The organism is Shewanella fidelis ATCC BAA-318 (genome assembly GCF_000518605.1).
GTDB lineage: Bacteria > Pseudomonadota > Gammaproteobacteria > Enterobacterales > Shewanellaceae > Shewanella > Shewanella fidelis.
The window spans coordinates 303468-361138 of sequence record NZ_KI912459.1; the positions used below are offsets into that span (position 1 = coordinate 303468).

The following is a 57671-nucleotide window of genomic DNA, read 5'->3' on the forward strand; positions in this document are numbered from 1 at the left end:
GAACCTAGAACCTAGAACCTAGAACCTAGAACCTAGAACCTAGAACCTAGAACCTAGAACCTAGAACCTAGAACCTAGAACCTAGAACCTAGAACTTAGAACCTAGAACTTAGAACCTAGGACCTAGGACCTAGGACCAGAACCTAGCGTCTAATCGCTTCATGCTCAGCTGTAACAGCAATCTCTTCTTCTAGAGCTTGCTCTTCGTTGTGGTGAGTGCTGTCTTCAGCACCGTGCATCCAGTCAACAAGCTTATCAGCCATAAAGTACAAGATCACACCTGAGATAGCCGCTGTAATTGCGATACCTGCGAAGATAGACATTGCGTTTGCAAGCTGTTCTTCTTTTTCACCGCCATGGCCAATGAACGAACCAACAACACCGCCAATCTTGTTTGCAGCAGCAATGAATAGGAACCACGCACCCATCATTAGAGAAGCAATACGCAATGGAGCAAGCTTAGTTACCATAGATAGACCAATAGGTGATAAACATAGTTCACCCATTGTATGGAAGAAGTATGCACCTACTAACCACCACATGCTTGACTTAGCGTTAGCATCACCGTCCATTTGCAGTACGGCACCAATCATGAATAGGAAACCAACAGCAAGAAGGAAAAGACCTAATGCAAACTTAACAGGAGAGTTAGGCTCATTCTTGCCTAAACGGATCCAGATAGATGCAATCACAGGTGCAAAGATAACAATAAAGATAGCGTTTAGTGACTGGAAGTAAGTCGTTGGTACTTCCCAGCCACCAATCATACGATCAGTAAAGTCGTTGGTGAACAGGTTCATTAGACCGCCAGCTTGCTCAAAGCCAGCCCAGAAAATAATAGTGAATAGACCCATGATCATAATCACTTTGATGCGGTCACGTTCAACTTTAGTTAGAGGCTCTTTACGTACTTGGCCAGACTCAGCAGCTTTTTGTTTTTCAAGCTTTGCAGCAGGAACAGTACCAATGTCACCCAGTAGCTTTTGTGCGAACATGAATTGAATGATTAGCGAGATAACCATACCAACACCAGCACAGAAGAAACCTGCTTGCCAGTTGTTGATAAAGACTTCTTTACCATCAACAATCGCATTGTGGCCAAAGCTTGTATAAGCCCAAGCAACAACGAAACCTGAAAGTGCAGCACCTAAGTTGATACCCATGTAGAAGATAGTGAACGCGCCATCACGACGGTGGTCACCTTCTTCATATAAGTCACCAACCATAGTAGAGATGTTTGGCTTAAATAGACCGTTACCAATAATAAGAGTGCCTAGACCGATATAAAATACCATGGTTGCAGAACCTGGTACCCATTCGTGTGGCGCAGCTAACAGGAATTGGCCTGCCGCCATTAATGCACCACCGATATAAATTGATTTACGTTGGCCTAAGATGTTGTCGGCTAACCAACCACCAAACAGTGGGGTTAAATAAACTAAAGCAGTAAATGTACCGTAAAGCGAAAGTGCGTCAGCTTGGGTCCAGCCTAAACCACCACCGCCTTGGTGATTAACTTGGTCTACTAGATAAAGAACCAAGATAGCTCGCATCGCGTAATAACTAAAGCGTTCCCATAATTCTGTTGTAAACAACAGGAACAGTCCCTTAGGATGGCCGAGCATTGTCCCCGGAGGTTTTGCTACGTTCATGTTTTTCCACCTTCACTTGTGATTGCCTGCAACTGAAATTTTCGTTGCAGAAATTTATTTCTTAAATTTTTTAACTAAAAAAACGTACTAACCAGCTTTAAATGTTAATTTGTTGGCTGATTTGTAGTGTATTTAGCTGTTTTATTGTTGGCTTGTATTCTGTTTTTTCTGATCTGCCGCAAAAAATAGCGTCAAATGCGATAAAGCCTACCTTATATACCCTTTATGGGGCGAGAAAGTCAATTTTGACAGAGTGACTGGTGGTAAAATGAGCTGTTGTTGGTTCTGTACGCGAACAAACCAATTGATGGTGCGAGTGTCGAAGTTTTGACGCTATGGCACTTTCTATCATCGGCATAAATTTGCTAATATCTCTGGCTCAGTAATTAAGGCGTAAAATGCTTTTAGTAAAAGGAAGTCATTGCAATGAAAGCATGGTATTTAATCTATTGTAAATCTCGAGGAGAAGCTCGAGCGCAGCAGAATTTGGCACTGCAACAGATTGAAACCTACTTGCCTACCTATCCAGAAGAAAAGAAAGTCAAAGGCGAACTAACCGTCAAACGTGTATCGCTGTTTCCTAGTTATCTTTTTGCTTATTTTGACCCCAATATCACCAGTGTCGCCAAAATTCACAACACTCGCGGAGTGGTTCGAATTGTGGGTTGCAAAGAGCTAATGACACCGATAGACGATAGCGTTATTCATGCCATAAAAATGCGTGAACATAAGATACTATCGAGCAAATTAACTTCAGCATCTCCATCAGCAGTTGAACCTGAGCCTAAATTAAACCAAGGCGATAAAGTGTGCTTTACCAAAGGTCCCTTTGCAGAACTTGAGGGGATTTTTGACGAAGAAAATGGCGAAAAGCGTTGTTTTGTCCTGTTCGAATTAATGGGCAAACAACAGCGTGTAATAGTCGATAAAGATACAATCCAATCTGTTAAGAAACACGATTAGCACTCACTTGATACTTAATGGTTAATCTACAAGGCTGATGCGTTGAATATATCGGATGCATATGCCGTTGTTGTATAAATCGCTGAATAGCCAAATGCATAATCTTAAAAGTGCAATCTTTAATATGTCTTGTGTATGGCTGTTCAGAGGAGCGCGGCTGAAATTACCGAGGACTATGATTACTGAGGCTGAATAGATACTGGCTGTGAGAGGTTTAGCGTGTGAGATACTTAGCATAGATCCACTCGTTATTAAGATAAGTTTTTTATTATTAGATGTTGTTTATAAGTTTAATATTTTTTTGCAGAGGTTTTTCGGCGCTTAATAACTTTTAATGGCTTTTCATTTAAGTGGGTTATAAATGAACGATATATTTTGTGGAGGTATGAGTTAGCTTCCATGGAATAGGGACTATGCAAGCCATTAAAAAATTAATAATACGACTAGGGATAGCAAGTGCATGTTTATGCCTTGTATTAGTATTTATTGTGAGTCAGTTATACGCCAGCATGATGGCCTACGCCGATCCTTCCCGCCCCAGGAATATGGGCGTATACCGCTGCACTTCGAGTAATCCAAATAGTGAATACACACTGGTCGCAAAGGTTAGGAATAACCAGATTTCCACTAAAACCGCAGTAGGTGATGTGCTTACAACGATAGAAATGGTTAAAGGCGCTTGGGAGTTTAACTGTAGCCAAGATTTTTTATATCCCGCTTTTCCAAATTCCGGAAATTGGTATCTGGGTTTAGACACCATGAATTTACCTGCGTGGGAAAATGATCCTACAGTGTGTTTGTTGCCTGAACAGCAACATATTGGAATACGTTTTTATAATGCTTATGGCAATGCGATGGCCTGCGGTGTATCAGGCGATGCTTACAGCAATAGAATTATTGAAATGGCAAACGGCAGCGTGATGACTGCCTCTGCAAATTATAATCCGTTTGCAGAACTTGTTCGAACAGGTGATTTGCCCCTTGGTGAATATCAATTACCCGATAAACTGCCACTGTTCAGTTTGGGTTGGTATATCACCAGTTATGGTGTGGCGCAGGGGATGTTTACTTTGCATCTGACCAATACAAGCATGGATGTTAGGTAGTGAGTCATGCCTATGAGCGTGATTAATGAATTCTTGTAAACAGCTAACAGTAGGCTGAAGTATTTCTGGTAAATATCGGCTTTCTAAACATCAGCTAAATGTACTGATAGGCATATTTAAACAATTAAAGCTTAAATATGCCGTTGGTTGCTAAAGCGTATTTAAGCACAATGACCAATATTAACAGCCTATGATATTGAAATTAATGTTTAATACTTCAAAAGTTTGATTGAGCTTTAATTAACAAAAGGCGAGCATGTCAAAAATAGTAAAGTAGGTTTATTTCTATGTTGTTTGTGAGATATTCGCCATAGCTGTTAATTTTATACATTATTGTGTATTTCAAATGCAGGAAAATGCGTTCAAAACAACGCTACAGTTTATGTTTGCATTAATGAGTAATTGTACAGCTTAGATAAAGGCTAAATAGTTGGCACGATAAGGGGAAGATGGGTAGTAGCTTGCTAAATTTTCTTTAGTAACCGCAAAAGTAGAAGTCTTTGTAAAAATGATAAGTGCTTAGTTATTTAACTTTAGGCGACTAATCTTTCAGCAGTTGTTGCAAGATGTTAGTTTACATTACTGCGGTTCTATTCATAGTCGTGTATAATCTTGCGCTGCTCGAACAGAGCCTGCCAGTTGAAGTGCCTGTTAGGTACTAAAGGCTGATTCTAGTTGAATGTCAGTTTGAGTCGTAAAATTATAAAAATTGTAAGTTGCTTTAATATAGCGGTATTCGTTAGTGTGCGTCAGTTGTTAGCGAAAGCCTCTACATTAAGTCTATTTAGTTTTTTATGACCAAAAAAGGAAAACTTGCAAAGCAGGTGGGCATGTTGGAAGCCGTAATCCATGGGCGGTAGCGTGTCTAAAAGCAAATGAACTTGCGTTTTTCTGGTATTAAAGGGCTTGATGCTGAAAGGTGGATAAACTGTTTTAACCAAATATCGAGCAAACTTCTTAAATCATCTTCCATTATTTTTAACCTCTCTTGGAGACAATCGGTGCTTAACAAGACTAAAAAACTCATCATAGCTGGCATGTCAGCGCTGATCTTATTGTCGGGGCAGGCTTATGCAATTACGCCTTCACCACAGATGATAGAGCAGTTTAAAAATCTTCCGGCATCAGAGCAGCAACGCTTAGCTAAGCAATATGGCATCTCGCCATCTATGATCGGTGGCTCATCAGCACAAGCAAAGATTGCGAACCCTGAGGTTGTGCAACAACGTGCAGCAGCGAATAAGGTTGTTGACCAGTCAGCTAGCGCCAAAAATGATTTAAATTTTACGCAGAATAGCAATAAGAATGAATTAAAGCGTTTTGGTTATGATTTGTTCCAAGGCGAGCCGACAACTTTTGCACCAGTTTCTGACGTGCCGGTTCCAAGTGAATACCTAGTTGGACCAGGCGACAACATTAAGGTGCAGCTTTACGGTAAAGATAATAAAGAATACGACCTTATAATTAACCGTGAAGGTGTGATTCAGTTTCCTGAACTGGGTCCTATCTCAGTTGCGGGGCTAACCTTTAGTGAAGTGCGTGATACGCTATCAAGCCGCATTACACAGCAGATGATTGGTATTGAATCAAATATCACCATGGGCGAATTACGCTCAATTCGTATTTTTGTAGCCGGTGATGCATACAAACCAGGCTCTTACACGGTTTCTAGTCTTTCAACGATTACTCAAGCTTTGTTTGTTGCTGGCGGTGTAAATGAAATTGGCTCTTTACGTAATATTCAAGTAAAGCGTAAAGGCAAGCTTGTAGGTAGCATGGACCTGTATGATTTGCTACTACGTGGTGACGCCTCAGGCGATATTAACCTGCGTTCAGGCGATGTGGTTTTTATTCCTTCTGTTGGTGGTTTAGTAAGTGTTACCGGTGAAGTACGTCGTCCTGCTATCTATGAGCTAAAGCAAAACGAGACAATGGCTCAGGTAATTGAAATGGCTGCAGGCATTAAGCCTGGTGCTTACCCAAGACAAAGTAGCGTTGAGCGCTTTAACGACAATAGCTTAAAGTCTATCTTAAATGTTGACTTAACAACTAAAGCAGGCAAAGCGACTAAAGCCCTTGCTGGTGACGTTATTCAAGTTAAGAGTGCAACAACCCAATATGAAGATGCGATTACTGTGGTAGGTGCCGCAGTTCGCCCTGGTAAATATCAGTGGTATCAAGGCCAAAAGATTAGCGATTTGGTGCCATCTATTTGGGGCGATTTAAATGTCTCAGTTGATCTTGAATATGCAATCGTAGTTCGTGAAATTAATAAACAAGGTGACATTCAGGTCTACCAATTCTCACCAGTAAAAGCGATTAATGCTAAAGACCCATCACAAAACTTGACGCTTCAAGCGCGTGACAAAGTGATTTTCTTTAACTTTAGCGACTTAGCGCAAAATCGTTATGAACTAAACAAGTTAGTTAAACAAAGAGTTCAGAAAGTTCAGTCATTATCTAGTAATTCATTAATTGGTAATGACTTATTTAGTGCAGGATTTTCTCAGTTAAGCCAGATGGAGTTTACAGACCGTAAGCAACTTGGCGGAGTCGTCATTAATAGTCAGCAAAAAGATCAAGACCCAACGGTTAAAGCCGTTAAAGGTGAAGTCAACAAGATGTTGATAAACCTTTTTGAAGACCGTGATTTAATTCAGTTAAGTGGTCAAATGAATCGTAGTGAATTGCTCTATCCTGTAATTATGAAACTCAATAGTCAAGGCCGTGCAGGTGATGGCGTAAAAGCAGTTGCTATTAATGGCCGCGTAAACAACCCCGGCATTTATCCGTTAACAGTTAACGCTCGAATTAAAGATTTAGTTATCGCAGCAGGCGGCTTGGAAGAGGGTGCTTATACAACTCGTGCAGAGCTCACAAGTACTCATACGACTATTGACGGTTCAGTTATAAAGCACACTAACATTGGCTTAGAAGCCGCATTAAATGGTGACGAGACACAAAACATCGTAATTAAAGGCCGCGATATTTTAACGGTAATGACTACACCAGACTGGCAAGAAAATAAGTCAGTTGAAATTCGCGGTGAAGTTAAATTCCCAGGTACCTATAATATCCGCCGTGGTGAGACGTTGTCAGATGTATTACTGCGTGCAGGTGGATTTACTGAATATGCCTATTTACCTTCATCTGTATTCGTTCGCGAATCTGTGCGTCAACAAGAGCAGCTTGAAATTAAGAAGCTTGCAGACCAACTTCGTCGTGATATAGCAACACGAGGTGTATCTAAAGACGGTAATGTCGTTAATTACTCAGACGCACAAATGATGTTAACCGATTTAGAAACGATCAAAGCGGTTGGCCGCTTAGTTGTTGACCTATCGGCAATATCTGTTGGTATTAAGCAGGCTGATTTACAGCTTGAAGATAAGGACGTTTTATATATCCCATCGACTAAGCAAACGATTGCGGTAATGGGCGAAGTACAACATGCTGCAACTCATCGCTTTAAAGAAGGTCAAACAGTTGAACAATATCTTGCTATGTCTGGTGGTGTACGTGAACGTGCTGATGACGATAGAACATATGTAATTAAAGCAGACGGCTCTGTAATGCTCCCAAGCCGCTCTATGTGGTTCAGCAGTGAAACCAGCTTACAACCTGGTGATACCATCATCGTTCCACTTGATACAGAGTACAAAGACAACCTTACGCTTTGGACACAAGTAACAAGTATCATCTACAACACAGCAGTCGCTTTCGCCACAGTTGCGAACTTATAACGATTTGAGAAAGTATGGAATGCCACAGAACAGCATATTTGAGCCAAATGCCAACTTTAAGCTAGAAAGAGAAGCACCTAAATGTCGAATGAAATAAATAGATTGTCACTGAGCAACCAATTTACTGCAGATGATACTGAAATTGACATTAGGGAAATATTCTTTGCAGTCTGGCAAGGGAAATGGTTAGTAATAGGTATTACTGCAATATTTGCAATATTTTCAGTTATATTTGCACTCCTGCAGCCTAATATATATAAATCTGAAGTCTTACTTGCTCCGGTAGGAGAAGAACAAGCTGGTGGTTTGAGTGGTCTTGCGAGCCAGTTTGGAGGATTGGCAAGTATCGCGGGGATAAACGTGGGAAATGGAGGTGGTGTTGATAAAACTCAGATGGCAATCGAAGTTTTGAAGTCACGGCAATTCGTAAGTCAGTTTATTCAGAAGCACAATATACTAGCAGACCTTATTGCTGCAGAGACTTGGGATCTAACGACAAATACACTGAGCTACACTGAAGAGCTTTACGATGCAAAGTTAAATGTTTGGACTCGAGAGGTTAAAAAGCCATTCAAACCAGAACCCTCGATGCAGGAAGCTTTTAAAGTGTTTTCCGATGTTGTTTCTGTAAACCAGTTTAAGGAGACTGGTATGGTTACTGTTTCAGTTGAACATGTGTCTCCTTATGTTGCACAACAGTGGGTTGTTTGGCTTGTTGAAGATATTAACTCGGTTATGAAAGAAAGAGATGTTTCTGAAGCAATTAAAAGCAGTGAGTTTTTGAATAAGCAAATCGCGCTTACAAATGTAGCAGATATTCGCTCTATTTTATACAAGCTGATTGAGGAACAAGCCAAAACAATTATGTTTGCAGAAGTTCGCGATGAATACGTCTTTAAAACTATTGATAAGGCTATTGTACCCGAAGAAAAATTTAAGCCTAGTAGAGCGCTAATTTGTATTCTGGGTACTTTGATTGGTTGCTTTTTATCCATAGCATTTATACTTATTCGATATTTTTCAAGAAAGTCATGAATTAATTGGTTGTTGAAATGAATTACAAGTTAAATAAAGCGGTTGCCACAGAAACGTATACTAAAGCGCGTAAAGTTGAAAGCCGATTTAAGTCCCAAAGTCAGGTGCTGAAACAAAGAACAATATACGTTTATTGTCCAGCTGAACATGAAGAAGACATTGCAGATATAGTGGCTGACTATTCGTTTGATATAGTAATCAATGACTACACTTTAATAGATTTTAGTTGTAAGGTTATTTGCCATTATGAAAGTGCACGTTTAACGAAAACTCAGAGACAGTTTTTAGTCAATGCGACAGAACTAGGTGCTTGGGTAGAGCCTTTTGTTAGTTACTTAGACGCAAGACTAGGGTATACGGAAGTAAGGCTACTTCATAGTGGTTACTTTTTGCACCAGAAAGCTTTTTCTATTTTGTCAACAAAACGAACACAGTTAGCTAAAAGGTTTATTGATATCATTTCTGCCACTATTCTTGGTTTAGTAGCGTTACCTTTAGGTCTTTTAACAGCTATTGCTATAAAGATTGAAAGCCCTGGTCCAGTTTTCTATCGCCAGATCAGAACTGGTCAATATAATGATGAGTTTAAAGTTATTAAGTTTCGCTCTATGCGTAATGATGCTGAAAACACTGGAGCTCAGTGGGCTTCAAAAAATGATGCTAGGGTAACTGCCGTTGGCAAGTTTATTCGAAAAACAAGAATAGACGAACTACCGCAAGTTATCAATATTCTTAGAGGTGAAATGTCTATAGTAGGACCTAGGCCTGAAAGAGAGGTTTTTATTTCAAGTTTAGAAAAAGAGATTGCTTATTACCGCTTTAGACACGCGGTTAAACCAGGCGTCACTGGTTTAGCGCAGGTAAGTTACCCCTATGGAGCCTCGATAGAAGATGCAGTATGGAAGCATAAATATGACATATTTTATATTAAGCACCATAGCTTACTGTTAGATTTTAAAATTTTAATGAAGACTATAAAAGTTGTTTTATTTGGTATGGGGCGTTAGATGGAACCTCTTGTATCAATTGTAATGCCGGCATTTAACTCAGAGTTGACAATAAATGAAAGCATTGAATCTGTATTATATCAGACATATAGTAACTGGGAGTTATTAATAACAGATGACTGTTCTACTGATAAAACAGCTAATATTGCAAAGCAGTTGTGTAAATTAGATTCAAGGATTCATTTTTATTCACTAGATTTTAACTCTGGTGCCGGTGCCGCTCGCAATAACTCAATTAGAGTTGCGAAAGGCCGTTATATAGCGTTTTTAGATGCAGATGATCTTTGGATGAATAATAAACTCGAACTTCAAGTTAAACATATGCAATTGACAAACAGTTTATTATCATACACTGCTTATCAAAAGTTTAGCGCTAAAGGAGACGGTGGTGTTATTTTTCCAAAAGCAAGTGTTTCATATAATGAATTGCTTTATGGTAATGTTATCGGGTGTTTAACAGCCATGTACGATCAACATGCTTTAGGGAAACGATATATGCCTCTAATTAGAAAAAGGCAAGATATGGGACTTTGGCTAGATATTTTAAAGGATATTGATGAAGCTAGTTTGGTTCCTGATGTTCTCGCTAAATATAGAATCGATAGCGGTATGACGCAAAATAAACTAACTGTGCTCGGGTATCAGTGGCGCTTTTATAGAGATGTAGTTAAGCTAGGTTTTCTTAAAAGTACTGGAGTGTTTGTTGTTTATGGTGTGAAAGGTTTGTTCAAATTTCTTAGCTAATTATTTAGTGTTAGTTGATGTTCCTTATAATTAAAACAATAATTTATAAATTGGAGTTGTTATGAAAGTTACGGTTGTTGGTTCCGGTAATGCTGGTTGTGCACATACTTGTAAATTAATAGAAAGAGGACATGAGGTTACTTTGTTAAAAACTTCAAATTCTTTGCATAATGATAATTATGAAAAGATACTAACAACTGGGCAGATTAAGTATTACGAAGCTGATGACAAACAGTTAAAAGTGGTTAAGCCAAGTTTAATAACAAGAGATTTTCAGAAAGCATTTTCTCAATCAGAAGTTATTATGGTAATGAGTCAAACTTTGCAGCACACAGATTTGGCGAAGAAAATTATAGACTCAGTAAATCTCGATAGCTTGAAAGCTATTGTTATCATTCCAGGGTATTTAGGTAGCTTGTTATTTAAAGAATTACAAACTATAAAGCCTGAACTAATCATTTGTGAAGGCGAGTCAACTCCATATGACGCTCGAATTATTGAGCCTGGAGTGGTACAAATACTATTCGAAAATGCGCGCAATGCGCTAGGCTTCCTACCTGCAAGTGCTGCCGATAGAGGTTTAGCCTTCTGTAAAGAGCTTTTGCCTAACTATCAGTTTTCTCGCTCTAATATTGTAGAGTCTGCGTTACATAATCCAAATTTAATTGTACACACTATTGGTGCAATAATGTCAGCCCCTCGTATTGAATTTAGTCAAGGAGAGTTCTGGATGTATCGAGAAGCGTTTACTCCATCAATTTGGAATATGATTGAAAAGTTAGATGAAGAAAAAAACAAAGTTATTGAAATGTTTGGGGGGACACCTTCTCCTTACATCGAAGAATGTAAGTGGAGAAATGAAGATGATTTATCACTAGATGCTGCTGTTGTTTTCAGAGGGTATGCTGAACACGGCGGACCTAAAGGACCGGAATCCTTGAATACAAGATTTATTTATGAAGATGTGCCAATGGGGTTAGGTTTGCTAGAGTCACTTTCCCAAGCAGCCGGTCTTGAAACACCAATTGCTACGTCTTTAATTAATATTTCATCGGCATTGCATAAAGTCGATTATAGAGCACGAGCAAGGACATTGAAGTCACTTAACCTTGAGTGTGAAAGTCTTGAAAGTGTAAAAGATATTATTAGCGAGTAGGTAAAAATGAAACTAGGTGTATTGACAAGTTTTGATAAAGACCATGTTAACTTCGTAAGCGCGTGTAAAGAATTAAACATAGAGTTTGAATTAGTCGATTTTTTAGCTCCAGACTGGTTACGGAAAGTTAAAGAATCTAAATGTGATGGATTTTTAGCTAGACCTTCCTGTGATATGCAAGAGCGTAAGTCATGTTTCGATGAAAGGCTATTTATACTTAATAAAGTAATGAAAAAGCCCATATACCCTTCTTTTGATGAGTTGTATATATATGAAAATAAGAGAAATATGTACTATTGGTTAGAGGCGAACGATTATCCGCACGCAAAAACACTTGTTTTTTTACGAAGAGACGAGGCGTTAGCTTATGCTGATAGTTGCCAGTACCCTTTGATAGGTAAAAGCAATATCGGTGCAGGCTCTTCAGGTGTGATTAAGATAAATAAAGCTTCTGAACTGAAGTCTTATATTAATAGAATATTTGGGAAATTAGATGGTAAAATTTGCTTTGGGCGCTCACCGACATCAAACAAAGTAAAAATTCCGTTACCTGTAATAGGGAAAGCGCAAAAGCACTACGTGATACTGCAGGAATGTATTGATGTAAAGTGGGAATGGCGAATAATTAAGATTGATAATTCATTCTTTGGGTATCGAAAGCTGCTCGGTGAGAACGGTTTTGCTAGTGGTAATAACTTAGACGGCTGGGGAAAACCACCAAAAGAATTATTACTGATGGTGAAGAGTATATGTGAGAAGGGTGATTTTAAATCTATGGCTGTAGATATATTAGAGTCTAATTCTGGCGAGTTTTTTGTCAACGAATTACAATCACATTTCGGGTCATACAACCCTTCACAAATGTATATCGATGATAAGCCTTGTCGTTTTACGTGGTCTGATTCAAAAAACGATTTTGAATTAGAGGAAGGTTATTTTTGTCAAAATGGTTGTGCCAATTTGCGAGTTAGCCATTTTCTCAAATTGTTAGGTTGACTCTGATATAGCTATGAATCTAAGTAAATTGTTGTCGAATTTTTTAAATTTAAGCTCAATTAATATCGTTGGTATGTTAATCCCAATTTTAACGATGCCAATATTAAGCAGGGCATTAGATTCAGAGCTTTTTGGCAAGGTACTTTTATATAACACAATACTTCAATTTGGGTTTATTGTCGTAGATTATAGTTTTAATTACACTGGTTCTCGAGAGATTGCAGCAAGGTTAAGTGACAGAACTGCTAAACTTAAAATTTACTTAGATGTTCAGGCCTGTAGAGCTGTGCTGCTTATCTCATATACACTGCTTATTCCGCTTATTTTTACTATTTTAAACGACTTTGATTACATTAATACTTTTGCATTCGTAGGTATAGGGCTTGCTGGTCACTGGTTGTTATCAGTTTGGTACTTTCAAGGTGAGTCAAACCTCAAAATAGTGGCTCTAGCAACGATAGCAGCAAGATTATGTTACTTATTAACGTTAGTTTGTTTAGTTCGAGAACAACAGGATTTTGACTTAGTCATTTTTAGTAACGTCGTGCCACTTTTCCTAGCAGGTTTATTTGTTTGTGTTAAAAGCGGAAACTCAAAGCACTATAAATGGCATGATATTGTGCGTGCTTGTGGGAATATAGGCACAAATATTAAAAGTGGTGCAAATGTTTTTGTTGGAGATTTTGCTCCTAACTTGTATAACAACGTACCTATGATGTTTATTGGTGTTACGTCCAGCGGGACCTTGTTTGCAGCCTATGCTGTAGCAACACGGATATGTAATGCGTGTGTGTCAATTCAAGGCATGATGGCAAAGGCGCTTTATCCACTAATGGTGTCAAGTAAAGCGCCTAGGTTGAAGTTTGCTTTTTTGTGTAACATATTTTTATCGTTAGCAGTTAGTAGCACGATTTATTTTTTTGCTGAGGATATTATTTCTATACTGTTAGGGCCTGGATACGATTCGTCTATTGATTTTATTCGTGTAGCAATATTTGGAGTCTTTTTTGTGGCGATAGCGAATAGTTTTGGTCAAGGTTACTTTCTACCCAATAAATTAGACCGAATATTCAGAAATATCTCATTGTTTGTCTCAATAGTTTCAGCAATCGTGGGGGGATTCTTACTCTACTTTTATGATGTATGGGGAGCTGTGTATTTGCTTCTTTTTGCTCGAGTACTATTTGCTATAACTTATTACATTACTTATCTTTACTATAAAGATAGTCTACATACTTAATTTGGATTTATTATGTTTAATGGAAGTAGCTTTTCTATTGCTATATCAACGGTGAAAGAAGGAATCTTTAAGGTAGACAGCATAGTTAAAGAACTTGTTGATGCGAAATTAGACTTTGAGCTTGTCGTTTGTCATCAACTACTTTTTGAGCAAGATAGAGCCGAGTATATAAGTGAAAGAGAAGCGTTAAGCAAAAAATACAAATCGATAAAAATTGTTGTTGATGCAGAAAAAGGCTTATCTAGAAGTAGAAATAAAGCACTAGAAGTGTCTACTTCTGATTTTGTTTTTTTGTCTGATGACGATAATGTGTTTTTAGCAAAAGGTGTGCGAGAAACATTAGCCTACATGGAGAGTAATGCGGTTGATATTTCAATTGGTCGAATTACCACTCCTGAAGGACTTGACTTTAAAAACTATCAAGAGAAGAGCAGCCTTGTGACGTCACTGAACTCAGGCTCTGTAAGTAGTTTAGAGGTTTGTATATCAAAAAAGTGTATTAGAGATAAAATGCTTAGATTTGATGAAAGGTTTGGATTAGGTACCGAACTACCTTCATGTGAGGAATTTATCTATATCAATGATGCGATAAAGAGGAATGCTAAGGTTAGCCGTACAAGGATTTATGTAAACAAACATCCCATGGAGTCATCAGGAAAGGATTTAACTGTAGCAAAAACGATTGTGGCTAAAGGCGCAGCATTTAGAAGGGTCTTTGGTTTTGCAGGGGTATTTGTAATAGTTTTATTCGCATTACGCAAGGCAAGTAGTTTTAATAATTTGTCATTCATTCTAAAGAATAGCTTCAGAGGGTACTCAGTAGTTGATATATCCAAGCGTTAATAATATCTCTAAATTTTTTTTGCTATCTTTGTTAGTTGTTGCTCCATTTTTAACTGTTCTAACTAGTAAGTTCGGTTTTATCAACCCTTTACTCGGAAAACTGTTAGGTGGGTATAAAGAGATAAGTCAAGTTTTTATTATCTCGGTTCTTTTTATAGGGGTGATTAAAAATAAACGGCTGTCATTTAACTATTACTCAACTCTGCTGTTTTTTTTCGCCTTTTACGCAATTTTACATGTCATTGGTCAAGTAAATCTTGGCTTAATGTTCGATGGTGCAAGATACCAACTTGGTTACTTGGTTATATTTACGCTCATTTGTATCATTCCACACGCACAGGAGCGGGCTAGTATAAATGTGGATTTGTTGGCAAAGATTGTATTTATTCAGACGCTAATAGCCGTCGTAGTTGGTGTTGTGGAGTTTTTTAACCCAAGTATTATCGGCTTCTTATACGGCATAGATAAAGACATGATGGAGCATGTAACCTTAGCTGCTGGTTTTAGATTAATTTCCGTTTTCGGTAATCCGATTAATTTTGGAGGATTTCTATGTGTTGGACTTGCCGCATCATACTATTTAGCGGTAAAAAAGACTAAACCTTTAGTTTGGCTTGCTTTTTGGGTGTACTGGATTGTTTTAGTATTTCTAGTGTTTTTTACTTTGAGTCGTTTGGCTTTAATAGCTTTTTTTGCACAAACTATTTTAATCTTGATGTTTAATTTATTTAGACGCGAAATAGTTACTAAAGTGTTTTTTATTACTTTTCTGCTTGTTCTTATGCCATTTGTATTCGAATTGTTAAATAGCTTCGATAGCCTCTATGAAAGATTTTTTAAGCTTTTAAGCTTGGAAACCTATACTGATAATGCTCGAGTTAACAACTGGTTTGGAGCGCTCGATAATCTTCACTATTTTACTAATTGGCTTTGGGGTTTTGGTGTTGGCGCCTCGAATCCAGCCTTAGGTAGCGGCGGTTACATGATCGAAAATGGATTTGTTTCGATTTTGATAGACTTTGGCCTTATTGGTTTAACTTTTTATGTTGCAATATGGTTACTTTCATTTTTTATCATGTTCACTATAAGAAAGAAGCTAAACAATGAGTTTTATTTCATTTTTTTGTTTTTAGTCTGTTTTATGTTGATGTCATTTGGTAATGATTACAATCGTAACTTTCCATTTGTTATATACTTCTGGCTTGTAGTCAGTTATTTATTTACTAGGGCTAATAAGTATAAAGGGTACCAAGAATGTTAGTTGCACATTTCGTTTATAACTTTTGGAATTATAGTGGAGCGACTGCGCAGGCAGTTAAACTTGCAGACAGTTTAAATTCTACATCAGATGTTAAGTCTATATTTTTCAATAATACAGTAAACTCTTTAAAATGGTATCGAGAATCAGTAGTTGAAGATAAAATTGTTATAGATTTGCCTAACAATTTACTGCTAAAGCTGTTTTCAATATTAGCTACTAATAAAAAATATAACCCTGATGTATATCATTTTCATGGATTTCACCGGTTAGGGCTTATTCTTACAGTTCTATTGAACATACCAACATTTTTTAAGTGCACTTTGTTAGGTAAAGATGATTTTCCAAGCCTTTTAAAAGGCCGAAATAGATCATTAACTTACTTTATCTTGGCTAGAATAGGTAAGATAAATTGTCTAAACCGAGTAATACAAGATTTGAACTATGAATGTATACCAGATGCTAATTTGGAGATAATACCAAATGGCGTTGTGATGCCAGTAGATGTAGAGAGGTCACTCTATAACCAAAAAAAGAAATTCTTTTTATTCGCGGGAGCAATCGTAGAGAGAAAACAACCCTTAGAAGTCATACGCTTTTTCAATGATAACTATGCATCACAAGGTTATAATTTGATCCTAGCAGGCCCTCATGACAGCAGCGTTGCAGAATTTGAGCAAGACTATTTTGAGCTTTGCAAAGCCGAGTCCCAGCGTTTTAACTCAGAGCAAATTCAGTTCGTAGGTAATGTCGAGAGCAGCCGGCTTAAAAAGTACTATGCTCAATCAACAGGACTTATCTTTTTTTCATTGAGGGAAGGTACGCCAAACGTTGTGCTAGAAGCTATGTCTTGGGATTGTCCGGTGATATTTTTAAAGCGAGATGTTATCGTTGCAGATCTTATTGGATATGAATTAAGTGTAACACTTTCACTTGACAACTTTGATTCTCCAGGGCCTGAACCAGAAATGCTGCTAAGTATTGCTCGAGATGGTTTAGCTTCACAACGAGCAAGATTGTTCGACATTGATCAAACAGCTGTTAAACATTACACTTTGTATCTAGAAATGCTAAAGACTTAGTCCTATAAAGTAGGGGGAAATATTTTTGATGTGGTGCATCGCTATAGATATTTTCTTTTTCCTATAGGTCTGCTAGGTAATATTTCTATGGTGTAATGATTCGCTTGAGTTTGCCTAAATAAGAATTAAGACACTCCATCTCATATCAATTACTATGGCTATACCAAATGGATAATTCAGTCCTAGTTACTGGCGGTTCTGGCTTTATAGGTTCTGCTTATGTACGTTATTTGTTGCGAGAAACAGATTACTATGTGGTTAATTTAGATAAATTGACCTATGCAACAGATAATAATTCGCTTAAAGATCTGGAACATTCAGCTCGATATAAGTTAGTAAAAGGTGATATTTGTGATAAGGCATTAGTAGATTCCGTACTGATTGAGTATCGCCCTACTTTTGTTGTACACTTGGCTGCTGAAAGTCATGTTGATCGCTCAATATCGGATCCCGCCGAATTTATTCAAACAAATATTATTGGTACATATTTTCTTCTCGAAGGGAGTCGAAATTATTACTCTATGCTTGAAGGGGAGAAAAGAAAGCGATTTCGTTTCCATCACATTTCAACCGATGAGGTATATGGGTCTCTGGCAGAACATGGGCTTTTTACAGAGCAATCAAGGTATAATCCAAGTTCGCCATATTCCGCGAGTAAAGCCGCATCAGATCATCTAGTTAGAGCTTGGTATCGCACATACGGTTTACCAGTGGTGTTGACAAATTGCTCTAACAATTATGGTCCTTTTCAGCATACAGAAAAGCTCATTCCTCAGACAATCATGAGTGCGTTAGCTGGAAAAACTATTCCTATTTACGGTAATGGCTTACAAATCCGTGATTGGTTATATGTCGAAGATCATGTTAAGGCGCTATATCAGGTAGTTTGTGCCGGTCAAGTTGGTGAAACCTATAATATCGGTGGAAATTGTGAAAGACGCAATATTGATGTTGTGAATACAATTTGTGAATTGTTAGAAGAGTTAGTTCCAGAGAGCACGTACTCACTGGCTTCGTGTAGCAATGGTATTGGGTTTAAAAGTTTAATCTCATATGTGGAAGATAGACTTGGTCATGATGTTCGTTATGCGATTGATTCGAGTAAGATTCAACGTGAACTTAATTGGAAACCGATTGAGTCTTTTGAGTCAGGTCTTAGGAAAACTGTTGAGTGGTATGTAAATGAGGTCGGTAAAGTCTGACATGGAGCGGTGGAATATTTTTGCGTGACAGTATTAAGGTCTTTAGCGGATTTACTTACGTTGCAACAAAGGCTGAGAGGGTCGTTTGATTCTAAAGCTTGGCCTTCTAAATACGAAAACAATTCAACTTTACAACTAGATTCTAGAAAAATCTAGATCTATGTTTTAGTTTGTTTGGATTTACCTTGTCAGGCAGTTTTTATTATTCTACTTGGCAGGGCTGCTGGTATTTTAGTGAGCGATCGTCCTAGGGCGTAGAAACTGTTTAACATTTAACAAATGTGGGTCTAAAACAAGACTTGTTATCAACTGAGTGTTATTTTACTTGGACACTTTTAAGGTTTTAAGATGAAAATTGCTATAGCAGGTACAGGCTATGTTGGTCTGTCAAACGCAGTATTATTGGCGCAGAAAAATTCCGTCATGGCTGTTGATATTGTTGCTGAAAAAGTAGAGAAGATTAATCAAGGGAAGTCACCGATAGCAGATGCCGAGATTGAAGAATACCTACAAAATCACAAGTTAGATTTAACAGCAACCATTGATAAGCAATTAGCCTATCAAGACGCGAATTATGTGATTATTGCAACACCCACTGATTATGACACTGAATCAAACTATTTCAATACTGGATCCGTTGAAGCTGTTATCCAAGATGTATTAGCGATTAACCCTAAAGCGGTCATGGTGATAAAGTCGACTGTCCCTGTAGGTTATACTGAGTCTATTAAGCAAAAGTTTAATACTCAGAATATTATTTTCTCACCGGAGTTTTTACGTGAAGGTCGTGCGTTATATGATAACCTACACCCTTCACGTATTATTATCGGTGAGCGTTCTGAGCGCGCAGAATTATTTGCTAACTTACTTAGCGATGCTGCAATCAAAGAAAACATCGATATTCTTTTTACTGATTCAACTGAAGCTGAAGCGGTTAAACTATTTTCAAATACTTTCCTTGCGATGCGCGTAGCGTATTTCAATGAGCTAGACAGTTACGCCGAGTGTCATGGTTTAGACTCACGCCAAATTATTGAAGGTGTAGGGCTAGACCCACGTATTGGTGGTCATTATAACAATCCATCTTTCGGCTATGGTGGGTACTGTTTACCAAAAGACACTAAGCAGTTACGTGCTAATTATGCAGATGTACCGAACAGTTTAATAAGCGCAATTGTTGACGCTAACTCTACCCGCAAAGACTTTATTGCAGATTCGATTATTAAAAAACAACCAAAAGTTGTGGGTGTTTATCGACTCATTATGAAGTCAGGCTCCGATAACTTTAGAGCGTCTTCTATTCAAGGCATTATGAAGCGCATAAAAGCTAAGGGTATCGAAGTCGTGGTATTTGAGCCGGTATTAAACGAGCCTGACTTTTTTAATTCACGTGTTATTGAAGATCTTGCTGAGTTTAAGGAGATGTCAGATGTCATTGTATCTAACCGTATGGTAGATGATTTGGCGGATGTTGCTGGTAAGGTTTATACCCGTGATCTGTTTGGGTCGGATTGATTTGAAGAAGGTCCTAGGGAAAAAAGGTCCTAGGTCCTAGGAAAAGCTGAGACTGAAAAGCGGAACTGCCTTTGGCCTTACGGATAACGGAACGTTCGCTGGCTCACTTACTGAACGCTTCGCTGACGGTTAAAGGCTGGGAAGGTCCTAGGTCTTAGGGCCTAGGGAAAGAAAGGTCCTAGGTCCTAGGAAAAGCTAAGACTGAAAAGCGGAACGGCCTTTGGCCTTACGGATAACGGAACGTTTCGCTGACGGTTAAAGGCTGAGAAGGTCCTAGGAAAGCAGGTTCTAGGTAAAAGCTAAGACCGAAAAGTGGAACGGCCTTTGGCTTTGCGGATAACGGAACGCTGCGCTGACGGTTAAAGGCTAAGAAGGTCCTAGGCCCTAGAACCTTGTTTTTAAGAAAAAGAGATTTTTATGAAATATTTAGTAACGGGTGCGGCAGGTTTTATTGGCTCTAAAGTAAGTGAGCGCTTATGTGCTGCAGGTCATGAGGTTGTTGGTATTGATAATATTAACGATTACTACGACGTTAATTTAAAACTGGATCGCCTTAAAAACCTAGAGCCACAGGCTCTTTTTTCATTTCAGAAGTTAGACTTAGCTGACAGAGAAGCCATTGCTACATTGTTCGCAGAGCAAAGCTTCGATAGAGTTATCCATCTGGCAGCGCAAGCTGGCGTGCGTTACTCAATTGATAATCCTATGGCTTATGCTGATAGTAACTTGGTTGGACATTTAACTATTCTTGAAGGTTGTCGTCAGCACAAAATTCAACATTTGGTCTATGCCTCTTCAAGCTCTGTTTATGGCCTGAATTCTAAAATGCCATTTTCAACTGATGACAGTGTTGATCATCCTATCTCACTGTATGCCGCGACTAAAAAAGCCAATGAGTTGATGTCGCATACATACTCACACCTTTATGGTGTACCAACTACCGGTCTGCGTTTCTTTACTGTCTATGGTCCTTGGGGGCGCCCTGATATGGCGTTACTGAAATTCACTAATAAGATAGTGAAGGGTGAGGCGATTGATGTTTATAACCATGGTAATCTCAGCCGCGATTTCACTTATATTGATGATATCGTTGAAGGCATCATTCGTATTCAAGATAGTATCCCAGCGCCTAATCCAGATTGGAATGCCGCTGAAGCAACACCAGCAACAAGTTCTGCGCCGTATCGAGTATTTAACATTGGTAATGGCAGTCCAGTTAAGTTAATGGATTATATCTCTGCACTCGAGAAGTCGTTGGGTATCGAAGCCATTAAAAACATGATGGATATGCAGCCTGGTGACGTACATTCAACTTGGGCTGATACCGAAGACTTATTCAAGACCGTAGGTTATAAGCCACAAACTAGCGTTGAAGATGGCGTGCAGAAGTTTGTTGAGTGGTATAAAGAGTATTATCTTAAAAGCTAAGAAAGGTCCTAGGGAAAGCAGGTCCTAGGAAAGCAGATTCTTATGTAGGTTGGCATTTATACCATCAGCTCTTTTGGTATATGTATAATGTTGATGGGCTAAAACTTATAAAGCGGAACGGCCTGTGGCCTTACGGAACACTTCGTTCACGGAGCACGGAGCGCTTCGCTTACGGTTAAAGGCTAAGAAGGGCGCTGCGCTTAGAGGACGTGACTACGTCACTGCGAGAGCGTCACGTTGCGACTTCTAGATTTTAGGTTAAAGCTAAGATGGTAGAAGCTGAGACGGAAAACGAAACGGCTTCTTCGGCCTTACGGAATACTTCGTCTTGCCTTTGCTTGTGATTCTTTTAAGCTTATACCGTCAGCGCAGCGTTCTGTGAGTGAGCCTGTGAACGTTCCGTCTTCCGTGAGCGAAGTGCCCTAGTATCTAGAACCTTCTTTTACTACGTTATTTCACAAGAGCATTATGAAATTAATCCCGACTTCAATTCCAGATGTGCTGTTGTTCGAGCCGCAACTCTTTGGCGATGAGCGTGGCTTTTTTATGGAAACCTTTCGTCAATCTGAGTTTGAATCTTTGTTTACTCAGGCTGGGTGCGTTTGCCCGACTTTCGTACAAGAGAACATGAGCCGTTCGCAAAAACATGTGTTACGTGGCTTGCATTATCAAGTACAACAAGCTCAGGGAAAGCTAATTAGGGTAACAGCGGGAAGTATTTTTGATGTTGCAGTAGATATTCGTAAAGATTCAAAAACATACGGGCAGTGGTTCTCGCAAGTACTCTCGGCTGACAATAAGTTGCAGATGTATATTCCGCCAGGCTTTGCTCATGGTTTTTATACCTTAAGTGATTATGCTGACATCATTTATAAATGTACCGATTACTATGCACCAGAATTTGAACGAACTTTAGCTTGGAATGATCCACTGCTTGCTATTGATTGGCCAATAGCGCAGGGCATTGAGCCTATACTCTCCGACAAAGATAGAGCGGCAATGGCCTAGCTCTTTAAACATCTCTTGCTGTTCGTTAGCCTTACCTTTGCTGCTTTAGCGCTGTTTCTAATGCGCTAAAAGCATTACCTCGATTTTTCCCATCTTTGCCCCAAAATAGCTGGCTCACCTCTTGATATGCTTGTTTATACAGCTCTATTTGATCAATCAATGATTGAGGTTGTAGCTGCTTAAGTAATTGCTCAAAACTGTTACATATTGGCGCGAACTCTGGCAGCTTGTTGGCGAACTCGTACATGTCGCGGCAATCTTGTAAGTAATCTTGCTCGTCAAAGCGGTAAAAACAGATGGCAGTACCAAGCGGTAAGGCGTCGATAAATAGCGATGAATAATCTGTGATCAGCAAATCTATCTGCTGCAAAATCCCATAAACATCTTCTAGGTTAGAAATATTAACGATATTGGCTAAATCCTCAAAGTCAGCCGCTAATGCGTTCTCATTGGGGTGCAAGCGTAACAGTAAAATTTGATTATTGAGCTTAAGATGATCCGATAATACTTGCCAGTCGAATGCTTGCAGATATGGGTTGCTAACTTGCTTGCTATCGCGCCATGAAGGTGCGTAAAGCATGACTTGTCGATCTTGAGTATTCAAAGCATCAAGCTGATTATTCGCTGAGCTTTTTAATAATGGTATTAAGTCAGTTTGTTGCTCAGGATAGTGCTGATAGTAATCAGTACGAGGGTTACTTGCCCTTATCAGTTTGGCACCATTGGTTTTATTCGTTTCAAGCTTAAAGGCACTGCTAAAAACTTTGTCCATCAGTGGGCTTGGGCTCAGCATTAAGTCGGGTTTGATTAATTGCTGGTGGCTGATTAACCATTGCTTGAATTGAGGCCACTTTCCTTGAGGATTAAACACCTGCGCCATTGGCCCTGAGTTAATATCAAACTCAATTTTCTTCATTGGCAGCCCATGCCAAAGGTTTACTTTGAATGCTCCATTAGCTAGCCACTGATTAATATCGCCAATATAGCTGTTATAGAAATAGTACTTGGCGCTGAGGCAATGAAATATCCCTTTTGCAGACCAACGATAATAGGCTTCATGGCCTAAATTTATCTGTTGGCGCACTATCTCTTTATTACCACTGATCCAGATACTGCGCATAAACTGCTGCTGTTGCCAGTGTAAATACAGATATTTACTATTGTCGCTAAAGCTATCTCGATAGCTGCCAAAAACTGCTTTGTGCTTGTTTCGCGGAAAAAGCACCACTAGGGTATAGATTAGCTTTCTAATACAAGCTTTTAGGTAATCCATTACTGTTAATCTATCACTTAGTGTTTGCGGCATTCTTTGCCCTTATTACTTATTAGTTTTGTTGTTTGGTGTACAAGCGTTATCGGTGTTTGCGCGGTCTGCTGGCTTTTTCGCTAAGCTGTTTTTGATCTCAGACGATGAGATCTCGCCTGTGCGATCTAAATAAACAACCTCACATAATAGGCCTAGCTCGTCAAACTCACCGCGCCAATCATCACCCATTCCAAATACACTCACATCGTAACGACAAATATCTTTCGCTTTTTGATCCCAACGAGTTTCAGGAATAACCATATCAACATATTGACAGGCTTCTACAATTTCACTTCTTTGTAGGTAGCTAAAAAAGGCGGCTTTGCCCTTTTTGGCATTAAACTCATCGGTAGATACAGCAACAATTAACTTATCACCTAAAGCTTTTAGACGTTTAAATAGACGTACGTGGCCGTAGTGAAACAGATCGAATGTACCGTAAGTAATAATAGTCTTCATAACGATATTCTCCTGCGCAGTTTTGTTTATGTTTGCTCAATACAACGGATTGCGTGTTGGGTTGTTGCCATTTTAGTTACTGTAAGTCAGCACTGTAGTGGGCTTTTTTACCTCTATTAGGGCGTAAGTGGGTAACGAGTTTTAATAGCTGCTGCCTAGTTGTTAGCTGGGCAAATTCGGCTTCAATCAGCGCTTGCTCTTCTTCCGGAATATGCTTGCTTGTTTGTAGTTGTATTGGCCCGTAGAGGCCGTAGTGCATTAGAGGCGCTTTAGCCTGCTGAAGTTGCTGGAGTAGGCTTGTACTGCTAGCTGCTGAATGGTTAGTTTTAGTTGGCGTTGTTTTTATCGAATTAAATGGACTACGACCAAAAAGGTTTAGTTTTCCGCTTATCACAAGGGGCAACTGAGGTAGGCGGCTGATAGCCGGATAATTTAGGTTGAGACGCCAGCTAGAGATAACCTGCTTATTCAGCGTTAATACCTCTTTATAAAGCGGCTGTTTAGGTTTGTGAAATACAGCAGCTAGTAGGAGCAAAGGGCTTAATAACAAGCTGATAAAAAGCAATAGGGCTGCAGCGAGTTGTTGACTAAAGCTAGCTTTGCGATGCACTTGAATAGGCTCATTTTTTGATAGTAAGCTGTCGTCGTTAAGCTCAATATAGCCGCCAGTCTTTGCAGAGATAAGTAGCGAATTACAGATTATCGCATCGCTTACATCTAAGTTTTGGCCGATATAGCTGTTGTCTAAAATAATGCAGTTTTTTAGCTGGCAACCTTTATCTACGATGCAGTTGTGGCCTATCACAACGCTTTGTTGCATAGTAACGCTAGCGTCAATCCAACTGTTGTCTCCTATCACTCCCCATGCATTTTGGGTTCTTAATTCGCCAGTTTTGGCTTTGGCACCGATATAAAACCCAAGCTGTTGAGCTGCACTGCTGTGAAAAAGGCCATTGGGAATACAACCTGTCACCTTAGCCTTTGCCATGCATTGGTTGGCGAGCACATAGTTATCTAGGGTGTTGAGCATGAAACAGTTGCCATGTAGCACTTGGGTAACGCTATCAAAATTGACTTTGTCTATTAGCGTGCTGCTATCAATTAAGGGCCAGTTTAATGCATCTGTATAATCGGCTGCAGCAGGCAGCATCATTAAGCCTGCGTTTTGGTTATTTATTTTGGCAATAACTAAACTGCTTGGTATTTGTTGGCTGAAAGAAACGAACGATTTTATGCTTGGACTGCGTAGCATGTCCGCTCTAGCAAGCAGTATCGACTCTGTTTTATCCAGCGACAATCGCGGTAATATTTCAGATGCAAGTTCTTGGTCGCGACATAGAAAGTAGTCCACGCTTAAGCCCCAGCGTTCGCCAGTGCCTACTAAGCTTTTTAACTGACTCACCTGCGATGAGATAACCAATTTGACTTGTTTTATGCCCGCGTTGGCTAAATCCTCTAGGGTGTACTCAATCACGCTTTTATTACTTACAGGTAGTAATGCCGGACAGTAAAAGTTGTTTAAAGGCATCAACTCATGACCATTACGGTTTGCAAAAACGACTGCTTGCATAAGCTGCTCCTTAGTAAGCGCCGCGGGCAAAAATCACCGCAGGAATGGTTTTCAACAATAGCCACACGTCGGCCATCAGTGACTGTGTGTGGATATATTCAATATCAAGCTCTACTTGCTGTTCAAACGGGATGGTTGAGCGACCTGATACTTGCCAAATACAGGTGAGCCCCGGTTTTACTGTCAGTCGATTGCGTTGATGAATACTGTATTGTTCAACTTCTGAATTAAGTGGTGGCCGAGGGCCAACCAGCGACATGTCGCCTTTTAATACATTCCAAAGTTGCGGCAATTCATCGATCGAGGTTTTGCGGATCAAGCGGCCGATGAAAGTGACTCTTGGATCTGATTTCATTTTGAAAAGCACTCCGCCTTGCATTTCATTACTTTGGTCAAGCTCCGCGAGTATTTTGTCTGCGTCTATATGCATAGAGCGAAACTTCCACATGGTAAACGGACGGTTATAAAGCCCTGAGCGAGTTTGGCTATATAGTGCTGGGCCTGGCGAGCTAAGCTTTATCGCTAAAGCTGTGATAATGAAAATCGGCATGAGTAGTAATAGTAATGTTAAGGCGCCAATGAGATCTAAGCTGCGTTTAGCGACCTTGTTACAGCGCATAGCAAAATCAAACCTTGCACGACGAGTACTTGCATGTTTGTGATCAAATTTAGGTAACTTGGCATCATGTCTTTGGGCTTTACCTAATTTAGCCTGTAGCTGCTTGGTTAGCTGTTTATCACTGAGTGAACTGTTACTTACCTGCATGGCTTTGCTAGATGAAATTATAGAGCCGACTCGCTTTTTTAATTCACGGTTTTCACGCCAAACACGATATAAGAATAATGGGTTACCAATAATGTAACGTTTCCACATTCTTTTAGGCTCTTGCAGTAATCTGTAGGTCCACTCTAAGCCCATTTGCCTTAGCCATAATGGTGCACGCTTGATACGTTCAGAGTAGAAATCAAATAAACCTCCAACGCCTATGCCTATGCTGCAGTGCAGCTGTGCTCTATTTTGTTTCAGCCATAACTCTTGATTTGGCGCGCCCATCGCGACCAATAAAATGTCGGCGTTACTGTCATTAATTGCTTGTATAACTTGCTGATTTTCTTGATCTTGGGTTAAGCGGTTGAAGTAGCCATGATGACAGCCTGCTATGGTTAGGCTTGGATAGCGAGCTTGCATCTTTTCTGCCGCTGTTTGCGCCACACCTTGAGCGCCACCTAGCATAAATATGGATAAATTCTGCTTGGCTGCGAGCTGGCAAAGTCGGGGAAACATATCAGTGCCATTTAAGTTTGCCCGTAACGCTTGGCCTTTACTTAAACAGGCTAGTCTTAGCCCAATACCGTCGGCAAAGATGTGTTGGCTCTGTTGTAGACTCTGACGATAAGCTTGGTTGTCAGTGCTGATATTCAAGCAGTCTGCATTGACGAAAGAGTATTGCTGCATATCTGCCTGCGGCTCACTGCATTGTTGTAGCATTTCATCTAACAACTGCTGCATGCTCCAGTTGCTTAGTGTTATTCCAAACAATGAAATATGCGGGCTAGTTTTAGGCGCTGCTTTGAAAAGTAGTGCGAATGTTGTCTTGAGTACTAGGCAACGAATAACCGCTGCAATATAACCAGCAAAGCTGCTGTGGGCTTTGATTAGTGTGTCAGTACTATTTTCAAACTCAAGCCCGACTAGTGCGTTAAGCTGTTCAATCGACATTAGACCTGGTTTGATATTTTGAATCTTATCGTCAGATATTACCTGGTTTGCATCTAAGGTAAATTCTATGCTTTTACCCACTAGCGATAATTCACCTCTGATCAGGTTGAACAAGATAGGTAGCTTTTTAAATAAGCCGTTATAACCAAACTCGATAAGTTCTACAGTTTGCTTTGTCATGCCTTTGATATACACAACTTCAAATGTTTTATTGCTACTAAATCTGCTTGCCAAATAAGCGTATAAAAATAAAGGGCTAGTTAGCATCAATAGCGCGCTGCCGCAGAAAACATCAAAGCAGCGAATACTGATAGGGAAGGGGGGAAGTTTAGCGTGATCGTTTTTCATAATTATTCCTTCCATTGACGTCAGCATTTTATTTGTTAGCTAAACCTGAGATTGCATATAGCTTGCCAATATTGAAAATCCTTTAATTTCAGCTGCTTGAGTTTTCGTTGTTGGTTGGCGGGAGTGCTGGTGGTTTTTATTTAACAGGCAATTTGCAGCCTGCTTTGCAAGTTGCAAACCGCCAGTTTGATTGAGTCGTTAAACACCTGAGTTAAATTGACTACCGATAAGATCTTTGTTGATTTGTGCTTTTTGTACACGTCCTAACAATGATTGCGCCATGGATTCGATTTGGTTGTAAATAGCTAGAGGCAGTAACTTTAATGAGTAGGCGGCAGCCATAGTGGCTAGCGTTCGACCTGTTTCTGCTTGCAAAATACTTGGACAGGTTTTTATTGCTAGATGAATGTATTTAACGGCTTGCTGACCATTTTTATTACGTATTGCTTGGCGGGCAATGTAGCGAAGTTGATAGGCGCGGGCTTTATTCTCATATTGCTTGAGTAATGCTGGCGCGTAGCCACGTGCCTTTTCAATCATCTTTTCCCATGAAGCATACTGTTTATTTAGATCCGCAGATAAACCTTGCTGATTCAATCTATAGAAAGTCAGTGCTGCAGGCAGCCCTTCAATTTGCCAATGGGTTGTGCTTATGATCCTAAACCAGCATTCAATATCTTCTGACTGACGAAAGTTCTCATCAAAGTAGCATTGCTGACCATCAAGGTTGCGATATTGAATATCGGTTAAGGTTTCTCGTCTTAATACAGGAGCTGAACCATTACCAACAGGATTGCGGCATAAAAGATGTTTAGCGTCGATGCTGTTTAATTTGGGCATTTGAAAAAACGGGGTTTTTTCACCATTAAACTCCATAAACAGTGAACGTGAAAAACTGATCCCCACTTCTGGTGCCGCATCAAGGTGATCGACATGCTGTTGCAGTTTTTCACTATGCCACATATCGTCTGAATCGATAAAAGCGACATATTTGCCTCTCGCATGGCGAATGCCGGTATTTCTTGCTGCTGACAAGCCTTGATTATGGCTGTGATTGATAATGCTTATCCGAGGATCATCAAATTGCTGACATAGCTGTAGGCTGTTATCTGGAGAACAGTCGTTGATCAACAGTAATTCAAAGTCAGTAAAAGTTTGCGTTAATACTGAGCTAATCGCTTGGGTGACAAATGCTTCAACATTATAAATTGGCATCACTACAGATACGGTTAAAGGCTTAATTGTGCGTTGTTGTGGCTGCATAATGGCCTCCTAGTGATCAACTTTACAGTCGTTAGGGCGGATTAAATTGGATTGTATATATAGGGTTAAACCAGGCATGAGTATTAGGTGCACCAGCAACACGCCTAGCGCGACTCCTTGCAAACCGAACTGACTTGAAACTGATATCACCGCGATTAAGATCAGGGTAAAACCGCTATTGCAGGCAAGGTTGAATTTGCTTTTGCCGATACTGATTAAATACTGACTGGCCGCTTCTCCTAGCGGACGCACTAGGCCACTCAAACACAGCAAGATGAAGATAGGGATGGCGCCTGCATCAAGCCATTTTTGTCCGTAAATAAAGGGGACATAAAGCGGAGCTAGCAGCGCTTGTAAGCCGATAATAGGTACAGTAAGTAACATAATAAATTTCAATGACTGGACATATTTATGCTGAATGTGACTGTATTGATTACTGGCTGTTTGATGCTGGCTTTTAGATTTATCTGAGCTTTGGCATAGGTGTGAATAGAGTGCCGTGCCGTAGCTTTGTACTAAGCCCAAACTGATCCCAAGACTTGCATTGAAAGCAAAGAAATAAACCCCGAGTGCTTCAATACCAAGCAGTGAACCGACCAAGATGTAATCAATGTTTTGCCTTAACACTATGGCTAAGTCACTGAGCCCGACTTGTAAACCAAAGCTCAGTATTGAGCGAGCGCGGGTTGACACTATGCTTGTTGGCGATAGTAAAAAGCGAGACAGGTGTTGGCCACACGCTTGCTTTTCAACTTGAGGAGTAAAAGCCTCGGGTAGGGGATTGTGATATCTATGAACCCCAATCCAAATAAATATCACAATGATTTTAGGCAAAATAATTGCCCAAATCCCCAACCCGAGTAACGCGAATATGGCGGTGAGCATGCCATCAAATAAGGTTTGCCAAAGTACTGCACGTCCAACGATGCGCATCTTATTGGCACGTAAATTCATTGCGGCATAGAGCATGCCTAGCGGTAGTAATAAATAGCTTGTTGCCATGAGTATCATTGGAAGAATTAGCTGCGAGTCATTAAAGTAAATGGCAAGCGGCCAGCTGAGTAAGCTCATGGCAACGAAGGCGGTGCATGCGGCTAACCTGTTCACCTGATTAGCCGCATGTAAAGACTGTTTAAGTTGTTCATCATCCATTTTGATTAACGCCGCTGATGAGATCCTGCGGGTTGGCGTACAGATGATTTCAAAAGTGGTAAGAATGATTGCGACTTGACCAAAGATTTCTGGTGTAAGTAAGCGGGCGATAATAATACTTGATGCAAGACGAACGATCCGGCCAAGCACTTGAGCGGAGCCGAGCCAAAATAGGCTTTTACCTAAAACACTACTAAAGGATGTAGCAAGGGCATGCTGGTATTGCATTAAAGTTTGCATATATCCTCCGCCTCGTCATCGTTCATCAATTGCTTACTGTTAATACTTATTCAGTGAGCAGCTTGCTTTAATGGAGTTAATACAGAGTTCATGCCAAGTTTTATTAATGGGTGGTTTTAATTTTAATGTGTTGATTATTAACACTTTAATCGATTTTTGAATTGTGATTCTTTACAACTGGCTGATTAGGTCTAACAATTGCAATTCGCTATTGCAAAATGCATCTCAGATAGCAAAACCTTGTATGGGGGCAGTAGCGCGTAGTTGTGAATGTTATTGCTTGAATGAGGCATCACCCGGAAGGAGCAGGCGTGTGCTATTTGCTGAATGTGGGGTTTCTCTTGGCGAGCCAAGCCGCGCTTTGTGGGCAATACCAATAATGATCAGCCCCGGCCAAAATAGGTAGGCTAAAATCTCTAGGTTTTCGCCGAAGGTATATAAAAATAGCTGTAAGATAACAGCCACTGCGGTGGCCGAGAGCTTACTGCTAAAAATACTGCTAAGCAGGGTTAGCAAGCTCATTAACATAGGCACAGCTAAGGCAATTGCTCCTACGATACCTTTGACAAATAAAAGTCCATACCAAGTATGGTGCGAGCCAATCGGCATGTATTCCACTAAGTGTGGTCCACGTTCCACAATACCATGACCCCAATATACGGCTTCATTACTCCAACGCTCGACGGCGATATTTGCAAGCTCTTGTCTTACTCGGGTTGAACCCGCTCTGGCGTTTTTAAAGGCGTCAATGCTGAGTTGGAGTTTCTCAATGACTTCTACTCCAAATATACCGAAAAGCAATAAAATAGGACTGGCGATAAAGTAAATCCAAGGGCTGCGGTGTAGGCGAATAAACGCAAACCATGATGCCAATAGTAGGTAGCACACAAGGGCTAATCGAGATTGTGAAACCAATACCATAGCTAGGCTACCGAGTATCCCATAGAGCTTGTAACGCTTTGATTGTTCTTGGGTTGCAAAGATAAAGAATAAGTTACCGACCATTCCTACAGCTGGTGCCCACGGCGTAAATAGGCGCCAACGTGGCAGTCCGCTAGCGGGATCAATTTCATATAGACTTACGCTGAAAAACTCTGGGCCAGGACCACCGATGATGCTGAGCGGAGAGGTATATAAAGTACTCGGAAGCCCTGCGGCCCAAGCAAAGATCACCAAGGGCAAAATCATGAGAGTATGTTTGCAGACAATACAGCACGCCCGGTAAATAAGTTGTGGTCGAATATTTAATGAACCCAGCAGCGGAAAAATGGCTAATAAAGCCCAGCCTTTTGCCCAACCAATGCTTGATTTGATCAGTTTTGCTAAGCCTAAGTCGTGAGTTAAATGGCCAATGACCAAAGCCAGTAACATCACACCCATGGCTATTATCCAGCTAATTTGTGCTTTGCTGATAGGATAGATAACTTTGTCGACCATGCGCCGCTTGAGCATGTTGAGCAGTAAAATCCACGCGATAACAGGTGCAACAAGGTACATGGCACCTAAGATCCAAAATAGGTAGGTACCTGTGATTGCTCGCCAGATGATTACTTCGTCAGAATTTTCTGGAGTATAGGTTTGCGGAGCCATAGCATTCCCATTCCTGCAATAATTGAAATTGATGCTGCAATACCACCAACGATAGCTAACAGTACAACTAAGTTATCCGGTTCTTCTGCTAAGCTTGGCGAAGCCATTAGCTGCAATAAAGGGTATGCGGCATAAATATCCGCTTTACCTATATCCATCTTAGCTAAAGCTGAAGTAAATACGGCTGTAGCCACTTGATGCTCGCGCTGCAGATCTTCTAGTTTAGCGGCATCATCGTTGCTGTCAGTAAAGCGATGATCCCAATCGTGGATCTGTTGCGTTAGTGTATCGATTTGATGTCTTAATCCTTCGGCCTCTGTATTGAGTGTCAGCAGTTGCTGCATCAATTGTGCTCTGCCGTCTAAGTCATCCGCAGATAGCATTAACATTAAACGTTTATCGACATATCCGAGTAATACGTTGCAACGCTGACTTAGTGCACTCAAAATTGAGGCTTGCTCGTCACGGTAAGTCACCACTTTAGGGTGGCGTTTTCCAAAACGGCTGCGGTATTCAGCTAGGGTTGCGGTCACGCGGGTATAACTGATTAATAGCTGTTGAAATAGCTGATCATTTTTAAGTGTTAGTAAACCTGCTGCTTGTTTTGGTGTCAGCGATAGATGAATTTCAAGCATTTTTTGGCTGGCCTTCACCCCTTGCAGTTCAGACACTAAATTGACTTTATTGTGTCTTAATCTCTCCATGGTTAAAGCCAGCTCTTTGAACTGTTCTAGTGAAACCAGTCCATGTTCTGATTGAAACTCGAGTAGCTTTTCTTGGGTATGCTCGACCTTGTTGGCAAAGCTTGCCATGCCAACACGAATAGCATCTTCTCTTTGTTCAATCTCATCGCTTCTCAACTCTGAAAGTATTGCTTGTAAACTATGGTAATGCGCCCAAGCTTTTTGCTGGGCGGCTTTTGCCGAATTAGCTTTAATACTAAATTGCATAATGCCAGTTTGATTAGGTAGCTTTAATTTGGGTTTACCAAATTCACCTCTGGTTAGCGCTAACGATTTTGCTGCATTTGCTAGCAGTGATTTACTCATTGCAATGGTTTTATAGTTGACTCTAGGGTCAATTGCACTGCTGGTATAAGGCGATGTTGTTGAGCTATTAGCTTGACCAACACTGTCGAGAGTGACATTAGCGCCAGTACCTGAGCCTGGCAAAATGAGTGTCCATTGACTGACGTAACGACTTGGGCTCACGAAGATAAAAGCCAATACGAGAAGCCAGATCAGCAGTAGCAACAATAGGGTTAACTTAACGTAAGTTTGCTTTCTTTTTTGTGCAGGTTGCTTACTGCCATTGACTAAGTAACGTTGAGCCCAAAGCAGCGGGCTGTAGGCGTATTTTGATTTCATGTTCGCCTCCCAATTGCTTATAACAACTCTAATAATGTGGCTGGAACCAATACTTCGGTAATTGAACGTGCGATTTCACGAATATTTGTCACACGAGAATCGTAACAAGCAATACCGTCTCCAGGCATTAAGATAGGGTTCATGCCGGTTTCCCATGAGTGTCTGATCAATTCGTCCATTGAACGTTCAATGACATCTACTTGGGCTGTTAGTGGGTTTTTAGTGATTAATAGTAGGTGTCTGCTGGCATTCGTTGATTGTGCACCACCAACACAGTTTGCAGCGATAGCACCATTGAGTAGACGGGTTCCGTAAGGAAAACGTGTGGCGTCTGTATCCACTGCCGATTGTGAGTTACTGCTTGCAGGCTGGGTCAAATTTGATAGAAAAACTCGAATACCCGGCGCAGTAATTTGTGATGGCCTTGCTAGGGCGTCATCGAAATAATCATGCTGCGGCACATGGATATGATCACCAGACATCAAGGTCATGCTTGGTACTGGAAAACCATGGATAACACCGGATAGATCAAGGGTGAAGCTATGTTGTTCACGAATGACCATTATTGCAGAGATATTGGCATCGGGACGTATCCCACCAGACGCTCTCAGTGCTGCAGCTATGCTGCGTCTATCGGCTTGGTCACCACTGTGATCACCGTCATCGTCGATGATTTCAGTATCTGATTTTTGGTTGATTTGGTGCTGTCCCGGCTCGAAAACGCCGCCGGATACCGTAATTTGTACAGGTGCCCATTTTAACGGTGTTACGCTGAGCTTAACGCTGTTTTTCAGCATAAACTGTTCATCCACCAAATGTTGCTTAATCTTGTTGGAAAGAGTCGGTACATCAAGCCCTTTAGCATGAATAGGCGCTAAATAAGGAAGGTAAATATAGCCGTCGTTATTGACTTCAACTGTACCGCTGAACTCTTCACCATTGAGCACTCGAACTTTTAACCTATCTCCCACGGAAAGGCGAATATTTTGCGGTAAGTGCAACGCTTGTTGTGATTGCTGCCCATGCATTAGATATGTGTTGCCAGTCTTGCTAGTCGAAGTCGCAGGCTTTGATGATTTTATCGCTGTTTTGCTGCGTAAATACGGAGTATCACGATCATAAAAGTGGCATTGGGTCATGTCAGTATTTTCTGCATCACAGATGGCTTTTTGTTCTGGCGCATGAGGCGTAACACAAGCTGACAATAGAACTAAAGGGAGCCACAACACAGCCGCTTTAGCTGTAAAGCTTAGCTGTTGGTATTTTCGCTTAGTTAGGATGCTGTGATTGGGGTTCATAGCCTTATCCTCTCGTTTGCCTATACGACGCTTCCTTGTTGGAGCTGTGTTATCTGTTGTTACGCGACTTCGGTTTCGTTACAGATATATTCAATGGCTGCAGTTTCGTCTTCATAAATGGCGAACACCTGATGCAGACGTGTTAATTCGATAAGCGATCTTACGCCCGCTGTCGGAGACAGTAATACAATGTCACCATCAAGTTGCTCGATGCGTTTTAATGCCGAGATCAGCACTGATAAGCCACTTGAGTCGATGTATTCAACTTGGTGAAGATCAATGACTAATTGCGTCATACCTGCATTGATTTTTTGTAGAATTGCCGCTCGTAGTGTCGGTGTTTGTGTCATGACAACCTCAGCTGGTAGCGTGATTTTACATGCATTCGGTTGTTGTAATTGAGAGAATGTCATATTGCTATCCTTAAAAACGCCTAAGGCATTTTGCTTGTGTTACTGAAAACTATTGTTTGCTTGGTTAATAGAAAGCAATTTTGAGGCCAATAATTTATTTGTTTATTTTCAGTTGGTTATGTTTGTTTTGGTTGCGGCATCTTTTGCTCTTGAATCGCATTGCTAAATTGCAATGCAAAATGGATTGTTAATTTCTGGCTGAATTTTTTCAGGGAAGGGCGATAACGACAGTTACTTGCTTAGTTTACTTGTTGGATTATTTTTAAAATATTGCTTGGTTTATCCTGCCGAGGAGAGACGATGTAATGTTCAATACAGCTCAACGCTTAGTTACATTATCAGCGTGAGTTGTAAGTGGGTTCCCGCCACGGTTTGCTGGCTACGTACACTATCCATCCAGTTGTTGATGATCCATAAACCGCGACCAGAGTGAACATCTGCTGCTGGGCATGAGTTTGGTTGTACCAAGGCTTTAAAAGGTGAGTTATCAAGCAGATCAACAATAACCTTGTTGTTGTCACAATGCAGGATCACAATCATGTGCTTTAGGGGAGGCTTTGCGTGTTCAAAGATATTAGCGATAGCTTCTAATGTGCAGGTGACCACTTTAAATCTATTCATTTCGGCCACCTGATTTTGCAGCATGAACTGGTCAATCTCTTTGCTGACTGAATGTTTTTGAATAACCCTTCTATCGAGATTAAGTTGTAAGCTGTTCATGAGCATGTTTCCTTGTGTATTAATCGATTTAAGTTGCGGGTAACTTAATGTTGTCGTGAGCTTTGTACGCTGCTGGCGCTAGAGATCAGCATCAGAGAAATATCATCTTGGGCGGTTTTTTCCTGCCATAGCTCTGCGCTATAGGTTAAAAAGTGCAGTAACTGTTCAGCAGGAAGTTGCCTCGCTTCATTAATATTCTTCAATAGTTTTTGTTGTCCAAAATAACCGTATTTGCTGTTACGGCATTCATAAATTCCATCTGAGTAGAGCAACAGCTGGCTAGCTGGTGGCAGATCCAGACTATAACTTTGATATTGATACTGATGGTCTATACCAATAGGGAGTTGCTGGTTACTATTGTTGTTTGTATCGAGTTGGCTAACTAAACTCGCAGCCTCCTCAGTCACTAGTATTGGCGAGGGGTGACCCGCATTGACTAATTCAATTTGACTGGTACAGGTGTTGATTATTCCAAGTAACAAAGTTGCAAAACGTCCAGTTTGCTGAGGATCTTCAAACTGGTGATTTATTTGGTTGACCAAACTACATATATCGCCGCTTTGCCACGCATTGTGAGTGGGTGATAAACAGTGAGCTAAGTTGAAGCTTAGCATTGAAGCCGCTGTGCCATGGCCACTAACATCAAGCAGGTAAAAACCAATCCGTTGCTCATCGATTTCAAAACATTGAAATAGATCTCCTGCCAGATCTTGAGCGGGTTTAAATCGAGTGTTCACCCGCCAGCCTTGGCTCAGCAGGTTGTTTTTAGGCAGTAATGCTTGTTGTAACTCGGCAGCAATGTGAAGATCTTGTTTAAGGTTTTTTGAGTATTGCTGCTCTTGGGCGAGCAATAGATTGAGTGCTTGATTTTTTAAACTCAGCTGTTGCTGCATCTCAATGATCCTTAGTCCAGCCAAGACCCTAACCTGTAACACTCCGCTGTGAAAAGGTTTCGCTATAAAATCGTCAGCGCCAGAGGCTAACCCTTCGATAATATTGTCATTTTGGTTCTTGCTTGTTAGCAAAATAGTATAAGGAGGATTAGCCGATGACTTAATGGTCTTACATAACTCAACGCCACTGATATTTGGCATCATCCAGTCGGTAATCACCATCTCAACATGATTATGTTTGAGGTAATTAATTGCATCATAGGGATTGGCACAGCTGATCACCTGATGATTTAACGAGCGTAACAAATTTGTCAGTAGTAGCCGTTCGCTATCGCAATCCTCCACCACGAGGATCCTGTGTTGCTGCGTGCTGTGAGTGAATTTATGTTGTGCTAATGACATATTTGAGCCCATGTTTAGTCTGTTTGTTATGTAGAGGGTGTCGCTACATTGTTAATTTCTGTTTGGGAGTGACTAAAGCAAGGTGCATACCATTTAACGTTGCTTTGTGTTATCCATTGTTTTTATGATGTTTTGTTCAATGAGTTTGCCTTTTGTTGTTCTGCTGGAGAGCGCTTTTTGTGCGCAGATGCAATTTGATTTGCAAAATGAGAATGGCGTGATGGCTTCGAAGCTAAGCGGCTCAACATAAGCTGCTCACCGCTTGGTTATTGATTTTGCTTTGCTGGATAAACGTATTTATGCGTTAGCAAGTACGCTTCATCGTCGCAGTAACAAGTAAGTTATTTATATGAATTACTGCAACCAACAGATTTGAAAGCTAAACTTTAGCTATATGCCTTAATATTTGAGTCGAAGGGGCTTACTCGTTTATCTGTTTAGTCGACTCAGCAAATTATGATTTTTTAAGGCTTTGGTAAAACTTCTTATCAATCCTATCTGTGGTGTGATGGGGAAGCCAGAAAGAGTGTCGAGGAGTTGTAAAGCATGATAGATGAAGCTGTATTAAATGAATTAACTAGCATGTTGGGTGAAGAGGCGACCCAAAGGATGTTGCTTGTTTATACAACAGAGGTTCAAGAGCGGCTCAAGGTTCTCGCGCAGATCTCACAGGCGATTAAGGCTGACGAGGCGATTGATTTTGCTGAGGTTGAAATTCAGGCTCATACCTTGAAAAGTAGTTCAGCCAGTTTTGGGGCAATTGAGTTTTCTGCTCAAGCTGAAATATTGGAGCATGCTGCGAAAGCTCATGATGCTGCGAAAGTGACACAGCAACTAGTGACGCTAAGTGAACTGGGCGTAGAAACCCTGAGATTTTATGCTGAGCGCCTTGCACCCTAAAATTGAATGGGGTTTACTGCTATTATAAATATCGATATTTCAATGGTATCAGTGGCATTAAGCGCACTGTTACACCAATTGCATGACAGGTAGGCTGATTTATATGGACATAACAAGCTCATTTACCACACTACTCGTTGAAGACAGTATGTCGCTTGGGGCACTGTACACCGAATATCTGCGTGCCGACGGCGCTAGAGTCACTCATGTTAATCATGGTGAAGATGCGTTAAATGAACTTAAACAGTGGCAACCTGATCTGCTAGTGCTTGATATTCAGTTACCTGATATGTCTGGTATGGATATTCTTGCCGCAGTACAAAAAGATTACCCTGATATTACCGTTATTATGATTACTGCTCATGGCACTATTGATATTGCGGTAGATGCGATGCGCTCAGGTGCTTTTGACTTTTTAGTAAAACCTTTCGATGCCAAGCGGCTCTCTATTACAGTTCGCAATGCCCTTAAACAACGTCAGCTAGTTAACTTAGTTGCAAAATATGAAAGTAGTTTGCCTAAGCCGCGCTTTATGGGCTTTGTTGGTGAGTCTTTGGCAATGCAAACCATTTATAAAACCATTGATTGTGTTGCGAATAGTAAAGCCTCAGCATTTATTGTCGGTGAAAGTGGTACCGGTAAAGAAGTGTGTGCTAATGCAATTCATCATGCAGGAAATCGTTGTGATGGTCCTTTTGTGGCGTTAAATTGTGCATCAATCCCTAAAGATCTAATAGAAAGTGAAATTTTTGGTCATACTAAAGGTGCCTTCACAGGGGCTGTTGCCAACAGAGATGGCGCTGCAACCCGTGCCCATAACGGTACTTTGTTTTTAGATGAGATCTGCGAAATGGATCTTGAGTTGCAAAGTAAATTACTGAGATTTATTCAAACCGGTGTATTTCAACGTGTTGGCGCGACCAAAGAAGAGAAGGTCGATGTTCGTTTTGTAAGTGCCACCAATAGGATCCCATGGGATGAAGTTAAAGCTGGTCGCTTTAGAGAAGATCTGTTTTATCGACTGCATGTTATTCCGATAGAGTTACCGCCTTTACGAGTACGTGGTAAAGATATTTTATTATTGGCGTCCAGCTTGCTAAAAGAGTACAACAAAGAAGAGGGTAAAAAGTTTAAAGGCTTTAGCTCTGATGCTAAGCGTTGTCTAACAAATTACGCGTGGCCGGGAAATGTTAGGCAGCTGCAAAATGTGATCCGTCAGGTGGTGGTGCTTAACGAAGGTGATCTTGTCGAGCTTGATATGCTGCCGTTACAGTTGACGACAGCAGAAATAAGTCAGCCTAAAATAGAATCTGACGCTAAGAATAAGCCGACGCATAGCCAACCAGCAGCCGATAATAACTTAAATGAGATCGCTGAAAGCAGCTCTTTCATTAGTAATATTGAGCCAACTACTGCTTATTCGTCTAAACCACAGCATAGTGCTGATAGTGTTACTGCTACAACGAGTAATGATGAGATAGAGCCGCTGTGGTTAACTGAGAAACGTACCATTGAGAGCGCAATCGCGCGCTGTGATGGTAACGTACCTAAAGCGGCGGCATTACTGGATATTAGCGCTTCAACTATTTATCGTAAGCGTCAAACTTGGGAAGAGTTAGAAAACAGCTTAGCCCCTAGTTAAATAGCTGATAAAAATATCCTTATGTAAGTGATAGAGCAATATCGGACAAAGGAGTAGACTAAGCGCTACTCCTTTTTGCGTTATAAATGAGGTCAAAATGAAATACCTTGTTGATACCCATACTCATACAGTTGCCTCCACTCATGCTTACAGTACCTTGCAAGAATATATTGCGATGGCGAAACAAAAGGGGATTAAACTATTTGCAACGACCGACCATGGCCCTGATATGGCTGATGCTCCGCACTTTTGGCATTTCGTTAATTTACGGGTGATCCCAAGAGTTGTGGATGGCGTTGGGATTTTACGCGGTATAGAAGCGAATATAAAAAATGACAGCGGCGAAATAGATTTTTTTGGTGACTACTTAGCTGAACTGGATATTGTGCTAGCGGGATTTCATGAACCTGTTTTTGCACCTGTTGATAAAGCTACCCATACGAAAGCGCTGATAAACTGCATTAAAAGCGGCAACGTTGATATTATTACCCATCCCGGAAATCCATCCTATCCGATAGACATTGAGGCAGTCGCTAAGGCTGCTGCAGAATATAATGTTGCCCTCGAAATTAATAATTCGTCGTTTTTAACATCGCGTAAGGGCAGTGAACATAATTGTTTAGCGATTGCTAAGGCAGTAAAAAATGCTGGTGGACTGTTAGTCATGGGGTCCGATTCGCATATCGCGTACAGTTTAGGTGATTTTGAACAGGCTATGACTATCGTTGAACAGGCAGAGTTTCCTCCAGAGCGCTTACTTAATCGTTCACCTGAGGCGTTACTGGCATTTTTATCCGCTAGAGGCCATGGTGCGCTTGATGCGTATTCGGTGCTTGTTGAGGAATAATAATGTTTAGGGAGCTTGCTAAGTGCGAGTGTTAATTACAGGTGCGGCTGGACAACTGGCACAGGCGTTGTTGTCGATAGTTGAGGTTGCTGCTAATGCTAGGCTTAATACATGCAGTACATCCCAGCGGTTATTGCTCGATATGCTACCTGAAATCACTGAGTGTATTGCGGTTGACGATAGCGTAAAAGGCTTGGTTAAAGAGCAACTGGATATTTGTTGTTCGGAGTCTATTCAGAGCGCATTTGATGAGTTTGCACCAGATGTTGTGATTAACTGTGCGGCTTATAATGCGGTTGATAATGCAGAGCTGGAGCCAGTTAAGGCGATTGCTATCAATGAACAAGGGCCTAAATTATTGGCTCTTGCGTGTAAGGCTCGCAACCTTAAGTTGGTACATATTTCCACAGATTTTGTGTTTGATGGAGCTTTATCTACTGCTTATACGGAGCAAGATCTAGCATCACCTTTATCTGTCTATGGTCAAAGTAAACTTAATGGCGAGCGTGCGATAGCAGAAACCCTAGATTCTGATGCGATGATTATTCGTACCTCATGGTTATACAGCTGTTGGGGGACTAATTTCGTAACAACCATGCAGAGACTGTTGGCGACCAAGGAGCGGCTAGCTGTTATTGATGATCAGACTGGCAGCCCAACATGGTGTGAAGCGCTGGCAGTTGTTATTTTTAAACTCATTAAACAAAAGGCTGAGTCGGAAGGATCTGCTGCTAGCAAAATGCCTGTGACTGCACGACGCAATGATGTTGCAAGTCACTTACCAAACAGTGCCGAGCTATTTCATTATGCAGCAGCTGAAAGCTGTACTTGGTTTGAATTGACTAAGCAGATTAAAAAGCAGATGCATGTGATTCATTCAGATAATAGCGCAAGTTTTACTTGTAAGCTTGAATCGATAACCAGTGAAACATGGCAATCTTGGCATCAAGCTAGGCTAGCGACTAGGCCTGTTCAAAGTGCTTTATGTGCAGTCAAAGTAAATAGCCAATTAATGGTCAGCGAACACAGTATGTTGGCAGCCCCGTGGCAGCAACAGCTGCAAGCTATGTTGCAGTATCAAGCGTCGTTAAGTTAAAAAAAGGCAAACCTCATGCTGAGGTTTGCCTTTTAGTTGGTTAGCTGGTCAAGCAGTTGTTAGAAACTGCGTTCCCAGCCTGCATAAATCGTCGTGTCCCAGTCGTTACCGCCTGAAGTAACATATTTGCTGTAGCCAACAGTGCCACCCACTTTCAAGGTGCCTTGATATAAAGGTCTATGATAGCTAGTGTCAAATTGGTAAACACGCTCATATTCACCCGGTGATACCGGATTACCGCCAGATGGATTTTGTGTATCAGTACCGTCGGTATTTAGTCTTAACCAGCGGAACTTGTTAGTGATGTTTTGGCCGCCGCCAAGTTGTGTAATACCGCCAACAACCAATGTCGTTGCGTCATTGTCATAGGTACTACCTAGACTTTTACCATAGTAGCGATAACCATCTTGATAGAAGCCGTGTTCGTATAAACAGTTATAAACACTAGAGTCTACGCCGCAAGCTACTTGAGTATCTGAGTATTCAACAAATACACGAGTGTTGATATTGGCTAAAACAAAATCGATACCGCCCATATTGGCAGAGTTAATCAGCTTGTTTTTACCATTATGATAGTCTTCATGGATCCGCTCATAGTAAATGCCATAGGGAATACCAAAGGCTGTATCAGACCAGCGGAAGTCATAACCTGCGAGCATGTTTTCTTGACCGTTAGTCACATCGCCTTCGCTCATGCCACCATTAAACAGGCCATCCCACCAGTCACTTAAACTATTACCGTAACCTTCACCGCCCCACTGCATTGTCCATGAAAAACCAACTTCAAGCTGAGAAATCGGCCTTAGCGTACCGCGTGCGCCCCAATGTTTAGCATCCGGTACATGGCGGCCACTTTCCATTTTGCTAAAAGCAGTAGTGAAAGTCCACGGACCAATCCAGTTTAACCATGGTGTTTCAAACGCTTGGCTATTGTTACGTGAAAACGTTACGCCAGGCATTGGTCGTGCATTGGTTGTTTGAATGAGTCCGCTATCCCAGCCAGGGCCCCAGTATTTTTGCTGTGCGCCAGCACTAATAATCCAGTTGCCTAACATAACTGCGGCAAAACTATCATCTAGACGAGTACTGTTACCGTCTATTGGATCGTAATGGTAACTGGTAGATAAGCGCCCGCTAAACCAGTCTTTAGTGATTTCAGCTGACACTTCCGCCTCAGCTTTATCACGATAATCTTGACCAAAACCAATAAAGCGTGTGGTGTCAGAACCGCCAGCAAGTTTAACTTTAGCACTCATGCCACGGTGATCTTGCAAGTAAGCCTGAGTTACTCGATCAAATGCGTCGCGCTGTACGGTTGATAACGTACTTTGATCTGCTTTGTCCATATCTTGCTTGATACCCTCCCACATTAGTGGGTAAGTGGTAATTGGCTGCACGATAACGCCAGTATCAGATAACAGTTGAATATCAGCTCTTAGCGCTAAATCCGTTGGCTCTACCCACCAAGCTGCTTGCACAGATTGACTGGCCAGTAGTAATAATCCAGATAATAGTTTGAGTTTCATGGGATTCCCTTTGGTTAATGGGCGCATTTTAGAGGATTTAACTGCGTGGCGGTAGTCGTTACGATTATTAATTTGCCACAAAATGTGACGCTGAAATAATGTAATAAGTTAATTTGGGATAGGTTTAAAACGCTTTATTTTTATGCGAGTTAGCTCTCTATGTTCTACTGTTTATTTAGGCGCTTAGCTATTAGTTTGGCTAACGATTAACTCTATTAACTGTTTACAAGGAGTGTTGACATGTTAACTGCTGTCTTTTTCCCAAAGACTTATGCCTTTTTTGCAAAAACTAGGCTGCTTGGCTGGTCTGTTTTATTGCTAGTCTGCAGTTGCACAACGGGTTACTCAGACTCCTCCGTTACCGCTGAAAATAGCAAGCAAAATCTAAACCTCATCTGGCCACAACTTAATAGTGCAGTGCAACCGAACCCGCAGCTAGAACAAAAGGTCGCTAAATTAGTCAGTGAAATGACATTAAAGCAAAAAGTGGCGCAGATTATTCAGCCTGAAATTGGCGATTTTACCTTTGACGATATGCGAGAGTATGGATTTGGTTCCTATTTAAATGGCGGCGGTTCATTTCCTGATAGAAATAAGCATTTATCTATTAGTGAATGGGTTGAGTTTGCTGAATCTATGTATCAAGCCTCAGTTGATGATGAGTTAGACGGTTCTACAATTCCAACTATGTGGGGGACGGATGCGGTGCATGGTCATAATAATGTTATTGGTGCGACATTATTTCCGCACAATATTGGGTTAGGCGCTACCAATAATCCTCAGCTTATAGAACAAATCGCAGCCATTACGGCGAAAGAAGTTAAGGTCACCGGGATTGATTGGGTATTTGCCCCGACCGTTGCCGTTGCGCGCGATGACCGTTGGGGAAGAACCTATGAGAGTTACTCAGAAGATCCTCAAATCGTTAAGGCGTACAGCGGTGCCATAGTGAGGGGCTTGCAAGGAACCGTGGATAAAGATTTTTTATCTGCAGAAAAAGTGATCGCAACCACTAAGCACTTTTTAGGTGATGGTGGCACCCTTGATGGAATAGACCAAGGTAATAATCTTGACCCTGAACAAACCTTATTTGATATACATGCTCAGGGATACATATCAGGTTTACGTGCTGGCGCGCAAACTGTCATGGCTTCATTTAACAGTTGGCATGGCGCAAAAATTCATGGCAGTGAATATTTGTTAACTCAAGTGCTAAAGCAGCGATTGGGATTTGATGGCATTGTTGTAGGTGACTGGAATGGCCATGGGCAAGTGGCTGGCTGCAGTAATCAAAGCTGTCCTCAAGCTATTAATGCTGGGCTTGATATTTATATGGCTCCAACTAAAAGCTGGAAACCACTTTTTAATAATCTAGTTGAGCAAGTACAAAGTGGTGAGATCCCGATGCAAAGGCTTGATGATGCAGTTAGTCGTGTGCTGCGGGTTAAATTTAGAGCTGGACTATTTACTCGACCAAGCCCGATTAATCGCCCATTTGCAGGTCAAGCTGAGCTTATCGGTGCTGCCGAGCATCGTGATGTTGCTCGTCAAGCGGTTAGAGAGTCTTTGGTGCTGCTAAAGAATAACAATAATTTGCTGCCTTTATCTGCTAAGCAGACCGTGATGGTTGCTGGCGATGGTGCAGATAATATTGCTAAGCAAGCGGGCGGCTGGTCGCTGAGCTGGCAAGGTACAGACAACAGCAACGCAGACTTTCCCGGTGCGAGTTCAATTTTTGCCGGCATTAAAAAGCAGGTTAAACGTGCAGGAGGTAAAGCGTTTTTAAGCCAAGATGGCCGCTATGCGATTAAACCTGATATAGCAATAGTCGTATTTGGTGAGCAGCCTTATGCTGAAGGGTATGGCGATTTAGCCAACCTTGAATACCAACGAGGTGATAAGCGAGATTTAGCATTACTAAAACGTCTACAAGCTGCAGGTATTCCGGTTATTTCAATTTTTATTAGTGGTCGTCCACTTTGGGTTAATGCCGAGCTTAATGCATCTGATGCGTTTGTTGCGGCTTGGTTGCCGGGCAGCGAGGGGGATGGTATTGCCCAAGTTTTGTTTAAAGATGACACTGATAAACCTCAGTATGATTTCTTAGGCAAGCTTGCTTTTTCTTGGCCTAATCATCCACAGCAAGCCTTGCTTAATCGTCAAGATGATAACTACGATCCCTTGTTTGCTTATGGCTACGGCTTAAGTTATCAGGACAATATTTATCTGCCTCAATTGTCAGAGCAGCATGTGGTAACTGCTGAAGTGCTGGCACCACTGTCTATCTATGATGGGAAAGCGCAACAGCCGTGGAGACTTAATATTAAGCCTGAGCAATTGAATGACAAAGCTGCTGACGACACAGCTAAAGTTAAACGCGTTAACGGGATCTTACTGAGTCAAACAAACTATCAACTAAAAGATGATGGCTTAAGGTTAGATTTTGACGGCCACAATAAAGCTAAAGTGAGCTTTAATAGCGCTTTTCCAAGAGATCTACGCCCCTATTCGGAGCAAAACACCGTGCTCAGCTTCGCGGCGAAACTAGACAAGATGCCAAACACTCAAGTCCAACTGCTTATGCGAAGTGATAAGTATGGCAATAAAGCTGTAGATATTACTGCAGAGTTAAAACGTATTTACGCTAAAGGATGGCAAAGGCTGACTGTTGATTCTGGCTGCTTTATTAATCAAGGCATGAGTTTTGCTGATATTAAATCAGCTTTTGGCTTGAAAACTAAAGGCGAGATAATCGTTGCCATTGCTGATATCAAGTTACAGGTTGCCAATGCTTATGCACCTGATGACGGCGTAGTTAATATACATTGCAATTAGCTGCGCTGTACTAACGTTTGCCTTTTACCGAGTGAGGGTTGATTTGCAAATCAATAAAGCCAGCGGAGCTTATTATTTAGGGTTAGTGATGTTTATTGTGCTCGGGGTTGTTGTTTTAGTGTGGGTTTATGCAGCTGCAAAAACAGATGAGAATAAACATGATTGGCAGTTAGTTTGGCATGATGAATTTATTGGCGAACAAATTGACCTTAACAAATGGAGTTTTGAATATAACTGCTATGGCGGCGGTAATAACGAGCGCCAATGTTATACCGACCGTCGTGATAATGCCTATGTTGAAAATGGTCTGTTGCATATAGTGGCTAAGCAAGAGCAATATTCTGGCCCAGCACTCAAAGATGATCATCTGCTTTATCGTCGCGATGATGTTTCTGTGACGAAAGCATTTACCTCTGCTCGTATGCGCACTGTTTATAAAGGTGATTGGTTATATGGACGCTTTGAGGTAAAGGCTAAATTTCCTCAAGGACAAGGGACTTGGGGAGCGGTATGGATGTTACCGACAGATTGGCATTATGGTGAATGGTCTGCTTCTGGTGAAATCGATATTGTTGAAGCCATCAATCTTGGCGTTGTTGATAGTTCACAGCCTGCTACAAGTAAAATAGAAACTCGAGTACATGGAACACTACACTATGGTCAGCCATGGCCGAACAACCTGTATTCTGGCCGCTCTTTTCGCTTGCCTAATAATCAAAGTCCTGCGGCTGATTTTCATTTGTACGCTTTAGAATGGGAGCCTGGAGAGATCCGTTGGTATGTTGATGGTACTCATTATGCGACACAAACTTCTAAGACATGGTTTAGCGAAAGTGATAAAGATGGTTTGGTTACAGTTGCTAAAGGTGATGCGCCTTTTAATCGAAGGTTTCACTTACTGTTGAATTTAGCGGTTGGCGGTGACTGGGTTGAGAAGTCGAATGCGCAAGGGGTTAACACGGCTATATTTCCACAGCAATTTTTGATTGATTATGTAAGGGTTTACCAGAAGCAATAATGGCGTGGGAAAAACTATAGGATCTTATCTAAAAGAATATTGTTAGGTGATGTTGCTTAGTTTTTTTTAGACATTGAATGAACAATTGGTTATTAATTTTAGACGCACACTGCTGGCATAATAAAGCAGGATATTTACACAATAATAAAGAGAACCTTAATGTCGACTCCGCACTTTAAATTTGAATGGCTAGCGATAGCTGCTGATATCGCAGTTGAAGCTGGTGATGCAATTATGTCTATCTACGCTAGCGATGAGTTTGCTATTAACACTAAAGATGATGCAAGTCCGGTAACGGCGGCTGATCTTGCTAGTCATGAGGTTATTGTTAAGCGTTTAAAGCAATTAACACCGGAAATCCCTATCCTTTCAGAAGAGTCCGTTGAAACTGATTGGTCTGAAAGACGTCACTGGTCTAGCTACTGGTTGATTGACCCGCTTGATGGCACCAAAGAGTTTATTAAACGTAATGGTGAATTTACGGTAAACATCGCTTTTATCGTTGAAGATAAAGCCGTTGCAGGCGTGGTGTATGCACCAGTGCTTGATAAGTGTTTTTACGGTGCATTAGATCAGGGGGCTTGGGTTGAACATTCAGGTCGCAAGCAAACTCTATGTAACCTAAGTAGTGATTATGTAGGTGCGCCTAGAATTGTGGGTAGTCGTTCTCACATTAGTCCCGGTCTTGAAGCATATTTACAACAAATTGGTGAGCATCAAATGAAAAGCGTCGGCAGTTCGCTCAAATTTTGTTTGTTAGCGGAAGGCGAGGCGGACATCTACCCACGTTTGGGATTGACGAGCGAGTGGGATACCGCAGCAGCACAGGCGGTTTTGGAGAGTGCTGGTGGTAAGGTGTTGCAGTTTGAGACTGGTAAACGCCTTGATTACAATCAGAAAGAAGATATATTAAACCCGTATTTTATTGCTTATGCTCCTCATTGGCGCTAATGCAATGAGTTATACCTTTTAACACTTTTATGTAGCCTGTGTTCGAATGGCCAGGAGTAATAACTTGTGGGCCATTTGATGTCGGGTTGCACTTAAGGATGAGAGTATGATGCGGATTGGGGTTGATCTGGGTGGCACTAAAATTGAACTTGTTGCGCTTAATGAACATGGTGAAGAGCTATTCCGTAAGCGTGTTTCCACGCCCAAGGAGTACCATAAAACACTTGATGCGATAGAGGCCTTGGTCTTTGAAGCTGAATCAACGCTTAAGCAAACGGGTACTGTGGGAATAGGGATCCCCGGTGTTGTCTCTCCTTTTTCTGGCTTAGTAAAAAATGCCAATTCAACTTGGATAAATGGTCATCCTCTTGATGTGGATATAGGAAAACGTTTGCAGCGCGAAGTGAGAGTGGCTAACGATGCGAACTGCTTTGCTGTATCGGAAGCTATTGATGGTGCAGCAGCGGGTGAGTTTATCGTATTTGGTGTGATCCTCGGTACGGGTTGTGGTGCTGGACTTGCCATTAACGGTAAAGTGCATTCAGGGCAAAACCGTATTGCTGGTGAGTGGGGACACAACCCGTTGCCTTGGATGGATGCGAGTGAGCTTAATTCCACTCAGTGTTTTTGTGGTAATAATGATTGCATAGAAACCTTTATCTCTGGAACCGGTTTAATCCGTGATTATAAACTTGCCGGGGGGAACGCTGAAAGTGGTGTTGATTTTGCTGCAAAAATAGCAATTTCTGAACCGCTAGCTCAACTTGTGTTTGAGCGCTACATTGATCGTTTAGCACGTTCATTAGCTCATGTTATTAATATCATCGATCCAGATATCATTGTGCTTGGTGGCGGGATCTCAAATATTGATGAGATTTATCAGTTATTACCTAAGGTGCTGCCTAAATATGTTTTAGGTGGTGAATGCCGTACGCCCGTGGTGCAAAATATGTATGGCGGTTCGTCAGGTGTTCGCGGCGCAGCTTGGTTGTGGCAAAGCTAGTTATTCATCAAGGTATAACTCCTTTTTAAGCACATCAAAGCATTAACGCCAATGCATGCTACACTAGCCGCAATATTATTGTCTTGGATTTCACGGTTATGTTTTGGTTAAAAAAGGTCATTTCGCAGTTTTTTATGCCAATACCTTTATTCTTACTTATCTTACTTCTGGCTTTTTTTGTTATTCGTAATCGTCGCCGCAGTCGATTACTTATAGGCATTGCTATCACGCTATTAATTGTATTAGCCAGTGGTTGGGGCAGTAATGGTTTGCTAAAACCACTTGAGAACAGTTATTCAGTCAACAATTCTGCGTTGGGTAAAGGCTGTTTGGTGATGGTTTTAGGCAGTGGTCATGAGGAAAACTCAAGCTTGCCGGCCACTCAACAGCTTTCAAATACTGCATTAGCTAGATTGACCGAGGGAGTTAGACAGCTGTCATTAGGTGAAGGTTGTCAATTGGTGGTCAGCGGCTGGAGTGGAGGGCTTTCAAGTCGTTCTCATGCGGATATTATGTTTGATGCCGCAGTTGAGTTAGGTGTGGATCCTAGTGCCATCATTAAGTTTCCTCTCGCTAAAGATACAATTGAAGAAGCCCAGTTTATGCGCTGGGAGGTGGCTGATGCGCCTTTTCGATTAGTGACATCGGCGAGCCATATGCCAAGAGCCATGGCTATTTTTGAAAATGCAGGTTTAAACGTGACTGCAGCACCAACCGATTTTGCTCAGCGACAAACATATTGGTGGCGTTTAGATGCGATGAGTTTATTAAACTCTCAGCGTGCTATCCATGAATATCTAGGCTTAGCTTGGTTTAAAATAACACATCAGGGCAAACCTAACTCTGATGCGCGCAATGATGTGGCGCAGGATGAGACCCTGTTGTAACGTTTTTGGACGTAGACTTTTTAAAATAGAGAACAACATTGAAAGATAATGAAATTTTGATAAAGCCTGTGGTTAAAAGAAACGGATTAACGTTCAGCTTTTTGGGTAGTTTAGGTGTGGTTGCAGGTATTAGTTTGTTCCTCTTTGGTAGCGAGTTTTTTGCACCTGGAATAGTTTGTTTTGCCTTAGGTGCAATTGCTCTAGTACTTGGTTTTTCTAAGCTGGCAGAGCCAGAGGTATCACTAAAGCTAACTAATGAAGGCTTCACTTACTTTCATCGGCGTGGTCAAGTGAGTGTGGCTTGGGAAAATGTGCAGCGTATTGACCAACCTCGAGTTAATCAAGGGATTGATACGATTGCTTTGCCTTATATTGGCGTAAAGGTAAAGCAAATGAGTCCGGTGTTAGAGGTTATTTCACTTCGGCTAGCAGCAGGATTGCTGACAGAGCAAAGACCATTATTGATGACAGTGTCGACTCAAGAAGAAGATTTATCGGTACTTGAAAATCAAATGAGCGCCGAGTTTACTGCTTTTATTGAGGATAATGATCGCTTTAAAGGTGTGTTGGCAATGTTTGGCCACCGTAGTCGACTATTGGGGAGTCACCTTGGATACCATCTGTACATATCAACTGACGCGCTTGATCGACCTGCAAACGAATTTATTGCATTGATGAACCAATGTAAGCGCAGTCAAGTTGCATAAAACTGAGCCTCTTTATATAGAGGCTCAATTTAGAAAAGAAAATTGATTAGCTTACAGATAGCTCTGCATCCTCAATTTCATCGTTATTTAGTGGCTGTTTGATTTCAGGCTTAGCTTCTTTGCTAGAAGGCAAGAAGGCCACTTCGTCTCTCACTCGCATACCAATAAACTGGCCGCCTTCAAAAATCTCCATCGATTGGCAATTGACTTCACCATCAACTAAACCAGTGCTGGTTATATTGAGTTTTTCGCAGTTAAGTTTGCCTTTAAAGGTTCCAGATACTCTAAGCTCAGCACAGTGAAGTTTGCCTTCAATAAGGCCATCTTGCTCAATGGTGATGTTGTGATTTGATGACACATTGCCACTTAATTTTCCTGCAATAAGCGCCTCTGCTGTAAATTCGGTATCACCAGTAAATGTAGAGCTTTGCGCAATATAGGTAAGTCCGCCGCTTCTTTTTTTTCTAAACATTTTGCTGCCTAATCAAACTAAGTTGCTTAGATGTTACCTGTATTTGTTGCAGAAAAAAACCACTTAAAATTGGCGCAGATGCCATAATTTTGGCACCTGTATATTTCACTTAAAATGATGAAAATGAAGATTGAGGCTAGTTAAAATGAAGTTATAGACTAAACTCTGGATCTTGGATGCGGATGGCGTTGCTAGGGCAGGGAGCTACGCAAGCGCCACAGCCGGTACAGGCTTCAATATCAATCTTAGGTACTGGCGCTTTGCCTATAGCTAAAGAGAAATTGATTGCACGGCCGTCACAGGCATCTTTACAGCTTTGGCACCAAATACCTTGATGCGCCATGCAGGCATCTAATATTGTTGCTTTTAGGGGCCAAGCTTGTTCTGCTTCTAGATTAAACAAAGGTTCATCGCAGATTTGAACACACTTTTGGCAGAAAGTGCATTCATCAATGGCAAAATTAACTTCAGGGAAGCCGCCATCACCTTTGACAATAATGTTTGTTTCACAAGCATCGATGCATTTATTGCAACGAGTACAAATGTCTGTAAATTCGATATTAGTATCAACCCAAGGTAGATGAACTGTTTGTGTCTTTTTACGACTGAAAAGGCGTCTTCTACTTTGATTAATACTGGTCATCTATTTACTCTTTTCATTTTAGAACGCTAGCTTGCGAAACCTAGAACCTAGAACCTAGAACCTAGAACCTAGAACCTAGAAGCTTAATCTTCGCTTTTATAGCCATTTGGGTTATTTGACTGCCAATGCCAGCTACTTTGCGCCATATCATCAATATTATGAGTCGCTTGCCAGCCAAGTTCAGTTAAGGCTTTATTTGGGTTCGCGTAGCATGCTGCGATATCCCCAGGGCGTCTGGCAACCAGTTGGTATTTAATCCCAGTGTTGCTGGCTTTTTCAAAGGCTTTGACCATCTCAAGTACGCTATAGCCTTGGCCTGTTCCTAAATTATAGGTTACTAGGCCGCATTGAGTTTGTAGTTTATCAAGGGCTTTTAAATGACCGATAGCAAGGTCAACAACATGAATATAATCTCGTACACCTGTGCCGTCGACCGTATCATAATCACTGCCAAATACACTTAACTGCTCACGTTTACCTACAGCAACTTGGCTGATAAACGGCATTAAGTTGTTTGGAATGTCATTTGGATCTTCGCCAATAAGACCTGTGTGATGCGCACCTACAGGGTTAAAGTAGCGCAGACGTGCGATATTCCAGCTGTTGTCTGAGTGGTAAAGGTCGCTAAGAATATGTTCAACCATAAGTTTAGATTGACCATATGGGTTAGTCGCGCCTGTTGGAAAGTCTTCAGTAATAGGCAAGCTAGCTGGATCACCATACACAGTTGCCGATGAGCTGAATACTAAGTTTTTAACATTAAACTCGCTCATCACTTCACACAATACGATAGTGCCAGTGACATTATTTTCATAATAACGCAGCGGTTGTGCTACTGATTCCCCAACAGCCTTTAAGCCTGCAAAGTGAATAACAGATTGGATATTGTGGTCGGTAAATAGTTTTTGTAAAAAGGCGCGGTTAAGTATATCGCCTTGATAAAACGTAACGGTTTTACCAGTGATCTGTTCAACTCGCTCGAGGGCAGTAACACATGAGTTACTAAGATTATCGAGAATAATAACATCGTTGCCGTTGTTGAGTAACTCCACAACGGTATGAGTGCCGATATAGCCAGCACCGCCGGTTACTAAAATGGTCATCACTTATAATCCTTTTGATGATGTAGTGACCACTGCGAGACGTAACATCGCAGTGGTATAGGTGAGGATTTACTAATAAAATTGTTTGTTAGTTTAGTGTTTTTACTAATGCTTTTAAATATGCTGCAAATTCATCACCAATCTCTTGATGACGCAGTGCATGCTCAACATTGGCTTGCATATATCCTAGCTTGTTACCACAGTCATGGCTTTTACCCTGCATATAGTAGGCATTGACGGTTTGGTTTTCCATTAGCATCGCAATTGCGTCTGTTAGCTGGATCTCATCACCTGCACCGGCAGGGGTTTTTGCCAAGTAACCCCATATTTCCGCAGGTAGCACATAGCGGCCTACAACGGCTAAGTTTGATGGGGCCTCATCTACACAAGGTTTTTCCACTAGTTGAGTTAAAGGTAAGGACTCGCCAGGTTGTAATTGTTCGCCATTGATGTCGGCTATGCCATATTGGTTGACCATCTTATGAGGTACGCCTTCAACCATAATTTGGCCAACTTCAGTTTCATCATAGAGCTTGACCATACGGGCTAAGTTGTCTTGGCTAAGATCACTGGCTGCAGAGTCGACCAGTACATCTGGTAACAGGACTGCAAATGGCGCATCACCTATGATGCTTTTGGCACATAAAATAGCGTGGCCTAAGCCTTTTGCTTGAGACTGACGTACACTAATGATTGTTACATCTTCAGGACAGATCCCTTGTACTTCTGCAAGTAGTTGGCGTTTTACACGGCGTTCAAGTTGCGCTTCTAATTCAAAACTCGTATCAAAATGGTTTTCTACTGAGTTTTTACTGGCATGAGTGACTAACACAATCTCTTTGATCCCAGCAGAAATAGCTTCTTTTACAACATATTGAATAAGCGGTTTATCCATAACCGGCAGCATCTCTTTTGGTATTGCTTTGGTTGCTGGCAGCATACGCGTTCCTAAGCCTGCTACCGGGATAACTGCTTTGCGAATTTTATGTTGTTTCATTTTGATCCTTTTCGTTCCTAATCGAGGAGCCGTTAAATAATCACTCATTGTATACTGAAAAGTATGTTTGTAGGTGAAGATTTCTACCTAACGAGACGATTTAGCGACTTTTAGCACATAGCTGCTGACTATTTATTCGGTTTTGATGGGGGGAGAAAGGTGTTTAGTTGAATGGGAGTGAGATTATTAGTGGCAGATAAACGTCTTTTTCTATTATTGGTGTCAATAATTAAGTACGCATTGTTTGCTGTAAAATAAGGCTATTCTGACTGTTGGTTTATTTGATGTAAATATATAGTTACGGTTTTTACTGCGTTTTGAATGAATAACAAACTGTGATCTACTTAACAATTTGCCTGCCTTAGTTAACTATGAGGTTAGAACCTGTAGCGATCGTTAGGATAACTGTTTAGCACTATGAGTAAGCAACAAAATTACATAGCACATGAGCCTGATAGCAATGGCTATATTGATTATTCTCAAGCTGAGAATGATATTTGGGCTGAGCTATATGCGCGTCAACTAACTAATTTGCCTGGGCGTGCTTGTCCTGAATATCTTGCAGGCTTAGATAAACTAGCATTGCCAACAGATAGGATCCCACAGCTACCTGAAATAGATAAGGTACTGCTTGAAACCACAGGTTGGAAGACCGCTGCAGTACCAGCGCTGATCTCGTTCGGCAAATTCTTTGAACTACTAGCGAATAAATCATTTCCGGTAGCGACTTTCATTAGAAGCCGTGAAGAGTTCGACTATCTGCAAGAGCCTGATATTTTCCACGAGGTGTTTGGGCATTGTCCATTGCTTACTAACCCTTCTTTTGCGCATTTCTCGCATCTCTATGGTCAGCTTGGGTTGGCGGCGACAAAAGAACAACGGGTGTTTCTTGCTAGATTATATTGGTTTACGGTTGAATTTGGGGTTCTGCGCAGTAATAACAATGAATTGAGTATTTACGGCGGCGGTATTTTGAGTTCTCCCGGTGAAACGCTATATGTCATGGGAGACAAGCCTGAGATCAGGCCTTTTGATTTAGTCGATGTACTAAGAACGCCTTATCGTATCGATATTATGCAACCGATCTATTACGCCATAGACAATATTGCTCAGCTAGATGAAATAGCTGCAATGGATATCATGGGGGCGGTGAGTAAAGCGCAACAACTTGGATTATTTGCTGCGACTTATCCAGCAAAGGCCAGTTAAACATCTAGATATTAGCAAAATTTAGGGGAAATACTGCCAAATTAAGCTGCAGTGAGCCCTGTTTAATAACTTAATAAGTAAAGGATTTAGACATGACAGAATTAGCTCAAATGAAATGTGAAGCTTGCCAAGCTGACGCACCTAAGGTGAGTGATGAGGAGTTGGCGCAGCTTATTAAGCTTATTCCTGATTGGGGAGTGGAAGTACGCGATGGCATTATGCAACTGGAACGCGTATACAAGTTCAAGAACTTTAAATTGGCAATGGCATTTACTAATCAGCTAGCTGAACTCGCAGAGGCAGATTTTCACCATCCGGGTATTCTAACTGAGTGGGGAAAGGTGACTGTGACTTGGTGGTCTCACTCTATAAAAGGCCTGCATAAGAACGATTTCATTATGGCTGCTAAAACAGATACGCTTTATTCATAATCGATAGGTTTGTGCTTTTTGTTTTAGTATTAACAGCATTGGTTAACGATCTTAAGTGCTGTTTTAGCGTAATACACTAGTTTGAGTGAGCGTGTTGGCCCGTCTGACACGCTTTTATTTTCTTTATGTTACAAATCACCTGTAAACAAGCCTTGCCACAACCCAAATAAACTTCTAACGTATAGGCGAATTACAGATGTCAGCAATGTGCTGCATATGCCTAGCTAAGCTTAGGTTTGATCTGTCGATTGTTTTATCCCAATAACGAGTATCTAAAAAAGGGAATTGCAATAGTATGCGCTTGGAAGTCAGCTGTTTAGATCGTGTCGGTCTAGCGAAAGATATTTTAACTATTATGGAAGGCTACGGGATTAACTTATTTGCCATTGATGCAAGTAACCAAGGCTTTCTATACCTACAATTTGCTGAAGTGAGCTTTGATACGCTGAGCGAGTTATTACCACTCATCCGCAAGGTTGAAGGGGTTCATGATGTTCGAACCGTTTCGTTTATGCCGTCAGAGCAAGAGCATTACGCGTTAAAGACCTTATTAAAAACCCTGCCAGATTCAGTGTTCTCTATCGATGTCAAAGGCCGGATCCGTATTGTTAACGAATCTGCGTTACACACCATAGGTATGGCTGAACACGAAATTATTGATGAGTCGATAAACCATTGGGTGCAAGGATTTAATTTTGGTCGTTGGTTAAGTGAGTCAACCGTGCTCGCCCAAGCAACGCGGGTGAACATTGGCGAAAATGAATATTTAGCTGAGATGCTACCGATTTATTTACCTGATAGTGGCAGTGATACACCGATTTTAGCAGGCGCTGTGGTTTCGCTGAAATCTCCAGCTCGGCTCGGCAAGCAGTTTAATGCATTGCAGAATCAGTCGAGTGGTTTTGAGAATGTCTTGGCAACCAGTGACAAAATGAAAGAAGTGCTGGTGCAAGCGCGAAGAATGGCACAGCTTGATGCGCCGCTGTTGATCACTGGTGAGACGGGAACAGGTAAAGAATTGATGTCGCGTGCATGTCACGATGCAAGTATGCGTCGAGAGCAGCCGTTTATCGCCATTAACTGCGCAGCAATGCCTGATAGCGCAGCTGAGGAAGAGCTATTTGGTTTTGTGAGTAACGGAAACGTTATCAAGCGTGGTTTTATTGAAGAGGCAAAAGGTGGCACGGTGTTTCTCGATGAAATAGCCGAGATGTCTAAGTCTGCTCAAGTTAAGCTGTTACGTTTTCTGCAAGATGGCACGTTTAGACGTGTCGGTGGTGATGAAGAGATCCGTAGCGATGTGCGTATTATTTGCTCGACGCAAAAGAATCTTGCAGAGTTATGCCAAAGTGGTGAATTTAGAGAAGATCTTTATTATCGCATTCATGTATTAAGCTTCCATGTACCGTCTTTGCGTGAACGTAAAGTCGATATTATTCCATTAACTGAAATGTTTTTAGAGCATTACAGTCAACAACTATCTATTCCAATACGCAGGATTTCAGGTGAGTGTCGTGAACACTTACTTGGTTATGCATGGCCAGGCAACGTACGCCAACTAAAGAATGCCATTTTTAGAGCAGTTTCTATGTGGGATGGCAGTGCCGAGCTGACTGTTGAACAGCTAAAACTGCCGTCTTACGCTGAAGGCTTTGGCTATTTTGATCATCAGTTTGAAGGCAGTCTTGAGCAAGCGATGAAGCAATTTGAGTCAAGTCTATTACGTCGTCTTTACCCTGCTTATCCGAGTACACGTCAATTAGCTAAGAAGTTGGGCGTTTCTCATACTGCAATTGCTAATAAGTTACGTGAATACAAAATCAGCAAACAAAAAGACGTGTAAAACTAGCTTGCCGTTAGTTGCTGCATTGATAGACAACTTTGAACGTGAAATAGCTTAAAGCTGACTATTTTGCGTTGTTGTAATGTAATGTTTACAAAATCGCGATAAAAGATGGTGAATGTGATTCAGCTCACGCTATTTCGTCTCGCGATAACTGGTGTCATTCTATGGCAAATTTCAACTTATACAGCTGTCATCAAAAATAGAACCAGAGTGATGGCTTGGCCATAAACGATTAGGAGTAAGTATGAAGTTAGCAAGTTATGATAATGGTCGTCGTGACGGCCAGTTAATGTTAGTTAGCAAGGACTTAACTAAAGCGGTTGCGGTACCAGCGATAGCACATACTATGCAGCAGTTAATTGATGCATGGGAGCTGTTAAATCCTCAGCTTGTAGAACTATATGATGCGCTTAACAAAGGCTTGCTAGATGGCGCAGTTGATTTTGATGAAGCAAAGTGTTTATCACCGTTGCCACGTGCTTATCAATGGGCGGATGGTAGTGCATATGTAAACCACGTAGAGCTAGTGCGCAAAGCTCGTGGTGCTGAGATGCCTGAAACATTTTGGACCGACCCACTTGTTTACCAAGGTGGATCAGATTGCTTTATTGCACCAAAAGCCGATATACCGTTAGCGAGCGAAGAGTGGGGCATAGATTTCGAATCTGAAATTGCTGTGATCACTGATGACGTGCCAATGGGTGTTAGCGCTGACAATGCCGAAAAGCACATAAAACTGTTGATGTTAGTTAATGATGTGTCGTTACGTAATCTTATTCCTGCTGAGTTGGCGAAAGGTTTTGGTTTCTTCCAAGCTAAACCATCAAGCAGTTTTTCAC

General features: G+C 41.2%; 48 protein-coding genes (1 of these 48 only partly in view). 30 read left to right on the top strand and 18 right to left on the bottom strand.

The genetic code is table 11. The features are described 5' to 3' along the window. Positions 1 to 143: 143 nt before the first annotated feature. The gene (locus L884_RS0117515; RefSeq protein WP_028768716.1) at positions 144 to 1652 is read right to left on the bottom strand and encodes a peptide MFS transporter; all 1509 of its coding nucleotides are present in this window, start codon (positions 1650 to 1652) and stop codon (positions 144 to 146) included. 426 nt (positions 1653 to 2078) lie between these two features. Between L884_RS0117515 and rfaH the strand changes: the two genes are divergently transcribed. From rfaH to rfbC, 16 genes are all read left to right on the top strand, one after another. Next, entirely contained in the window at positions 2079 to 2615 is a 537-nt protein-coding gene (gene rfaH, locus L884_RS0117520) for a transcription/translation regulatory transformer protein RfaH (protein ID WP_028768717.1), read from the top strand. A 413-nt stretch (positions 2616 to 3028) separates the two neighbouring features. After that, on the top strand, positions 3029 to 3721 hold the full coding sequence (locus L884_RS0117525) for a hypothetical protein (protein ID WP_028768718.1): 693 nt from the start codon (positions 3029 to 3031) through the stop codon (positions 3719 to 3721). Positions 3722 to 4722: 1001 nt separating this feature from the next. Next, entirely contained in the window at positions 4723 to 7464 is a 2742-nt protein-coding gene (locus L884_RS0117530) for an SLBB domain-containing protein (RefSeq protein ID WP_028768719.1), read from the top strand. A gap of 81 nt (positions 7465 to 7545) precedes the next feature. After that, entirely contained in the window at positions 7546 to 8499 is a 954-nt protein-coding gene (locus L884_RS0117535) for a Wzz/FepE/Etk N-terminal domain-containing protein (RefSeq protein WP_028768720.1), read from the top strand. 17 nt (positions 8500 to 8516) lie between these two features. After that, positions 8517 to 9506, top strand: a complete 990-nt coding sequence (locus L884_RS0117540; protein ID WP_028768721.1) for a sugar transferase — start codon at positions 8517 to 8519, stop codon at positions 9504 to 9506. Beyond that, positions 9507 to 10250 carry a glycosyltransferase family 2 protein gene (locus tag L884_RS0117545; RefSeq protein ID WP_028768722.1) on the top strand — a complete coding sequence of 248 codons (744 nt, stop codon included), beginning with the start codon at positions 9507 to 9509 and terminating at the stop codon, positions 10248 to 10250. Positions 10251 to 10311: 61 nt separating this feature from the next. Then, positions 10312 to 11406 carry an NAD/NADP octopine/nopaline dehydrogenase family protein gene (locus tag L884_RS0117550; protein ID WP_028768723.1) on the top strand — a complete coding sequence of 365 codons (1095 nt, stop codon included), beginning with the start codon at positions 10312 to 10314 and terminating at the stop codon, positions 11404 to 11406. Between the two features lie 6 nt (positions 11407 to 11412). Next, a complete protein-coding gene (locus tag L884_RS0117555) occupies positions 11413 to 12402 on the top strand; it encodes an ATP-grasp domain-containing protein (RefSeq protein WP_028768724.1) in 990 nt (329 codons plus the stop codon). A 13-nt stretch (positions 12403 to 12415) separates the two neighbouring features. Further along, complete coding sequence (locus tag L884_RS0117560) at positions 12416 to 13642, top strand: lipopolysaccharide biosynthesis protein (RefSeq protein WP_028768725.1); 1227 nt, start codon at positions 12416 to 12418, stop codon at positions 13640 to 13642. Positions 13643 to 13654: 12 nt separating this feature from the next. Beyond that, on the top strand, positions 13655 to 14485 hold the full coding sequence (locus L884_RS0117565; protein ID WP_028768726.1) for a glycosyltransferase: 831 nt from the start codon (positions 13655 to 13657) through the stop codon (positions 14483 to 14485). After that, a complete protein-coding gene (locus L884_RS0117570; RefSeq protein WP_028768727.1) occupies positions 14466 to 15746 on the top strand; it encodes an O-antigen ligase family protein in 1281 nt (426 codons plus the stop codon). The genes L884_RS0117565 and L884_RS0117570 overlap by 20 nt, the downstream gene beginning before the upstream one ends. Then, positions 15740 to 16825, top strand: coding sequence for a glycosyltransferase family 4 protein (locus L884_RS0117575; RefSeq protein ID WP_028768728.1), 1086 nt, complete (start codon positions 15740 to 15742; stop codon positions 16823 to 16825). Before L884_RS0117570 ends, L884_RS0117575 begins: the two co-directional genes overlap by 7 nt. A 167-nt stretch (positions 16826 to 16992) precedes the next feature. Continuing rightward, positions 16993 to 18027 carry a dTDP-glucose 4,6-dehydratase gene (rfbB, locus tag L884_RS0117580; RefSeq protein WP_028768729.1) on the top strand — a complete coding sequence of 345 codons (1035 nt, stop codon included), beginning with the start codon at positions 16993 to 16995 and terminating at the stop codon, positions 18025 to 18027. Positions 18028 to 18375: 348 nt separating this feature from the next. Next, positions 18376 to 19542, top strand: coding sequence for a nucleotide sugar dehydrogenase (locus L884_RS0117585; protein ID WP_028768730.1), 1167 nt, complete (start codon positions 18376 to 18378; stop codon positions 19540 to 19542). 417 nt (positions 19543 to 19959) lie between these two features. Further along, complete coding sequence (locus tag L884_RS0117590; protein ID WP_028768731.1) at positions 19960 to 20970, top strand: NAD-dependent epimerase; 1011 nt, start codon at positions 19960 to 19962, stop codon at positions 20968 to 20970. Positions 20971 to 21438: 468 nt separating this feature from the next. Then, the gene (gene rfbC, locus L884_RS0117595; protein WP_028768732.1) at positions 21439 to 21978 is read left to right on the top strand and encodes a dTDP-4-dehydrorhamnose 3,5-epimerase; all 540 of its coding nucleotides are present in this window, start codon (positions 21439 to 21441) and stop codon (positions 21976 to 21978) included. A gap of 31 nt (positions 21979 to 22009) precedes the next feature. Here the strand turns inward: rfbC and L884_RS0117600 are convergent, their stop codons facing one another. From L884_RS0117600 to L884_RS22325, 12 genes are all read right to left on the bottom strand, one after another. Next, complete coding sequence (locus L884_RS0117600; protein WP_084221464.1) at positions 22010 to 23284, bottom strand: CDP-glycerol glycerophosphotransferase family protein; 1275 nt, start codon at positions 23282 to 23284, stop codon at positions 22010 to 22012. A gap of 12 nt (positions 23285 to 23296) precedes the next feature. Then, a complete protein-coding gene (locus L884_RS22310) occupies positions 23297 to 23743 on the bottom strand; it encodes an adenylyltransferase/cytidyltransferase family protein (protein ID WP_051435672.1) in 447 nt (148 codons plus the stop codon). A gap of 76 nt (positions 23744 to 23819) precedes the next feature. Then, positions 23820 to 25313 carry a sugar phosphate nucleotidyltransferase gene (locus L884_RS22315; RefSeq protein ID WP_051435673.1) on the bottom strand — a complete coding sequence of 498 codons (1494 nt, stop codon included), beginning with the start codon at positions 25311 to 25313 and terminating at the stop codon, positions 23820 to 23822. Between the two features lie 10 nt (positions 25314 to 25323). Then, positions 25324 to 27381, bottom strand: a complete 2058-nt coding sequence (locus tag L884_RS0117615; protein WP_028768734.1) for a WecB/TagA/CpsF family glycosyltransferase — start codon at positions 27379 to 27381, stop codon at positions 25324 to 25326. A gap of 198 nt (positions 27382 to 27579) precedes the next feature. Next, a complete protein-coding gene (locus L884_RS0117625; RefSeq protein ID WP_156925716.1) occupies positions 27580 to 28644 on the bottom strand; it encodes a glycosyltransferase family 2 protein in 1065 nt (354 codons plus the stop codon). Positions 28645 to 28653: 9 nt separating this feature from the next. Then, a complete protein-coding gene (locus tag L884_RS0117630; protein WP_028768736.1) occupies positions 28654 to 30036 on the bottom strand; it encodes an oligosaccharide flippase family protein in 1383 nt (460 codons plus the stop codon). A gap of 273 nt (positions 30037 to 30309) precedes the next feature. Continuing rightward, entirely contained in the window at positions 30310 to 31626 is a 1317-nt protein-coding gene (locus L884_RS22320) for a capsular biosynthesis protein (protein ID WP_051435674.1), read from the bottom strand. Next, complete coding sequence (locus tag L884_RS0117640; protein ID WP_028768737.1) at positions 31584 to 32993, bottom strand: GumC domain-containing protein; 1410 nt, start codon at positions 32991 to 32993, stop codon at positions 31584 to 31586. Before L884_RS0117640 ends, L884_RS22320 begins: the two co-directional genes overlap by 43 nt. 17 nt (positions 32994 to 33010) lie before the next feature. Further along, complete coding sequence (locus L884_RS0117645; protein ID WP_028768738.1) at positions 33011 to 34291, bottom strand: polysaccharide biosynthesis/export family protein; 1281 nt, start codon at positions 34289 to 34291, stop codon at positions 33011 to 33013. Between the two features lie 59 nt (positions 34292 to 34350). Next, positions 34351 to 34704 carry an STAS domain-containing protein gene (locus L884_RS0117650; protein ID WP_028768739.1) on the bottom strand — a complete coding sequence of 118 codons (354 nt, stop codon included), beginning with the start codon at positions 34702 to 34704 and terminating at the stop codon, positions 34351 to 34353. Between the two features lie 330 nt (positions 34705 to 35034). Then, on the bottom strand, positions 35035 to 35424 hold the full coding sequence (locus L884_RS0117655; RefSeq protein ID WP_028768740.1) for an ATP-binding protein: 390 nt from the start codon (positions 35422 to 35424) through the stop codon (positions 35035 to 35037). Between the two features lie 44 nt (positions 35425 to 35468). Next, positions 35469 to 36719, bottom strand: coding sequence for a SpoIIE family protein phosphatase (locus tag L884_RS22325; protein WP_037411169.1), 1251 nt, complete (start codon positions 36717 to 36719; stop codon positions 35469 to 35471). A 546-nt stretch (positions 36720 to 37265) separates the two neighbouring features. Between L884_RS22325 and L884_RS0117670 the strand changes: the two genes are divergently transcribed. The 4 genes from L884_RS0117670 (at position 37266) to rfbD (ending at position 41204) form a co-directional block, all read left to right on the top strand. Further along, the gene (locus tag L884_RS0117670) at positions 37266 to 37619 is read left to right on the top strand and encodes an Hpt domain-containing protein (protein WP_028768741.1); all 354 of its coding nucleotides are present in this window, start codon (positions 37266 to 37268) and stop codon (positions 37617 to 37619) included. Positions 37620 to 37722: 103 nt separating this feature from the next. Then, positions 37723 to 39261 (top strand): sigma-54-dependent transcriptional regulator, encoded by a 1539-nt coding sequence (locus L884_RS0117675; RefSeq protein ID WP_028768742.1) that lies wholly within the window; start codon positions 37723 to 37725, stop codon positions 39259 to 39261. 97 nt (positions 39262 to 39358) lie between these two features. Then, the gene (locus L884_RS0117680) at positions 39359 to 40108 is read left to right on the top strand and encodes a phosphatase (RefSeq protein ID WP_028768743.1); all 750 of its coding nucleotides are present in this window, start codon (positions 39359 to 39361) and stop codon (positions 40106 to 40108) included. 22 nt (positions 40109 to 40130) lie between these two features. Then, on the top strand, positions 40131 to 41204 hold the full coding sequence (gene rfbD / locus L884_RS0117685; RefSeq protein WP_028768744.1) for a dTDP-4-dehydrorhamnose reductase: 1074 nt from the start codon (positions 40131 to 40133) through the stop codon (positions 41202 to 41204). 59 nt (positions 41205 to 41263) lie between these two features. Here rfbD and L884_RS0117690 read toward each other — a convergent pair whose 3' ends face one another. Continuing rightward, on the bottom strand, positions 41264 to 42730 hold the full coding sequence (locus L884_RS0117690; RefSeq protein WP_028768745.1) for a capsule assembly Wzi family protein: 1467 nt from the start codon (positions 42728 to 42730) through the stop codon (positions 41264 to 41266). Between the two features lie 240 nt (positions 42731 to 42970). Between L884_RS0117690 and L884_RS22330 the strand changes: the two genes are divergently transcribed. The 6 genes from L884_RS22330 (at position 42971) to L884_RS0117720 (ending at position 50131) form a co-directional block, all read left to right on the top strand. Continuing rightward, positions 42971 to 45565, top strand: coding sequence for a glycoside hydrolase family 3 protein (locus L884_RS22330; RefSeq protein ID WP_051435676.1), 2595 nt, complete (start codon positions 42971 to 42973; stop codon positions 45563 to 45565). 88 nt (positions 45566 to 45653) lie between these two features. Further along, the gene (locus L884_RS22335; RefSeq protein ID WP_156925717.1) at positions 45654 to 46583 is read left to right on the top strand and encodes a glycoside hydrolase family 16 protein; all 930 of its coding nucleotides are present in this window, start codon (positions 45654 to 45656) and stop codon (positions 46581 to 46583) included. Between the two features lie 159 nt (positions 46584 to 46742). Beyond that, positions 46743 to 47534 carry a 3'(2'),5'-bisphosphate nucleotidase CysQ gene (gene cysQ / locus L884_RS0117705; RefSeq protein ID WP_037411137.1) on the top strand — a complete coding sequence of 264 codons (792 nt, stop codon included), beginning with the start codon at positions 46743 to 46745 and terminating at the stop codon, positions 47532 to 47534. Positions 47535 to 47640: 106 nt separating this feature from the next. After that, complete coding sequence (mak, locus tag L884_RS0117710; protein WP_028768747.1) at positions 47641 to 48537, top strand: fructokinase; 897 nt, start codon at positions 47641 to 47643, stop codon at positions 48535 to 48537. A gap of 98 nt (positions 48538 to 48635) precedes the next feature. Continuing rightward, complete coding sequence (locus L884_RS22340; RefSeq protein ID WP_051435678.1) at positions 48636 to 49424, top strand: YdcF family protein; 789 nt, start codon at positions 48636 to 48638, stop codon at positions 49422 to 49424. 38 nt (positions 49425 to 49462) lie between these two features. Further along, complete coding sequence (locus L884_RS0117720) at positions 49463 to 50131, top strand: DUF2982 domain-containing protein (RefSeq protein WP_028768748.1); 669 nt, start codon at positions 49463 to 49465, stop codon at positions 50129 to 50131. Between the two features lie 46 nt (positions 50132 to 50177). On the opposite strand, the gene L884_RS0117725 is transcribed toward L884_RS0117720, so the two are convergent. The 4 genes from L884_RS0117725 to galU form a co-directional block, all read right to left on the bottom strand. Further along, positions 50178 to 50603: a bactofilin family protein gene (locus L884_RS0117725; RefSeq protein WP_028768749.1), complete on the bottom strand. Its 426-nt coding sequence runs from the start codon at positions 50601 to 50603 to the stop codon at positions 50178 to 50180. 151 nt (positions 50604 to 50754) lie between these two features. Continuing rightward, entirely contained in the window at positions 50755 to 51246 is a 492-nt protein-coding gene (napF, locus tag L884_RS0117735) for a ferredoxin-type protein NapF (protein WP_028768750.1), read from the bottom strand. Positions 51247 to 51329: 83 nt separating this feature from the next. Further along, positions 51330 to 52349, bottom strand: coding sequence for a UDP-glucose 4-epimerase GalE (gene galE / locus L884_RS0117740; protein WP_028768751.1), 1020 nt, complete (start codon positions 52347 to 52349; stop codon positions 51330 to 51332). 88 nt (positions 52350 to 52437) lie between these two features. Continuing rightward, the gene (galU, locus tag L884_RS0117745) at positions 52438 to 53346 is read right to left on the bottom strand and encodes a UTP--glucose-1-phosphate uridylyltransferase GalU (protein ID WP_028768752.1); all 909 of its coding nucleotides are present in this window, start codon (positions 53344 to 53346) and stop codon (positions 52438 to 52440) included. A gap of 417 nt (positions 53347 to 53763) precedes the next feature. On the opposite strand from galU, the gene phhA reads away from it, so the two are divergent. The 4 genes from phhA to L884_RS0117765 form a co-directional block, all read left to right on the top strand. Beyond that, positions 53764 to 54555 (top strand): phenylalanine 4-monooxygenase, encoded by a 792-nt coding sequence (gene phhA / locus L884_RS0117750; RefSeq protein WP_028768753.1) that lies wholly within the window; start codon positions 53764 to 53766, stop codon positions 54553 to 54555. Between the two features lie 92 nt (positions 54556 to 54647). Further along, positions 54648 to 54986 carry a 4a-hydroxytetrahydrobiopterin dehydratase gene (locus L884_RS0117755; RefSeq protein ID WP_028768754.1) on the top strand — a complete coding sequence of 113 codons (339 nt, stop codon included), beginning with the start codon at positions 54648 to 54650 and terminating at the stop codon, positions 54984 to 54986. A gap of 295 nt (positions 54987 to 55281) precedes the next feature. Then, on the top strand, positions 55282 to 56829 hold the full coding sequence (gene tyrR, locus L884_RS0117760; protein ID WP_028768755.1) for a transcriptional regulator TyrR: 1548 nt from the start codon (positions 55282 to 55284) through the stop codon (positions 56827 to 56829). A gap of 247 nt (positions 56830 to 57076) precedes the next feature. Then, positions 57077 to 57671 carry the 5' portion of a fumarylacetoacetate hydrolase family protein gene (locus L884_RS0117765; protein WP_028768756.1) on the top strand. It continues 392 nt past the right edge of the window, so the window shows 595 of its 987 coding nt (coding positions 1–595); it begins with the start codon at positions 57077 to 57079; the stop codon falls past the right edge of the window.

Bases quoted from the DNA above. Each gene is read 5' to 3' on its own strand.
- L884_RS0117515 (WP_028768716.1), bottom strand. From the start codon at position 1,652: ATGAACGTAGCAAAACCTCCGGGGACAATGCTCGGCCATCCTAAGGGA.
- rfaH (WP_028768717.1), top strand. From the start codon at position 2,079: ATGAAAGCATGGTATTTAATCTATTGTAAATCTCGAGGAGAAGCTCGA.
- L884_RS0117525 (WP_028768718.1), top strand. From the start codon at position 3,029: ATGCAAGCCATTAAAAAATTAATAATACGACTAGGGATAGCAAGTGCA.
- L884_RS0117535 (WP_028768720.1), top strand. From the start codon at position 7,546: ATGTCGAATGAAATAAATAGATTGTCACTGAGCAACCAATTTACTGCA.
- L884_RS0117540 (WP_028768721.1), top strand. From the start codon at position 8,517: ATGAATTACAAGTTAAATAAAGCGGTTGCCACAGAAACGTATACTAAA.
- L884_RS0117545 (WP_028768722.1), top strand. From the start codon at position 9,507: ATGGAACCTCTTGTATCAATTGTAATGCCGGCATTTAACTCAGAGTTG.
- L884_RS0117550 (WP_028768723.1), top strand. From the start codon at position 10,312: ATGAAAGTTACGGTTGTTGGTTCCGGTAATGCTGGTTGTGCACATACT.
- L884_RS0117555 (WP_028768724.1), top strand. From the start codon at position 11,413: ATGAAACTAGGTGTATTGACAAGTTTTGATAAAGACCATGTTAACTTC.
- L884_RS0117560 (WP_028768725.1), top strand. From the start codon at position 12,416: ATGAATCTAAGTAAATTGTTGTCGAATTTTTTAAATTTAAGCTCAATT.
- L884_RS0117565 (WP_028768726.1), top strand. From the start codon at position 13,655: ATGTTTAATGGAAGTAGCTTTTCTATTGCTATATCAACGGTGAAAGAA.
- L884_RS0117575 (WP_028768728.1), top strand. From the start codon at position 15,740: ATGTTAGTTGCACATTTCGTTTATAACTTTTGGAATTATAGTGGAGCG.
- rfbB (WP_028768729.1), top strand. From the start codon at position 16,993: ATGGATAATTCAGTCCTAGTTACTGGCGGTTCTGGCTTTATAGGTTCT.
- L884_RS0117585 (WP_028768730.1), top strand. From the start codon at position 18,376: ATGAAAATTGCTATAGCAGGTACAGGCTATGTTGGTCTGTCAAACGCA.
- L884_RS0117590 (WP_028768731.1), top strand. From the start codon at position 19,960: ATGAAATATTTAGTAACGGGTGCGGCAGGTTTTATTGGCTCTAAAGTA.
- rfbC (WP_028768732.1), top strand. From the start codon at position 21,439: ATGAAATTAATCCCGACTTCAATTCCAGATGTGCTGTTGTTCGAGCCG.
- L884_RS0117600 (WP_084221464.1), bottom strand. From the start codon at position 23,284: ATGCCGCAAACACTAAGTGATAGATTAACAGTAATGGATTACCTAAAA.
- L884_RS22310 (WP_051435672.1), bottom strand. From the start codon at position 23,743: ATGAAGACTATTATTACTTACGGTACATTCGATCTGTTTCACTACGGC.
- L884_RS22315 (WP_051435673.1), bottom strand. From the start codon at position 25,313: ATGCAAGCAGTCGTTTTTGCAAACCGTAATGGTCATGAGTTGATGCCT.
- L884_RS0117615 (WP_028768734.1), bottom strand. From the start codon at position 27,381: ATGAAAAACGATCACGCTAAACTTCCCCCCTTCCCTATCAGTATTCGC.
- L884_RS0117625 (WP_156925716.1), bottom strand. From the start codon at position 28,644: ATGCAGCCACAACAACGCACAATTAAGCCTTTAACCGTATCTGTAGTG.
- L884_RS0117630 (WP_028768736.1), bottom strand. From the start codon at position 30,036: ATGCAAACTTTAATGCAATACCAGCATGCCCTTGCTACATCCTTTAGT.
- L884_RS22320 (WP_051435674.1), bottom strand. From the start codon at position 31,626: ATGGCTCCGCAAACCTATACTCCAGAAAATTCTGACGAAGTAATCATC.
- L884_RS0117640 (WP_028768737.1), bottom strand. From the start codon at position 32,993: ATGAAATCAAAATACGCCTACAGCCCGCTGCTTTGGGCTCAACGTTAC.
- L884_RS0117645 (WP_028768738.1), bottom strand. From the start codon at position 34,291: ATGAACCCCAATCACAGCATCCTAACTAAGCGAAAATACCAACAGCTA.
- L884_RS0117650 (WP_028768739.1), bottom strand. From the start codon at position 34,704: ATGACATTCTCTCAATTACAACAACCGAATGCATGTAAAATCACGCTA.
- L884_RS0117655 (WP_028768740.1), bottom strand. From the start codon at position 35,424: ATGAACAGCTTACAACTTAATCTCGATAGAAGGGTTATTCAAAAACAT.
- L884_RS22325 (WP_037411169.1), bottom strand. From the start codon at position 36,719: ATGTCATTAGCACAACATAAATTCACTCACAGCACGCAGCAACACAGG.
- L884_RS0117670 (WP_028768741.1), top strand. From the start codon at position 37,266: ATGATAGATGAAGCTGTATTAAATGAATTAACTAGCATGTTGGGTGAA.
- L884_RS0117675 (WP_028768742.1), top strand. From the start codon at position 37,723: ATGGACATAACAAGCTCATTTACCACACTACTCGTTGAAGACAGTATG.
- L884_RS0117680 (WP_028768743.1), top strand. From the start codon at position 39,359: ATGAAATACCTTGTTGATACCCATACTCATACAGTTGCCTCCACTCAT.
- L884_RS0117690 (WP_028768745.1), bottom strand. From the start codon at position 42,730: ATGAAACTCAAACTATTATCTGGATTATTACTACTGGCCAGTCAATCT.
- L884_RS22330 (WP_051435676.1), top strand. From the start codon at position 42,971: ATGTTAACTGCTGTCTTTTTCCCAAAGACTTATGCCTTTTTTGCAAAA.
- L884_RS22335 (WP_156925717.1), top strand. From the start codon at position 45,654: ATGTTTATTGTGCTCGGGGTTGTTGTTTTAGTGTGGGTTTATGCAGCT.
- cysQ (WP_037411137.1), top strand. From the start codon at position 46,743: ATGTCGACTCCGCACTTTAAATTTGAATGGCTAGCGATAGCTGCTGAT.
- mak (WP_028768747.1), top strand. From the start codon at position 47,641: ATGATGCGGATTGGGGTTGATCTGGGTGGCACTAAAATTGAACTTGTT.
- L884_RS22340 (WP_051435678.1), top strand. From the start codon at position 48,636: ATGTTTTGGTTAAAAAAGGTCATTTCGCAGTTTTTTATGCCAATACCT.
- L884_RS0117725 (WP_028768749.1), bottom strand. From the start codon at position 50,603: ATGTTTAGAAAAAAAAGAAGCGGCGGACTTACCTATATTGCGCAAAGC.
- napF (WP_028768750.1), bottom strand. From the start codon at position 51,246: ATGACCAGTATTAATCAAAGTAGAAGACGCCTTTTCAGTCGTAAAAAG.
- galE (WP_028768751.1), bottom strand. From the start codon at position 52,349: ATGACCATTTTAGTAACCGGCGGTGCTGGCTATATCGGCACTCATACC.
- galU (WP_028768752.1), bottom strand. From the start codon at position 53,346: ATGAAACAACATAAAATTCGCAAAGCAGTTATCCCGGTAGCAGGCTTA.
- phhA (WP_028768753.1), top strand. From the start codon at position 53,764: ATGAGTAAGCAACAAAATTACATAGCACATGAGCCTGATAGCAATGGC.
- L884_RS0117755 (WP_028768754.1), top strand. From the start codon at position 54,648: ATGACAGAATTAGCTCAAATGAAATGTGAAGCTTGCCAAGCTGACGCA.
- tyrR (WP_028768755.1), top strand. From the start codon at position 55,282: ATGCGCTTGGAAGTCAGCTGTTTAGATCGTGTCGGTCTAGCGAAAGAT.